The organism is Komagataeibacter sp. SM21, assembly GCF_041402665.1.
Classification (GTDB): domain Bacteria; phylum Pseudomonadota; class Alphaproteobacteria; order Acetobacterales; family Acetobacteraceae; genus Komagataeibacter; species Komagataeibacter saccharivorans.
This window is the reverse complement of record NZ_JBGLOV010000019.1, coordinates 1-44148: the sequence shown is the minus strand read 5'-3', so window position 1 is coordinate 44148 and position 44148 is coordinate 1. Positions and strand designations below refer to the sequence as shown.

The 44148-nt window shown below is 58.8% G+C and carries 36 protein-coding genes and 2 pseudogenes; 16 read left to right on the top strand and 22 right to left on the bottom strand.

Features of this window, described 5'->3' with window-relative positions; all coding sequences use genetic code 11:
- Positions 1-212: 212 nt before the first annotated feature.
- The 4 genes from ACBR42_RS14615 to ACBR42_RS14600 are packed head-to-tail and all read left to right on the top strand — an operon-like array spanning position 213 to position 4432.
- Positions 213-2414, top strand: coding sequence for a TonB-dependent siderophore receptor (locus ACBR42_RS14615; protein WP_371208490.1), 2202 nt, complete (start codon positions 213-215; stop codon positions 2412-2414).
- Positions 2398-2700 (top strand): hypothetical protein, encoded by a 303-nt coding sequence (locus ACBR42_RS14610; protein ID WP_132306498.1) that lies wholly within the window; start codon positions 2398-2400, stop codon positions 2698-2700. Before ACBR42_RS14615 ends, ACBR42_RS14610 begins: the two co-directional genes overlap by 17 nt.
- The gene (locus tag ACBR42_RS14605; RefSeq protein ID WP_371208489.1) at positions 2697-4148 is read left to right on the top strand and encodes a PepSY-associated TM helix domain-containing protein; all 1452 of its coding nucleotides are present in this window, start codon (positions 2697-2699) and stop codon (positions 4146-4148) included. The genes ACBR42_RS14610 and ACBR42_RS14605 overlap by 4 nt, the downstream gene beginning before the upstream one ends.
- Positions 4145-4432 (top strand): hypothetical protein, encoded by a 288-nt coding sequence (locus ACBR42_RS14600; RefSeq protein WP_371208488.1) that lies wholly within the window; start codon positions 4145-4147, stop codon positions 4430-4432. Before ACBR42_RS14605 ends, ACBR42_RS14600 begins: the two co-directional genes overlap by 4 nt.
- A gap of 83 nt (positions 4433-4515) precedes the next feature.
- Here the strand turns inward: ACBR42_RS14600 and ACBR42_RS14595 are convergent, their stop codons facing one another.
- The 7 genes from ACBR42_RS14595 to ACBR42_RS14565 form a co-directional block, all read right to left on the bottom strand.
- On the bottom strand, positions 4516-5250 hold the full coding sequence (locus tag ACBR42_RS14595) for an MgtC/SapB family protein (protein ID WP_243705405.1): 735 nt from the start codon (positions 5248-5250) through the stop codon (positions 4516-4518).
- A 477-nt stretch (positions 5251-5727) separates the two neighbouring features.
- Positions 5728-8340 (bottom strand): glycosyltransferase, encoded by a 2613-nt coding sequence (locus ACBR42_RS14590; protein ID WP_371208487.1) that lies wholly within the window; start codon positions 8338-8340, stop codon positions 5728-5730.
- A gap of 417 nt (positions 8341-8757) precedes the next feature.
- Positions 8758-11769: a glycosyltransferase gene (locus ACBR42_RS14585; RefSeq protein WP_371208486.1), complete on the bottom strand. Its 3012-nt coding sequence runs from the start codon at positions 11767-11769 to the stop codon at positions 8758-8760.
- A gap of 194 nt (positions 11770-11963) precedes the next feature.
- Positions 11964-12368 carry a hypothetical protein gene (locus tag ACBR42_RS14580; protein WP_118963725.1) on the bottom strand — a complete coding sequence of 135 codons (405 nt, stop codon included), beginning with the start codon at positions 12366-12368 and terminating at the stop codon, positions 11964-11966.
- Positions 12369-12439: 71 nt separating this feature from the next.
- Positions 12440-13561 carry a DUF563 domain-containing protein gene (locus ACBR42_RS14575; protein ID WP_371208485.1) on the bottom strand — a complete coding sequence of 374 codons (1122 nt, stop codon included), beginning with the start codon at positions 13559-13561 and terminating at the stop codon, positions 12440-12442.
- Positions 13558-16644 carry a DUF1796 family putative cysteine peptidase gene (locus ACBR42_RS14570; RefSeq protein WP_371208484.1) on the bottom strand — a complete coding sequence of 1029 codons (3087 nt, stop codon included), beginning with the start codon at positions 16642-16644 and terminating at the stop codon, positions 13558-13560. Before ACBR42_RS14570 ends, ACBR42_RS14575 begins: the two co-directional genes overlap by 4 nt.
- Before the next feature lie 170 nt (positions 16645-16814).
- The gene (locus ACBR42_RS14565; RefSeq protein ID WP_110547387.1) at positions 16815-17036 is read right to left on the bottom strand and encodes a DUF2905 domain-containing protein; all 222 of its coding nucleotides are present in this window, start codon (positions 17034-17036) and stop codon (positions 16815-16817) included.
- Positions 17037-17178: 142 nt separating this feature from the next.
- Between ACBR42_RS14565 and ACBR42_RS14560 the strand changes: the two genes are divergently transcribed.
- The 4 genes from ACBR42_RS14560 to nadC all read left to right on the top strand — a co-directional run bounded on the left by ACBR42_RS14560 (position 17179) and on the right by nadC (position 21616).
- Entirely contained in the window at positions 17179-18081 is a 903-nt protein-coding gene (locus ACBR42_RS14560; protein ID WP_181417384.1) for an NrtR DNA-binding winged helix domain-containing protein, read from the top strand.
- 138 nt (positions 18082-18219) lie between these two features.
- Positions 18220-19200 (top strand): quinolinate synthase NadA, encoded by a 981-nt coding sequence (gene nadA / locus ACBR42_RS14555; RefSeq protein ID WP_118963729.1) that lies wholly within the window; start codon positions 18220-18222, stop codon positions 19198-19200.
- Positions 19197-20765: an L-aspartate oxidase gene (locus tag ACBR42_RS14550; RefSeq protein WP_371208483.1), complete on the top strand. Its 1569-nt coding sequence runs from the start codon at positions 19197-19199 to the stop codon at positions 20763-20765. The genes nadA and ACBR42_RS14550 overlap by 4 nt, the downstream gene beginning before the upstream one ends.
- Positions 20762-21616, top strand: coding sequence for a carboxylating nicotinate-nucleotide diphosphorylase (nadC, locus tag ACBR42_RS14545; protein WP_110547390.1), 855 nt, complete (start codon positions 20762-20764; stop codon positions 21614-21616). The genes ACBR42_RS14550 and nadC overlap by 4 nt, the downstream gene beginning before the upstream one ends.
- A 33-nt stretch (positions 21617-21649) precedes the next feature.
- Here the strand turns inward: nadC and ACBR42_RS14540 are convergent, their stop codons facing one another.
- The 4 genes and pseudogenes from ACBR42_RS14540 to ACBR42_RS14525 form a co-directional block, all read right to left on the bottom strand.
- Positions 21650-21796: a M20/M25/M40 family metallo-hydrolase gene (locus ACBR42_RS14540; RefSeq protein ID WP_132306482.1), complete on the bottom strand. Its 147-nt coding sequence runs from the start codon at positions 21794-21796 to the stop codon at positions 21650-21652.
- A 35-nt stretch (positions 21797-21831) separates the two neighbouring features.
- Positions 21832-22042, bottom strand: a pseudogene (locus tag ACBR42_RS14535) (Zn-dependent hydrolase); the annotation flags it as partial.
- Positions 22043-22081: 39 nt separating this feature from the next.
- On the bottom strand, positions 22082-23023 hold the full coding sequence (locus ACBR42_RS14530; RefSeq protein ID WP_371208482.1) for a 2-hydroxyacid dehydrogenase: 942 nt from the start codon (positions 23021-23023) through the stop codon (positions 22082-22084).
- Positions 23024-23255: 232 nt separating this feature from the next.
- The gene (locus ACBR42_RS14525; protein WP_110547409.1) at positions 23256-24128 is read right to left on the bottom strand and encodes a dimethylarginine dimethylaminohydrolase family protein; all 873 of its coding nucleotides are present in this window, start codon (positions 24126-24128) and stop codon (positions 23256-23258) included.
- A 537-nt stretch (positions 24129-24665) separates the two neighbouring features.
- Here ACBR42_RS14525 and ACBR42_RS14520 point away from each other — a divergent pair.
- The 4 genes from ACBR42_RS14520 to ACBR42_RS14505 all read left to right on the top strand — a co-directional run bounded on the left by ACBR42_RS14520 (position 24666) and on the right by ACBR42_RS14505 (position 28879).
- Complete coding sequence (locus tag ACBR42_RS14520; RefSeq protein ID WP_371208481.1) at positions 24666-25646, top strand: LysR family transcriptional regulator; 981 nt, start codon at positions 24666-24668, stop codon at positions 25644-25646.
- A gap of 57 nt (positions 25647-25703) precedes the next feature.
- Positions 25704-27263, top strand: a complete 1560-nt coding sequence (locus tag ACBR42_RS14515; protein WP_371208480.1) for an ABC transporter substrate-binding protein/permease — start codon at positions 25704-25706, stop codon at positions 27261-27263.
- Complete coding sequence (locus tag ACBR42_RS14510; protein ID WP_282760507.1) at positions 27253-28011, top strand: amino acid ABC transporter ATP-binding protein; 759 nt, start codon at positions 27253-27255, stop codon at positions 28009-28011. Before ACBR42_RS14515 ends, ACBR42_RS14510 begins: the two co-directional genes overlap by 11 nt.
- 127 nt (positions 28012-28138) lie before the next feature.
- Positions 28139-28879 carry a class II aldolase/adducin family protein gene (locus tag ACBR42_RS14505; protein WP_371208479.1) on the top strand — a complete coding sequence of 247 codons (741 nt, stop codon included), beginning with the start codon at positions 28139-28141 and terminating at the stop codon, positions 28877-28879.
- A gap of 297 nt (positions 28880-29176) precedes the next feature.
- On the opposite strand, the gene ACBR42_RS14500 is transcribed toward ACBR42_RS14505, so the two are convergent.
- Positions 29177-29809: a hypothetical protein gene (locus ACBR42_RS14500; protein WP_371208478.1), complete on the bottom strand. Its 633-nt coding sequence runs from the start codon at positions 29807-29809 to the stop codon at positions 29177-29179.
- A gap of 544 nt (positions 29810-30353) precedes the next feature.
- Between ACBR42_RS14500 and ACBR42_RS14495 the strand changes: the two genes are divergently transcribed.
- Positions 30354-31205, top strand: a complete 852-nt coding sequence (locus ACBR42_RS14495) for a 23S rRNA (adenine(2030)-N(6))-methyltransferase RlmJ (RefSeq protein ID WP_371208477.1) — start codon at positions 30354-30356, stop codon at positions 31203-31205.
- 68 nt (positions 31206-31273) lie between these two features.
- Here the strand turns inward: ACBR42_RS14495 and ACBR42_RS14490 are convergent, their stop codons facing one another.
- On the bottom strand, positions 31274-31480 hold the full coding sequence (locus ACBR42_RS14490) for a molybdopterin-binding protein (RefSeq protein WP_110547397.1): 207 nt from the start codon (positions 31478-31480) through the stop codon (positions 31274-31276).
- Between the two features lie 463 nt (positions 31481-31943).
- Here ACBR42_RS14490 and ACBR42_RS14485 point away from each other — a divergent pair, with 463 nt between their 5' ends.
- From ACBR42_RS14485 to ACBR42_RS14475, 3 genes are all read left to right on the top strand, one after another.
- Complete coding sequence (locus tag ACBR42_RS14485) at positions 31944-33068, top strand: DUF3500 domain-containing protein (RefSeq protein WP_371208476.1); 1125 nt, start codon at positions 31944-31946, stop codon at positions 33066-33068.
- Complete coding sequence (locus ACBR42_RS14480) at positions 33065-33610, top strand: hypothetical protein (protein WP_371208475.1); 546 nt, start codon at positions 33065-33067, stop codon at positions 33608-33610. The genes ACBR42_RS14485 and ACBR42_RS14480 overlap by 4 nt, the downstream gene beginning before the upstream one ends.
- Positions 33611-34058: 448 nt before the next feature.
- Positions 34059-35663, top strand: a complete 1605-nt coding sequence (locus tag ACBR42_RS14475) for a globin-coupled sensor protein (protein WP_371208474.1) — start codon at positions 34059-34061, stop codon at positions 35661-35663.
- A 299-nt stretch (positions 35664-35962) separates the two neighbouring features.
- Here ACBR42_RS14475 and ACBR42_RS14470 read toward each other — a convergent pair whose 3' ends face one another.
- From ACBR42_RS14470 to ACBR42_RS14430, 9 genes and pseudogenes are all read right to left on the bottom strand, one after another.
- Positions 35963-36415 (bottom strand): MucR family transcriptional regulator, encoded by a 453-nt coding sequence (locus tag ACBR42_RS14470; protein ID WP_371208473.1) that lies wholly within the window; start codon positions 36413-36415, stop codon positions 35963-35965.
- A 342-nt stretch (positions 36416-36757) separates the two neighbouring features.
- The gene (gene fdhD / locus ACBR42_RS14465; protein WP_371208472.1) at positions 36758-37561 is read right to left on the bottom strand and encodes a formate dehydrogenase accessory sulfurtransferase FdhD; all 804 of its coding nucleotides are present in this window, start codon (positions 37559-37561) and stop codon (positions 36758-36760) included.
- Positions 37562-37601: 40 nt separating this feature from the next.
- Complete coding sequence (locus tag ACBR42_RS14460) at positions 37602-38024, bottom strand: molybdenum cofactor biosynthesis protein MoaE (RefSeq protein WP_371208471.1); 423 nt, start codon at positions 38022-38024, stop codon at positions 37602-37604.
- Positions 38021-38263: a MoaD/ThiS family protein gene (locus ACBR42_RS14455; protein ID WP_110548386.1), complete on the bottom strand. Its 243-nt coding sequence runs from the start codon at positions 38261-38263 to the stop codon at positions 38021-38023. Before ACBR42_RS14455 ends, ACBR42_RS14460 begins: the two co-directional genes overlap by 4 nt.
- Before the next feature lie 135 nt (positions 38264-38398).
- A complete protein-coding gene (moaA, locus tag ACBR42_RS14450; RefSeq protein ID WP_371208470.1) occupies positions 38399-39484 on the bottom strand; it encodes a GTP 3',8-cyclase MoaA in 1086 nt (361 codons plus the stop codon).
- 14 nt (positions 39485-39498) lie between these two features.
- The gene (locus ACBR42_RS14445; protein WP_371208469.1) at positions 39499-41802 is read right to left on the bottom strand and encodes an FdhF/YdeP family oxidoreductase; all 2304 of its coding nucleotides are present in this window, start codon (positions 41800-41802) and stop codon (positions 39499-39501) included.
- Positions 41803-41824: 22 nt separating this feature from the next.
- Positions 41825-42358 carry a nitrate reductase associated protein gene (locus tag ACBR42_RS14440; protein WP_118963742.1) on the bottom strand — a complete coding sequence of 178 codons (534 nt, stop codon included), beginning with the start codon at positions 42356-42358 and terminating at the stop codon, positions 41825-41827.
- A 191-nt stretch (positions 42359-42549) separates the two neighbouring features.
- Positions 42550-43569, bottom strand: a complete 1020-nt coding sequence (cydB, locus tag ACBR42_RS14435) for a cytochrome d ubiquinol oxidase subunit II (protein WP_371208468.1) — start codon at positions 43567-43569, stop codon at positions 42550-42552.
- Positions 43570-43572: 3 nt separating this feature from the next.
- Positions 43573-44022: pseudogene (locus ACBR42_RS14430) on the bottom strand (cytochrome ubiquinol oxidase subunit I); the annotation flags it as partial.
- Positions 44023-44148 lie beyond the last annotated feature (126 nt).

The window sequence follows — 44148 nt, the reverse complement described above, 5'->3', positions numbered from 1 at the left end:
GCGGATAACAGCGCCCAATCTGCTCAAAACGCAGACCGGATGCCAGCGCAAAAACCGTCAATCAAATCGCCAAAAGCCAGAAATCACGGGCCACGCACATCAATTGACGGTTCTTCGATCCCTCCACGTTTTGATATATGTTGCAAGTGATTCGCATTTACGATAGGCAGCCCTTTCCACACGGCAGACAACGCCACTAACTGAGGTCGGGCATGTATCGCAGCAAGGTTTTTTATGTGTTTCCCCTTTCGCTTATGGTGACAGGCAATGCCCTTGCGGCTGATCCGGCCCGCAAGGCTGACCAGAACACAGCCACACATGCAACAGGCACGAAACAGGCAACCGCCCCGTCGGGGGAGAAGGCCGGGCGGGTTGAAAAGCTGGAAGTGCATGCACGCAGGCCCGCAACGGTGGCGTCATCGGCCACGAAATCCGATACGCCGCTGATCGAGACCGCCCAGTCGGTTACCGTTGTCAGCCGGAACGAAATGGACGTGCGCGGCGTGCTCAGCCTCAATCAGGCCGTGCGCTACACGGCGGGCATCACACCGGACCTGCGTGGCGGCGGGGAAGGCACGCGCTATGACCAGTTCGCCCTGCGCGGCTTTACGGTTCCGACCTTCCTTGATGGCCTGAAGCTACAGGACAGCCCCACGGGCTATGCCACGGCGCAGACCGATACGTCGCGACTGGAAAGGGTCGAAATCCTGAAAGGACCGGCATCCGCGCTGTATGGCCAGTCCAGCCCCGGTGGCCTTGTCGCCCTGTCCAGCAAGCTGCCGACCGACCAGAAATTCTATGGTGGCGTCACGACGACCGGCGGCATGTTCGACCTGTATCGCGTGGATGCCGATGTTGGCGGCTATGCGACGAAGGATGGTCTTGTCCGCTACCGCCTGTATGGCACGGTCAACGGCCAGCACAGCCAGTTGAGCAAGACGGGAAGTCGCCGTTTTTCCATAAGCCCCTCCTTCACGTTTGGCGGTGATGGGCCGACGACGCTGACACTGCTGGGCAATTACCAGTACGACCCCGAAAATGGCACCTATGGCGGCGCGCCGCTGGAGGGTTCGCTCAAACGCGCATCATACGGATACCTGCCACGGGATTTCTATGACGGTGACGTTCCGTTCGAGAAATTCAACCGCCGTCAGGGTGGCATCACCTATATCTTCAACCACCGTTTCAACAATGACTGGAGCTTCACCAGCCGCGGTCGGTATGACGACATCAAGACCATATATCGCAGCGTGTATAATAATGGTTATTACACAAGCAATGACATGCTCGCCCGCTCCGCCTTCGGAACGAACGAACATACCCACAACCTGGCATTTGACAGCCAGTTCAAGGGGCATGTCCGCACCGGCCCGCTGCGGCATACAATGATGTTCGGCTTCGATTACATGCAGCAGAGCGCATCCGAACAGGGATTTTACGGCACTGCGCCCGACCTGAACGTGCTGCACCCGGACTATCACATGGTGATCCCCACCATGAGCCCGTATGTGAATTACCAGACCAATTCCCATCAGGTCGGCATGTATGCGCAGGATGAAATGCGCTGGCGCGGACTGGTCGTGACCGGCAGCCTGCGTAATGACTGGTACCGTTCACAGCAGAACGAATACATCTACCATACATCCACACATGAAAATCCCCGCCAGATCACATGGCGCGCATCGGCGCTGTATCATTTCAACTTCGGTCTTTCGCCCTATATCAGCTACTCGACATCCTTTCAGCCGCAGGCGGGCACCGTATCCAACGATGGCGGCAGAACCTTCAGTCAGGCCAATCCATCCCTTGGCAAGCAGCTTGAGGGTGGCCTGAAATACCAGCTTCCGGGCACGTCACTCCTGTTCACGGCGGCGGGCTTCCATATCGAACAGACCAACGTGCTGGTCGCGGTGGGCAATCTGGGCTACAGCACCGAAAGTGGAAAAGTACATTCGGACGGCTTCGAATTCGAAGCACATGCCGAACCGTTCAAGAACCTTATGATTACGGCGGCGGTCAGCGTGCAGAAGGTCCATGATGATTCAACCGGCAAGCCGCTGATCCAGGCCGGGACGGGCAATGCCTCCCTGTTCGCGTTCTACACCATGCCTTCAGGCCCGGTAAAAGGGCTCGGTTTCGGTGGCGGCATGCGCTATTCCAACAAATCCTATGGCGGCGAAGCCAGCTATGGCAGCGTCTGGGTGCCGCAATACGCGGTGTTCGATGCATCCGCCCGTTATGACCTGTCGAACCTTTCCCCGTCGCTGCATGGGTGGACCGTCGCGGCCAGTGTGCGTAACCTGTTTGACAAGGATTACATCGCAAACTGCCTGAGCTACGCATCCTATGGACAGGAATGGTGCTATTATGGTGAGCGCCGGAATGCGCAGGCGAGCATTGGCTTCACCTGGTAAATCAGTTCCACCCCGGCGGCCCCGCCTGAATATCGCCCTGCGCACCCTTGTCGGCCTTGCGGGCGGGTACGGTGTTGCGTCACTGGGCGGGGTGGCGCTTGCCCTGTGGCTGCCCCTGTCGCGTGCTGACGGGGCGATGGCGGGCATCCTGTTCGGGCTGCTGCTATGGCCCACCGTGTTCATGGCGGCGTTTGGCGTGTCCGGTATCTGGCGGCTGGTGATGGTGGTTGCGGGCTGCATGGTGTCCTTCACCATCATAGCCTTTGCCGCGGGCCGGGGGTTATGAAGGGATCGTTCCGGGTCACGATGGCATGGCTGCATTCCATGCTGGGCCTTGTTACCGGCTGGGTGCTGTTCGCCATTGCGCTGTCCGGCTCCCTGAGTGTTTTCCGTCAGGCCATCACCCTGTGGATGCATCCCGAACGCGATCCCCCCCGCGTTAACCCGCTTGAGGCCACCAGCCGGGCAATCGACTGGCTGGCCCATAATGCACCGTCAGCGCCAGCGTGGTACGTAACCAGCCCGACAGCGGAAGCACCCTTTCCGACCGCCATATGGCCCGATGCGCAAGGCACGTATATCCAGCGTATTCTGGACCCGCAGACCGGCAGCCCAGAGGGCCTGCGCGACACGTTGGGGGGCGAGTTCTTTTACCGTTTCCATTTCGAGCTACAGCTTCCCTATCCATGGGGCAGGCTGATCGCGGCCATGGCGGCACTTGCGCTTGTTGTGGGCCTTGTGACAGGCATCATCATCCATCGGCGCATATTTGCCGATTTTTTCACGTTCAGGCTGAAGCGGGGCCTCAGAAGCTGGCTTGATGCCCATAACCTTCTGGGGGTTGCAGCCCTTCCCTTCCACCTCATGATTTCGTTTACGGGTGCGGTCACGCTCGGATCGCTGCTGCTGCCGTGGAGTACGCAGGCCATCTATCACCATGACATGATGGCATCCTATACGGACCTGAACCCGGCCCTGTATTCCCGCTCCGCCAGTGGCCAGCCGGGACATCTTGTGCCCATCCGTCCCCTGCTTGATGAAGCGGACAGGCATTTCGGCGGGGCGGGCATCGAGCAGGTATATATTTTCAATCCATCCGATCATGCCGCCCTTGTCACGGTCATTGCCGGTAACGACCATACGGTCAGCACGACCACCGGGGTCATGACATTCGATGGGACCACGGGCCAACTGATAAACGCGCACACCGAAACGCGCCCTGTCATCCGGCTCTACACGTTCCTTTACGGACTGCATGTTGCACGTTTTGCGCCAGCGGTTACGCGGTGGCTCTATTTTCTGTCCGGTCTTGCGCTTGCGGCCGTTATCGGCAGCGGGATGCACCTGTGGACCCTCAAGCGCCTGCGTCAGCAGCCCCACATGGGGCAGCGTATTGTCTGCCGCATGAATACCGGAATACTGGCCGGAACACCGCTGGCCTTCGCCACCTATTTCCTTGCCAACCGTCTGCTTCCCCTTACGCTGGCCAACAGGGCCGCGCAGGAAGTACAGACCGTTTTTGCGGTATGGGCGCTGGGCATTACATTCGCCCTTTTCCGGCGGCCCGATCGCGCGTGGCCAGAGCTTCTGGGCGGCAATGCGCTGGCCTGTCTGGCCATAGCCCTGTCTGGCCTGCCGTGGACGAACGTGGTGATGCGCGGGACGGCCATTGTTGCCCTCATGCTGGGCGGGGCATTTGGCTACGCGGCGTTCCGGACCGCGCGGCGGGCATGATGGTTGCGGCAGTCCTTTGCGGGCAATGCGGCATGCTGCTGCTGGCTGCCGGATCCATACGGGGCAGCGACATTATATTACGCAGAAGCCTGTCCCACCTGCTGCGCCGGAGTATTCAGGCAGCAGGCATGCTGCTGCTGGTCCTGAGCCTTGTTCTTCAGCTACGCGCAGCACAGGCCCCGGTCATTGCCCTGATTACGTGGCCCGGATGGATCAGTATTGAAATCGTTCTGGCCGCCCTTGCCTGCACCGTGCTGAATGATCTGAGGGGGCCGCGCCGGTAACGATCCCTGCGCAGAGGCAGGGACCGAGCGACATGCGTGCAGAGGCGTTCTTTCTTCTGATCGGCTCAATACAGCAATATCTGTTAGTCCAGCGCAGTATCGTCCATTGTCCCCACCTTCTGCACGCCTTCAATAGTCGTCAGCGCGGCGATAAGATGTGATACCGGGCGCTTTCCCTTCACCTGCATGGACAGGGTGACAAGCCGGTCGTCAAAATCATCTTCCTGGCCCCGTGCGATTTCGGAATGTTCCTCGTAATGGCCGTTCTGGTTGATCTGCACGTGATCGATGATGAAACGCAGCCGTGTGCAGGTTACAAGAATAAGCCTGAGCACGCCCCTGCCATCCCGGTAGGAAATTTCCATCCGGGTTGCACTGCGACCGGCCTGCGGCAGGTTCCGCGTAAGCAGCGGAAAGACGAACATGATGATGAAATAGGCCACCGTTGTCGCAATGGCGAGCTGGACCAGCCCCGCGCCCGCAGCCATGCCGAGGGCCGCCGTCAACCATACCGAGGCCGCGGTTGTCAGTCCGCGCACCACATTCCGGCGCATGAAAATGACACCGGCGCCGATAAACCCAATGCCCGAAACAACCTGCGCCGCTACACGCGATGGGTCCAGAATGACCTTCTCGCTCGCAATCACATCATCGAAGCCATGTTTTGATATGAGCATGAACAGGGCAGCCGATAACCCGACCAGCGAGTATGTTCGCAACCCCGCGCTTTTCTGGCGATATTCCCGCTCAAGTCCGATCAGGCCAGACAGTATGAACGCGATAAACAGATCCATAAGCTGCGGCACATTTTCCCACATCACAGAGATCGGGTCCCCCGGACTTCCCATAAAGGGTCTGTAACGCCCCGCAGGCTGCGCCGTTCATGATTCTTTCTGAAAAATCCTGTATATGCCTGCGTTTCCTGCTGTCAGAGTGTCAGTTGTTTTGCGCCGGACTGTTCCTGTCCGAAAAACCAGTACATATAGGGGGTTGTTTGAAACACAATACTTGATAAGGGATAGGAAAATATTTTGGTGCGCTTTTTTCACAAAATCAATGTCTTTCAAAGCTTTTTGAAAAAAGCTTCACCAAAAACTTCTTTATGTTTTCTGGATGTTTTCCGAACAGACTTTTCAAACATCCTCTCCGGAAGGCCAACATATGGCCGGTGCAGCCACACCATTCACACAACATCTGCGCGACAAACTGACAGCACGAAATTGACCCGAAATCCGTCAATATTTTCTTACCAACAGTTTTACGCACCGTGAAACGAATGGGTCACATATTGTATTTTACAAAGGCTGCGTTTTATTTTCTTCCGGGCAGATGATCCTTTTTATCCTGTCCGCATAGACATCCGGCCTGTTTTCAACAAATATCCGATGCAGCGCATTCCGGCGTATCTGCTTCCATAATGTTTCGTCATTATAAAGGCAGACCAGTGCGTGCGCGAATGCCTGTGGGTCTTCAATGGCGGCTGTCATCATATCCGTTCCGCTGATCCAGCCGACCTGATCGCATAAAAGCTGCGTTGCGACTATCGGCAGGCCATGGGCAGCAGCTTCATGGATTTTATACGCAATGCCTGCCGCAAACCGGGTCGGGGCCACGAATACACGGTGCGCGTTATAATAGGGCGCCAGATCCTTCACCGCGCCAACAACATCAATGCGCCAATGGCTCAGTGCAGCCGCCAGATCAATTCCCGGCCCCGTATGCCCCACAACCCGCAGGCGGATTTCAGGCGGCAATACTGTATCCAGCAGCGGCAGGATACAGTCATTCAGCCACATAAGCGCATCCCAGTTTGGCGATGCGTCATTCTGTACTGATCCGACAAAAAGCAGATCACGACGATCGGCCCATTGCGGTCCGTTATTCAGTGGTGGCTGGACATGTCCAAGAACCGATACGTCACGCCCCAGATGGTCCGAAATAATACTGGCCTCGGTTTCACTTACCGCCATGAACTGGTCCACAAAATCCGTTGCCTGAAATTCCTGTTGCAGCATACGGGTAAAGGAAAACGGATTTTCCCGGCCCAGCACCCGGTTCCGGCCCATGTCACGCATGCTGGCCACGGCTTCCGTGTCCAGAACAATACGGCAGTGACCAAGGGCATCGCGGCATGTATTGATAATTTCCCGCAGTCTTTCGGCATTATGGGTTCGGGCCAGCCAGAGTATGTCGTAATACCCTGCCCTGTCGGTCAGAAACCGCGCCAGTTCGCCCAGGCCCCGGTCCCATATCACCTCTGCCCGGTCAGGCAGGTCAGGATAGCGCCCATGCGGCGGGGTACGGGGCGGAAAGACGGGATAGACCGTCACATGCAGCCCAAGATCGCATACCATGGTGCGGATTATATCATTGGAGCGCGGAAAACCGGCGCCAATGCTACGCTGTGGTATATAATCTTCGATAAACAGGATGCGTTTTTCATCTGGTGTGGATGAGCGGGCCGACAGGATATTTACATTTTCCCGATGCAGCTTTGATTTAAGATAGTCCCTGTTCCTGTCACAAAATATCTTTATGTTCTTTTCAAGCAGTCCATCTATTTCCGCCCGGTCACCGGTGCCGAATTCATAATGGACCATGACAACATCCGGGTCATAAACAATTCTGAATCCAAGCCGGTGGATCTGCACACACAAATCCGTATCTTCATAATAGGCCGGTGCAAACTGTGGGTCGAAGCCCCCGATCTGTTTTACTATTTCTGTCCGCACCAGTAAAAAAGCACCCGAACAGAAATCAACATACCGTACATAATTGGCTTCGGGCCGGTCTGGTTCCGCATTCCTCAGATATCCGGACGTTGTCCCGTCCCGCCAGATGATGCTGCCTGCTTCCTGAAGCAAGCCGTTGGTGCGGATTATCCGCGCCCCTACCGCCCCCGCCTGCGGGTCCATGCCCATCCTGCGCAGGGCCGCACTGATCGCACCCGGCATGATCGCCACATCATTATTGAGATACAGGACGAAGGGAGAGACGACCCGTTCCAGCGCCATATTGCAGCCACGCAGGAAGCCCACATTTTCTTCTGTGCGGATGACCTCCAGGCCGCTAACGCTATTTTCGATACCGCGCGTTTCATCCGATGATCCGCTATCAACCAGTATGACCTGCATGGCCCCCGCATATTGCGCGCGTAAGGTCGATAGGGCTGTCATGGTAAAGGTAAACCGATTATGGGCCACCATGATGATGCTGACATCGGGTACGTCACACGTAAAATCAGGACACTTTGGGCCGCCGATAGCCGCATAGACAGATGCCAGGCGCATGAAGGCCCGCTTGCAGGCCAGTTCACCGTCCTGTTCCGTGCTGTATTCATGGGGCAAGGCACCCGCAAGGGCCACGTACTGCGCGAAAACGGTGGGATAGGTCTGCCTGCGCACATCATGGGCAACGGCGGGGTCCCTGGCGTAACGTTCCAGATCGACCTGCGGTGCTGGCCTGCGTAACTCGGTCAGGCCGTAATTGAGGAAATGTTCGTAAGCATTGTGGAACACACCGGCGTCGATGGCGGCTGTAACGTCAGGGTTGCTGCTGCGATAGAATTCTTCTGAAAAATAGGGGTTGGGATCATGGCTTAAGGCCCCGGCATTGACCAGATATTCAGCAAGGGGATGCTCCTGATATATCCGCTCCGCCTGCATATCGGGATAGGTTTCACGATACCATGCCGGATCGAAATACCATGACAGGCGACGCCGCATGGTCCGGGGATGATGACGGGACTTCAGAAAAGCGATGAAAGGGCCATCCTGTTCATCAAATAAAAAATCGGGATTTTCCGATATGAATGTTTTCGTGGAAAAATAGAACGACGCATCACGCTGTTCATGTGCGCCATAATTCAGATAATGGTCATAGCCGTTTTTCAGTCCGTGGGAAGACATTTCCCCATCAGATAGGTTCAGTTCGTTCGCGCGATAAAATTTTTCGTCGAAGAAAGGGTTGGGATTCCGGTCCCGGTATCCTGCGTTACAGTAGTGGTCAAATCCGGACTGGTATTCACCTTCCTGTATGAGCTGATCTACATCATCATAAAAACGGCGGTACCATATTTCATCAAAATAACAGTTGGGACTATGGCCTACCTGAACCCCGCATGTTTTATAGAATTCGTATATTTCATCGCTGCTTTCCAGAACGGCCAGAACGCACAGGCTGTTATATTCCTGCCGGTACCATTCAGGATCAAACTCTGACCAGTCTTTTTTTACCGAAAGTTCCAGAATATCCTCCACCTTACCTGAAATATGATGCTATTTTAAATGTTTCCATTATGGATATTTCAGTACGAACACTTCATCTCATCCATCGGAAAAGACCGCCGGGTCCATAAGAAGGGCCGCCAGTTCCGGCATGCGCAGATGAAGGGGAATGACCATCCCGCCCCCACATTCCCTTACCCGCTGCGCGGGGGCGCCTATATCAAACGTCACGACGGGGATCTGCTGCCGCCAGAACGCCGTCAGGACATAGGACCACGTTTCGGGCCATTGCGCGGGCAGGAAACCCCAGTCACAGCCCTGTTCGGATATAAGGGCGGGCAGTTCGTCATCGCCGTACGGCCCCGTAATTTCAACAACACCCGTTTCCAGCAGACGTTCATCATCGCAGGTAAAGCCCACGATCACGAACCGCAGCGGCAGGCCGGTTTCCACCACATAACGGGCCAGTTTAAGGATGACATTATAACCTTTTTCCATCCCGATCGCGCCAATCAGCAGGATGCGCCTGACCTCGCTGTCCAGTTTGGGACGAAAGGCAATCCGTTCATTCGCCGTTGGCGCTTCCCATTGATGAATTATGGGGGAAACACCCATCTGCCGCCGGTATCGGGCGGCCACGTCCCTGCATGATGCGATGATTTCCGTCGCCCCGTTCAGGATATCCCGGCTTCGATCACGCAGGTCACTGGCGGTCAGGTCATCCTCATTCAACGCACCGAGGTCACGGACACATCGCCCGCATGCGTCCTCGCTCTGCTCGCCACAGTAAATGTTGTTGTAGGATACAAGCGTAATACGCGGACAGAACCACGAATAATCATGCAGATAGACGTTATAGGGTATGCCACACCGCGCCACGCGCCCGATTGCGGCAATACCCGCGCCTATGTAGCTGTGCATCTCGATGCGCTCACAGTTCAGGGCAAGCAGGATGTCCTGCAATGCGTCGCCGTCGGTATCGCACAGGATGTTGGGATAGTCCTCCAGTGTCGCGGGAAGGACATGCCAGCGTGTCGGCACGCCTTTTTCCTCTGCTGTCAGCGGGGATATGACAAGCGCCAGTTTTCCTTCATCCGTAATCTGCGCGGCACGCCTGCGCACGAATTTCTGCACGCCCCCGCCCCGGTTATGGGTAACGAGGGCGACTGTCGTCCGGCCCCGCAGGTCCGCGGTCAGGCGGGTCATGTCAACAAGACGGCGGAACGGCCCTAGCGGGTCCTTTTTCTGCCATGCCTGCACAACCGCGTCATACCCCGGATGCAGTCCGTTCAGTATACGCAGGTTACGACGCATGAGGTCACCACGAAACGCGCTGAACGACTGCCCTTCCACATGTCCCACGAAAGTATTCAGGCACACCACATGCCGCCATCCCAGCGCCAGCGCGCGGCGGCTGAAATCGTTTTCCTCTCCATACCCCTGCGCGAAAACGTCTTCGCGCAGTACGCCGGTCTGGCGCAGGCATTCCGCGCGGATATACATGCAGAAGCCATGGGCTGTCGGCACATCCACCGTATCCGTACGCCCCAGCCCGGCAAGAAGGGCCGCCAGTTCCTCCACCTCGTCATAACGGGGAATGGTATTCTGCCCGTCATTGCGTGGGTAACTGAAAATGGTCGCAGCGTTGGACAGGGGTGTTGCCGTGCCGATATCGGGCGCGCTGTACGCGGTTGCCCGCAGGCACGAAACCCACCCCCTGGGCAGCAGCGTATCGCTGTTAAGCAGGATAACGTCCTCATCGCGCCCCGCTTCGCGCAGGCCCCTATTGGCGGTGTAGGTGAAGCCCCGGTTGCGTTCGTTATGAAGGACCTGAATACCTTCGCGCCCTTCCAGACTTTCCAGATAGGCGACAATGGCAGGATCGGGTGAACAGTCGTTAACCGCCACGATCCGCGTATCCGCTTCCCGCCATTTCAGGGCCAGTGACAGGCATTCCTTTGTCACTTTCAGTCCCTTGTAAACGGGAATGACGATAACGACCGGATTGACCGCGGGATCACGCACGTCTTTACCACAATGGGGTGCAAACCGTGGCGTATGGAGGGCCGGATAGGGAAGAACGCAATGGGCAGGCGCTTCCGGCGGGCAGGCGGCCGGAAAGGCCATGGCGACCCGTTCCGCCTGATGGCGGGCATACTGTGCGCCCGCCTGCGGCGTAAGGGGACTTCCGTACAGATCCTGCCCGAACGGGTCCGTTATCCTGACGGGATCAGCAGCACCATCCGCCAGATCAGCCCATGTAATGCAGAACTCCGTGCGGCTGCGTTCTGGGGATAACTGACCGGCATCCTCAACCCCGAATACTTTTTCGCAGATCACCCCATCCGTCCGCTCCGATCGCACGACCAGACGGTTTTCCGCCGCGATATTGTTAGGGTAGCGGCACCACCCGCTGATCCCTTCGGCACATTCTTCAACAAAGCCCTGAAACTGCCAGATGCTCCTGCATTCCAGACCACTACCGACCAGTTGCCTGCCTTTGTAATGCACATGTACCGGACATAGCGTAGGGGGGATGGTAACATTATCCACCTTCCAGACCGCGTATTCCCCCTGATCCGTCAGCAGGGACACGGATGCGGCGATTTCGTTCCCGCCCGTACGGATCGTAATGGATGGCTGGCGTCTTGTCCGGACCCCGACAACAATCTGCCCGTCCGGCAACATACCGCACCAGCCGTTACACCTGACCGCCTTTACAACCATATCGCACAGGCGATGGAAGACATCGAAATACAGCACGGCGGTTTCCCGCAGGAGCGACTTCATCTCGACAAACGCATTGTCGTACGCGCCAGCCCTGATCCGCGCCATGAGAAGAAAAAACCGCGCAACGGGCGATATGATGGTACCCGCCAGAAATTCCAAGGCTTCGGAAGCGCGCGGATCGCCCGTTACCAGACGGCACAGCCCGATGCCGAGCATGATATCATGCGCGCTGGGATGGGTGCGCTGCAGGTACAGAAGCCGACGCAGGCAGGCAGGCACGTCACCCGCCACGGGGGCAAGCTGTTCATACTTTCCGGTTAAGGTCAGGATATAGCGGCGGGTTTCCTCCAGCACGAAACTATTGATGTATGGGTCATCCATTATTCAGCCTCATCAATAATTCCGTTTCCCTACCATTTCCACAAAATGGCATTACTTCCCTTCTGTCGGATATGGACAGCAACTGACGGGGTTACAGCGACAGGGTATGGGAAAGAACATATCCGCTACCCCCGATAAAGCATCAGGATGCCATACCGTTATACTTCAGAACGGCTTCGGGCTTTTACTGGTTTTCATGGCTGCCTGTTCTGTCCGGATTTCAAAAACGCATGCCAGATATCATATAGCGGAACCTGCGCCCTGCATGGCGCGCGCAATTCATTGCGTCCGATCCGCTGCCAGTGTTCCTCCCCCGAACTCCAGTCGCCCCGGTTGACCGAACTGGCGACGTCGCGGTTGTTCTTCAGGTACCATTTTTCATCAAATTCATCGCCCCCGGCATCCCGCCCTTCAAAAAAGCCGATCCGGGTAAAATGCTCCTTGCCGCTGCTGAACTCATCACGATGGATGGCGGCATCCACATCCGGGTTGGCTTTCAGGTAGGCTGCTTCATCAAACGGCAGGCTGCGCAGATATTCAGTTATCAGGAAACGGAACATCGCCTCAGGTATGATGACGGCGTTGTCCTGTCTTTTCATGCTGGATTCAACAACAGAATAAGGAATCATTGTTTCTCCCACACCCAAAACGGTATTCTGGGGTCTAAAAATTAAAAATCAGTCAATTGAAACGCGGGTTTCCCGGCTTCCAGTCGCGCCAGCATGCGTTCGACTTCCGCAGGCGTGATCGCCAGTTGCCGGTCCCATGGAAGGCTGCCCTGCATCCTGCCGCTCTGCGGGGTCCGGACCTCGTGGTAATCAAGTTTCCGGCCTTCCGCGATCAGCCAGTAGAACAGTTCCAGTGCATTACCGGGCATGAAAACCAGCACTTCGGTTGCGGGCCGACAGAAAAGCGTATTGCTCAGCCCCGCCCCCATCGCCCCCACCACACGGCGCGCGGAACGGAACATCGCCACCTGTTCCATAAAGGGCATGGTGCTGCCCGCGAACGTGGTGTATCCGTGCTGTTCAAAGACGGTCCTGACCGCGGCTTCATCTTCAAAATCACGGGTGGTCGCGGGTGCCCTTGGTATGTACAGGGCGTCGATATCGGCGGGAGGCACCTGATCGGCGATAAAGTCCATACATTCCATGACAAGGGGGGAGAGGAAAACGGCATGGGCGGTCAGGCCGCTGGGCACCAGCAGTTCAGCGAAATGGACCGGCGCGCCACCTGATTCAATGATCCTGTTTTCCGTAATGCCGACGGCATGCAGCGATTCACGCATGACGGTGCGCAATGTGCCCTCCACCGCGTGGATCACGACGGGCCAGTCCCGGTCCGGCAGGTACTGTCTGGCCACATATGCCCGGGGCAGCATTTCCGCCAGCCAGTGGCCGTAATTTCCTGCCCCGCGCTTTTTGCACAGTATGGCGCGCGGGTGCGACGGAATGGATGCGGGCTGCGCCAGACTGGCCTGCAATGTCGCACGGGCCCGCACGATTTCATGCGCCGGGACATCAGCCTGACTGGCGGCGACAAGATGCCCGTCCCCCGTAAACACCAGCCCTTCTTCCACAACATAGACATCGCGCGCCAGATGAAACGCCACCGGCGGAATGACGTGTTTCGACAGGTTCCAGCGCCTGCGCAATATCCGGGCCACATCAGGGGGCATCAGGTGCGGATCATAGATGCGCGGCGGTCTCATATACTGGAACGATGGGGTGATCGGGATCGTTCGGACCTGTTCCAGCGCGTCCGTTTCAATCAGCATATCGGCCTGCGTCATGCGGAAACCGGAAGCTGTCGGGCCGGGCTGCAACACAATGCCTCCACCTGTTCCGCCAGCCGCCTGTAGACCGCGCGGCTGAAATGCACGCCCACGTCATCGGGACTGTCCAGATCCGCCACCGTCCGCACGAAATCGGCCAGGTCAATGCTCAGATAACCATAACGCGCCACAAGCGGCCGGACGACCGCATTGATCTTCGCAAACGCATCCAGCACCCATGACTGCCCGCCCACCCGCGTATTGAGCATGAGGACGATGACGGTCCTGCCCCGCAGCGTCTCGAACATCGCTGTCACATCATTTTCAAGCTGCTGGAGGTCAAGCGGGCCGTGACAGGTAAATTCCGTCTGCATGAACCGCCAGTCCTCGGCGCTGAAATCCGGCGCATGGCCCAGACGCCGGGCTATGTCCTCATACCCGATCCGCCCGAAATCCTGATCGGGTATGACACTGCTGTTGAATGGCAGCAGAAGGTCCGTGCTGCGCGAACGGTACAAAGTGCCGAATACTTCGGATGAGAAGGAAAGCACATAAACATCCGCGCTGCGGTCATTGATCGCGCTGCCGACACGCACCGGAATGCGCGCCAGCAGGTCCCGCCCCGCCGGGGTATCCAGTTCCCGTTGCAGGGCGACGGAACGCGCCAGTGGATGGATGGACCATTCCTGATACGGGTATGGAAATTCCTCGATCGTTTCGTATTTCACCCGCAGGTAATGGGTCATCATGCTCAGGTCGCAGGCCCCGCGCACGCAGATCACAGGCCGCGATGCGCGACTGGTAACGGGCGCGCCGTCCGCATCGGCATCTTCCGTCAGGGTGATCCAGTCCGGATCGGGCCCCTCAGGGCTGCCGCTGACCGCGCCATTGATGTCAACACATGGGCAGCCCAGCCGGTGCCAGACAAACTGTTCGATCCCCATATTCATTGCGCGGCATGAAAACAGGAAATGATGCGCGACACCCTCGCGGATCAGGAAAAATCCGCATATGCCATACTGTCCATACCGATCGGCAACCTTTACGTAGCCCGCATGGCTGTTGAAACATTCCCTTAGTTCCGCTGCCGCGAAATCCCGGGCCTGCTCCGCCGTTTCGGGCCAGCGGCGTTTGGTGAAATTGAGCTGGTTGGTACGGTTGACCAGATCAAGTATGCGCGGAAACTGCGCCATGACATCATAATGCAGGCTGACCCGCACATTGCTGTGGCGCAGGAAATCCAGATTGTCGCCCGCCAGCCTGCGTTCCGCCTGCCGCTGTTCAAGAACCCTGTAATGGGCAAGCCGCGTCATGTCGGGGTCTGGCTTGCCCTGCATGCGGGGATCATCGGCAAGCTGCGCCACATATTCCGCATCCGCCACCTGCAGGCCGGGATTGTAATGCACGGCCTCGTTCAGGTTCATCGGGTTATCATCGATGAACAGGACCGTGGAGGCCCGCAACTGCGCGCTTTCGATAATATCGCGGATCAGCAGCCCCTTGGGGGCAAAGGCGATGCGCGGGAACACGATATGATCCCACGCGCCACATGCACGCAGCAGATCCCGCGCGGCGGCCTCATCATTCTTGGAACATACGGCATTGATGATGCCACGCTGCGACAGGGTGCGCAGCAGGTCCACATGGGCCGCAACCGGTTGCGCGCCCCCTTCGGTCAGGGTGCCCCGCCAGAAGGTTTCATCCAGATCCCATATGACCAGCCTTACGCTTTCGGCTGGCGGGGCAAGCAGCGCACCGATTTGCGCAATGCGCTGTTCCAGTGCGGGCAGCAGGTCCCCGGCCAGTGGAACGGCCCGCTGGCAGGCGGCCAGTGCTTCGGCCGGGCGGTCAAGGGCGAGCAGCAGCCCCGCCCGCGTGTAATGGTAGTGAAATGTCTCCCCGCTCGCCACGGCGCGTTCGGATGCGGCAAGGGCTTCCTCCAGCGCGCCGATGGCTTCCAGCCCATTGGCCAGCATGTGCTCGTAATGCCCCGGCAGGGGGGCCAGACGGGCCGCCATGCGTAACGTGCTGACAATACCACCGAAATCGCGCAACCGGTACTGGATTTCGGCCTGCTGATGATAAAGGCCCGACTGGTCCGGCGCCGCCGCGACCGCGCGGCGGACATATCGCAGGGCAGATGGCGCATCGTCCGCCGCCAGCATGACCTGCGCCGCCTGGGCCGCCCAGCCGGAAGGCGCATGCCCCCCTTCCATCAGGCTGCGCATCGTACGCGCGGCATCCGCCACCGCCATGTGCCCCGCCCGCCATGCCGCCAGCGTTGCGACATAACGCGCGGCAGGATCATCCGGGGCCATGGTCAACGCGGCGCGGGCTTCCTCTTCCGCCTGTGACCATGCCCCATGCAGCATATGAAGCTGCGCGCGTTCCAGACGGAAGGCGGTTTTATGCGGGTTATGGGTAATCGCCGCGTGCAACTGCGCATCCGTAAATCGGTTATCCGTCGCCAGATTATGGCTGCCGTGATCCGCGCCCAGAATCTCGGCCGTGGCGTGTCGGTAGGGCTGACCGATCAACCCTTCCTCCCCCAGTACCCGCGCCCATTGGGCGGGATCGCCCAGTGTGCCGTCATTGCGCAGGGCGCGGCCACGGCCACGGGGCGTTATGAATTCCTGCGGGTCCGGGTTGAGATAGAGAAACCGGACATCAGCCGCCGGGAACGCCGCCGCCACAACGTCCTCAAGCCGCAGGGCCTGATCGCGCGTGATCTCCTGGCGCACCAGTGTCACCGGCCTGTCCGCCATGTACTGCCTGAAACGCGCGGCGAGATGGCGGAACTTGGAACTGAAATCGGGATAATGAACCAGAAAATCCGGCTGTACATGCCCCCGATACAGCGGAAACTGGTGGTGAAAGAGAACGCCGGTCGGCACGTCCTCCACGCAATGCGGATCGAGATCCGTGCGCAGGATCAGGTTTTCAGGATGAAAAACATCGAAATCCGCTTCCAGTATCCGTAACAGGCCGGAAAAGGGCGTGGCCAGCCAGTCGAAAAAATGCGCCACGTTTTCCCTGCCGTGCATGCGCAACTCAAAGGCCGTGTCACAGCGCCAGCCCAGACTGATCAGTTCTCTTGACACCTTTCCCCCGCTTTGCCGTCGGCTGCGGGCAGGGCTGCGCATTGCCGCAACCCATTGCCCCGACAGGGGATCACGCTAGAGGCAGGGAGTTGACAGCACGTTAACCCGCCCCCGCCGCCGGGAAGAAAATGGCGACCGGCATTGCGCCCCACCGGCCCATAATCCCGCGCCTATGTCGCCCCGCCGTTTCCCCACCACCGCAACAGCCACATCAGCGCGGATATGACGGCCCCGATCAGCAGGCCGGTCGTAATCGGGGCATAGAAGGTGAAACCGGGTCGCTGGATCAGGATGTCACCGGGCAGCCGACCCAGCGGCAGGCGGGACAGAAAGGGCCAGCATATCCCCGCGACCACAAGGACAAGACCGGCTGCGATCAGGATACGGGGCATGGAAAACGGGCCTTCTTTGCGGGTTCCGGTCCCGTAATATGGGCTGCATGGCCGTCAGGGGAAAGAGGGCAGCCATGTCCACCCCTGCGCGCGGTGGAAATCCCTCCCCAACCGTCAGGTTGGATGCTAGGGTGGTTCCGGCATGACGACCCAGATACTGATCGAACTGATTGCTGTCCTTACGGCAGTGCGGGATGACACCCCGCAGGTCATGACCATTGACCACGGGCGTTCCCTGCCGTCCGGCCCGCTGGAAAACGCGCATCGCTCCCTTCAGGCCGGGGTGCGGGCATGGGTGGAACGCCAGACGGGCCACCCCATCGGCCATGTCGAACAGCTTTATACCTTTGCCGACCATGGCCGCATGCTGACGACGGAACAGGTCAGGACCATCGCCATATCCTACCTTGCGCTGACCCGCAGCCACGCGGGCGAAACCGGCTGGCGGGACTGGTACGACTATTTCCCGTGGGAGAACGCCAAGTCGGATACAGGCCGGACATGCCGCGCCCATATCGAACGCAGGCTGTGCCAGTGGGTGGCGGGCATGGACAATCCGGCTACACGCATCGCGCAATGGCAGCGCTGTGTCAGCCTGTTTGCCATCGGGGACATGGCGGTGTGGGATGACGAGCTGGTGCTGCAACGCTACGAACTGCTGTATGAAGCCGGGCTGGTGCCGGAATCCGGCTGTGCTGCGGCGGATGCGGTGCCGGGCCAGCCCATGCATCATGACCATCGTCGCATCCTGGCCACCGGCATGGCGCGACTGCGGGCGAAGATACGCTACCGCCCGGTCGTGTTCGAACTCATGCCGGAAGAATTTACCCTGCTGCATCTGCAGCGCGTGATGGAAAGCCTGTCCGGTATTCATATTCACAAGCAGAATTTCCGGCGCCTGATCACGCAGCAGCAACTGGTTGAGGAAACCGGCGCCATGGAGGAAAATACCGGCGGCAGGCCCGCCCGCCTGTTCCGTTTCTGTGGCGAGGTACGGCAGGCGCGCCAGTTCACCGGCACCAAGATTCCCCTTGCGGTGCCGTAACGGGTGCGGCGGACCTCACGAAAATCCTGATTGACAAACAGCGTATTTCGCTCTGGAAGTGTCGGGCCGGTCCCTGCTGCGTGACTTATGCTCAATATGAGCATAAAGGGCTTGGCAGGAATGGGAAGGAAAAGGGACATGAACCAGATTGCTATGCGCGACCGGACCGACGGACTGTATGACAGGGTGCGTCATCTGATCCCCGAAATGGAATGGGACACCTTTGTCGAGGACATCCGCGCGATTGAAGCCCTCAAGCGCGAACGCAACGCCGTCATTCTGGCCCATAATTACCAGACGCCTGAAATCTTTCACTGTGTGGCCGACATCCGCGGCGACAGCCTTGCCCTGGCGCGTGAGGCACAGGAAACCGATGCCGATGTGATTGTCATGGCCGGGGTCCATTTCATGGCGGAAACGGCCAAGATGCTCAATCCGGCCAGCACGGTCCTGATCCCGGACATGCAGGCGGGGTGTTCACTGGCGGATTCCATTACCGGGCGCGATGTCCGGCTGCTGCGTGAACGCCATCCCGGCGTGCCGGTCGTCTCCTATGTCAACACTTCGGCGGAAGTGAAGGCCGAAAGTGACATGTGCTGCACGTCGGGCAATGCGAAACGGGTGGTGGAAAGCCTTGGCACCGACCGGGTCATCATGATCCCCGATGAATATCTGGCCCGCAATATCGAAGCCGAAACCGGCATCAAGATGATTACATGGGCCGGTCACTGCGAAGTGCATGAACGCTTCACCCCCGACGAGATCGCCCGCATGCGCGCGGACAATCCCGGTCTTGTCGTGATCGCCCATCCCGAATGCCCGCCCGAAGTGGTGGCGGCATCGGATTTCAGCGGTTCGACCGCCATGATGGACGATTTCGTGCGCGAACGCAGCGGCAGCCGCATCCTGCTGGTGACCGAATGTTCCATGAGCGACAATCTGGCGATAAAATATCCGCAGACCAGTTTCGTGCGCCCGTGCAACATGTGCCCGCACATGAAGCGCATCACGCTGGCCAATATCCGCCATGCGCTGGAAACCATGACGCATGAAGTCACGCTGGACCCGGAACTGTCCAGCCGTGGCCGCCGCGCCGTTGAACGCATGCTGGCGGTATGACCGGCCTGCCCCGGCCCGACCGGCTGGCCGGTCAGGTACTGATTGCGGGCGCGGGTCTGGCGGGAATCATGACCGCCCTGACCACCACCCGCCCCTGCGTTGTGCTGTGCGCGGGTACGCCTGTGGACGTAGCCAGCCCGCCATGCGCCAGCATGCTTGCACAGGGCGGGCTGGCGGCCGCGATGGGTGCCGACGATACCGTTGCCCTGCATGCGGCGGATACGCTGGCGGCGGGGGCCGGATTATGCGCCCCCGAAACCGTCGCGCGCATCACCGCAAGCGGACCGGATGCCATCGCCCGTCTGACCAGTCTTGGCGTGGCATGGGACCGCGCGCCCGACGGGGCACTGCAACTGGGGCTGGAAGCCGCCCACTGCCGCCGTCGCATCGTACATGCGGGGGAAGACGCCACCGGGGCCACCATCATGCAGGCCCTGATGACCCGCGTGCGGCACACGCCACGCATAACGGTGATTGAACACGCCCGCGCCCTTGATCTGGTGTTGCATGATGGCGCGGTTGCGGGCCTGCATGTATCCATCGCCGGGCGAAACGTAACCCTGCCCGCAGCAGCGGTCGTGCTGGCGACCGGGGGAACGGGTGGCCTGTTCGCTGATACCACCAACCCGGCGGGCGCGACCGGCAGCGGCCTTGCCATCGCCGCCCGCGCGGGTGCGGTATTGGGAAACATGGAATTTGTTCAGTTCCATCCCACCGCGCTATCCGCCGGGGCGGACGGGCAGCGGCTATGCCTGATAAGCGAGGCCGTGCGCGGCGAAGGCGCCATCCTGATTGATGAAACCGGGGCACGCTTTACCCACGAACTCGGTACCCGCGACAGTGTCGCCCGGGCGGTGTGGCAGCACATGATCGACGGGCATACGGTCTATCTTGATGCCCGCGCGGCGGTGGGCGCTGATTTCCCCCGGCATTTCCCTGCCATCACCGCGCTGTGCCAGCGCCATGGCATTGATCCGGTCACACAGCCCATTCCGGTCCGGCCCGCCGCCCATTATCACATGGGGGGTATTGTTGTGGACGCTCAGGGCCGTACGGGCATTCCCGGCCTGTGGGCGGCGGGCGAAGTCGCCTGCACCGGGCTGCACGGCGCCAACCGGCTGGCCAGCAATTCCCTGCTGGAAGCCGTTCTTCTGGGTTCATGGGTGGGGCAGGATCTGGATGGCTGCACGCTCAATGCCCCGTCCCTGACCGGACATGTCACACCCGATGGACGGTTTTCGTCACCACCACCCGCCGAACTGCGCAGGATCATGAGCCGTTACGCAGGCGTGGTCCGCACGGGGGCCGACCTGCGCGAAGGGCTGCGCCGCCTGCTGCCCCACGCCCGGCAGACGGATGCGGGGCTTGCATCCGTCGCCATACTGTACGCGGCACTTATGCGGCAGGAAAGCCGGGGCGGCCATTTCCGCAGCGATCATCCCGATGCTGCCGCCCATGCCACGCCATCGCGGTTCACTTTGGCGGAAATGCAGGCACAACTGCCCGATATCATGGCCGTTGAGGATGCATCCATTCCATCCAGACATGAAAGAGTGCCGACATGATCCATCCCCTGCCCGATATCATGCTTGAACCGCTTGTGCGCGCGGGACTGCTGGAGGATCTGGGCCGCGCGGGCGACCTGACGACCGATGCGGTGATCGCCGATGCCGACACCCATGTCCGCGCCGTGCTGGCCGCGCGACAGGATGGCGTGATCGCGGGGCTGGACATGGCGCGGCTGTCCTTCGCGCTCATGGACCCACGCATCAAATTTACCCCCCATCTGGCCGATGGCAGCACAGTGACGGCAGGCACGCCGCTGGCCACGGTGGAAGGGCCTGCGCGTGGTATCCTGTCGGGGGAGCGGGTGGGGCTTAACTTCCTGTCCCACCTTAGCGGGATCGCCAGCGCCACCGCGCGGTTTGTGGAGCTTGTCCGCCCCTATCGCGCCTGCATCACCTGCACCCGCAAGACCATGCCGGGACTGCGCGCGATCCAGAAATACGCGGTGCGGGCGGGCGGCGGCAACAATCACCGCTTCGGGCTGGATGACGCCATCCTTATCAAGGACAATCATCTCGCATTCGCCGGGGGGGTGCGCGCGGCTGTGGAACGCGCCCGCGCGGCGGCGGGCCATCTGGTCCGGATCGAACTGGAAGTGGACACGCTGGAACAGCTACGCGAAGGGCTGGATGTCGGCGGGGTGGATGTTTTCCTGCTGGACAACATGCCGCCCGACCTGCTGCGCAAGGCGGTGCGCCTGATTGACGGTCGCGCGATCAGCGAGGCATCGGGCGGCATCACACCGGAAACCGTAACAGCGGTTGCACAGACGGGCGTTGACCTGATCTCCCTCGGCTGGCTGACGCATACCGTGCGTGTCATGGATATCGGGCTGGATTATTCATCCTGAACACCCGCCACCCATGCCAGATGGGGGAAAGTCTCAGCCCCGGTCAAACCTGCAATCGGCGTCCAGCGCGGCATGGAGCAGGACATTTATGCCAGCCATAATGTCACCCGCTTCGGCGCTTTCGTCCCCGTTATGGCTGACACCGCCCGGACAGGGGCCGAAAATCATCGCCGTGGGCATGACGCGCGCATTCCACACAGACCGGGTCAAAATCCACGGCGGGCGAACTGGCTGCCCATTGAATCAGGAGTGACGTGACACCCAAGACCCGTGCATGTACGCTGAAACCAGTCCCGGATGGCAAAATCCGCATCCGACAGGGCAAGACGCCGTATGCCGCCCCGTAGCTGTACCACCAAAGACGGCAGTCTCCATTAGATCACACCACAGGGCGGTGCCGTCTATCACAAGATTGGTCTGGCGCATCCTGTCTCCCCCCGCTTTGTCCCGTCCCGGCATTATAGTTCAGTAGCCGCGCATCGGGTCGCACAGCAGGGCTGGCCGTTCGTGGCGTTCCATCTGCATGATGACATCGCGGACATAACGGGCCTGCGCTTCATAGGAGGCCTGTGATGCGACATGGGGCGTGATCGTAACCCGTTCATGCCGCCATAATGGATGACCGGGGGGCAGGGGTTCAGGCTCCGTAACATCAAGGACCGCGGCCCCTAACGCCCCTTCATCCAGCGCGCGTAGCAGATCGTCCATAATGACATGGTTGCCCCGCCCCACATTGATGAACCCGGCCCCACGCGGCAGGCGCCGCAACAGGGCATGATTGATGATGCCCCGCGTTGCATGGGTGCTGGGCAACAGATCGACCAGTATGTCCAGATCCGCCAGAAAGTCCGGCAGCGCATCCGTGCCCGTGAAAACCGTAATACCCGGCACATCACGCACGGTCCGTCGCCACCCCGCCACCGAAAAGCCGACATGATGCAGGTGCCGGGCGACATGCGCGCCCAGATGCCCCATGCCCATGATACCGATCCGCGCTTCACGACAGGTCCGCGAAACCGGGTTGTTTTTCCACATGCCGCGCTGTTGCTGCACGGTCCATGTCCGGGCATCGCGCAGCAGGCCGAGTGCCGCCCACAGCACATAATCCGCCATAAGGGCCGCCGTCTGTTCCCCGCCCATGCGGACCAGCGGTACATGCACGGGAAAACCCGGATCGTGCAACAGGTGGTTGACCCCGGCCCCAACGCAGATGATGGCCTTCAGGTGCCCCATGCGGCGCAGGTCGTCCGACGTGGGTTCCCATACCAGCGCGTAATCGGCATGGGCGATGTCCACACCCGGTTCATACCACGAACGGACATCCAGTTCCGGCGCGACGCAACGGAAGGCATCGTACCAGTCCCCCGCTGCCCTGGGACCATCCGCGCTTATGACCAGCCTGACCATGAATTCCTTATCCCGGTTCCCGTATACCGGCCATTCTCCCACATTCCCCTGACGGTGGCCGTATGCCCGCCACCTTAATACATAATGGGGAAGCCCGAAAACGGCGGTATCATTGTCCGCATCAGGCCAGACGGCAACGGATCGGGCCGCAATCCGAACCGGCTGCATCTGATGCGACGTGGAACTGCCGCCGGGTTGGTTTCCCTGTGCTGAAATGCGGGATGAGCAGGCTTTACGCGGAATGCAGCGGCTTGCGACGCAGCGGCATGGTCATGCAGTGGACGCTGCCGCCGCCCTGCGAAAACTGGTCCAGTTCGGGGTCAAGGACCGTCAGGCCCTCGGCCCGCAGCATCTGGTTGATCCGGGTGGAATGGCGGGGGCTGATGATACGCCCGCGTCCCAGCGCCAGGACGTTGCAGCCCATATCGCGCATGGCTTCCTTGTAGGAAACCGGCAGCAGGCGAATGCCCTGCTGGCGGAACCACTCCAGATCCTCATCAGAAAGGACATCCACCGCCGCGATTGCCAGATCATCCGCCACCATGGTGAAAATCACGTCCAGATGGAGGAAATGCTCGGGGAAGCGGATCATCCGGCAGGTCCATCCGGCTTCCTCGAACCAGCTTATGAATTCGGCCGCACCCGCTTCATCCGTGCGGCCACCGCTGACGCCAACCGCCAGCAGGCCGGGGCGGATGAAGTGGATGTCGCCGCCTTCGATATTCCCCCTGGTACAGGTTTTCCATATCTCGTCAGGGTTGTAGAAGGCGCGGACCTGCCCTTCCTCGGGCCTGCGTTCACTGCGCGACAGATGGGTTACGACCGTGCCGAACGGCGTCGTCTGTGAACTGTCACGGGTATAGACCTCATAGGGCATGTTTTCTTTGGGCGTCAGGTAATGGCAGCTTGCCCCCGCCCCTTCCAGCGCGCCGACCAGTTCGCCAAACTGCGCCTTCAGCGCCGCGCGGTCGATGGTGATACCGTTCGCCATGCTCTGGATCGCGATGTCATTGCTGGGAATCCATGAATAATAGTCAGGCGCGCACAGCAGGACGTCAGCCAGATCCCCGGTTTCACTGTCAATAAACCAGCGGTTCGCTACCATTATCTCGAAATCCTCAGCAATGACCGGATTGATTATCCTCTGGATGCCGGAACGATACCCGATCGTACCGGTCCGCCAAAATATCAATCGTCCGTACTTTACTTTGCCTTTTCATTAATCGGACGGAGCGCCATGGGTTCCCGCTGCCCATGGCGGTAGACGCTGGGGGCCTGTCCGTGACCGCAAGGCGCGGGGGAAGTCCGCGACCTCGGTATACTTTCTTGATGGGCCGTCAGCTTTCGCGGTGCGCCGTTACAAGACCCAAAATCCATAACCGGCATGCACCGCAGGGTCCGTATGCCGATACCCGGCCCCCGGTGAGAACCGCAAGCATCGGACGCGGGGCGTGCGTGTTCCGCGTGCATGCCGGTATCTGCATCTGTCGCCGCCCTGCCCTGCCCGAGATCGTTACGAAAGGGGATAATCAGGACAGCCCGTTAACAATTTTTGTCAATGAGATTTCCCAATCACCCCCATACGCTTTATTACTCCTTAAGAACAAGACACCCTGACCGCCCAACCAAGGAAACCCCGCACATGACCGCCCCGCCACCTGCAGCATCGGCCAAGTCCGTCCCGCCGCGCCGCACGGCCCGCAATCACCGCCCCGGTGGCTTTCACGGCCAGATTGCCGAAGTGGACCTGCGGCTGCTGCGCGTGTTCCGCGTGGTGGCCGAACGGGGCGGCTTTGCAGCGGCGGAAATCGCGCTGGGCAAAAGCAAATCCTCCATCAGCATCGATATATCGGCACTGGAAAGCCGGCTGAACCTGAAGCTGTGCCAGCGCGGGCGCAGCGGGTTCGCCCTGACCGCCGAAGGGCGCATGGTGCTGGAAGCGACCGAGCAGCTCCAGGCTGATATCAGCCGTTTCCAGCAGCGCATCAATGATGCAAGCGGCGTGCTGTCCGGGCGGTTCTGCCTGTATGTGCCCGACAATACGCAGGTCCATGGTGAAACGGCGATTGTCCGCGCGATCGAAACCTTCACCACCCGGCACCCGGACGTGTTCATGGATGTACGCTCCGGCTCGACACGGGATGTGGAATTCGCGGTGCTGAACGGGCAGGCCACGGCGGGTATCACGCTTTACCCCCATCACCAGCCGGACATGCAGGATACCACCCTGTTTACCGAGCGCCTGAACCTGTATTGCGGCCAGCGCCATCCCCTGTTCGCCATGGCGGAATCCGACATCACGCTGGAACTGCTGGCGGCGCAGAACATGGTGCAGGTATCGGACGCGGCGCAGTCGCCCCGGTGGAACCAGATCCGTGAACAGATGGTCTTTACCGCCACGGCGGAAAATGTTGATTCGCGCGCCCTGCTGATCCTGACCGGCAATTATATCGGCTTCCTGCCCGAACCCTTCGCCCAGCCGCTGGTGCGCGAAGGACTGCTGCGCCATATCAGCTTTGACGACCTGCACCTGATCACCAGCTTCCATTTCCTTGTCCGTTCCTCGCCCGAAACAGGACTGATGGTGGAAACGTTCCGGACCATTCTTGAAAATGCGTGCTAGGATTCCGCCCACGGGCTTCAGCCCCGCCGGCCACCCCGGCCATGGAGTAGCGTTTTCATGACCTTCCCCCGCCGCCGCGCGTTCGTACGGCAATGCCTGCGCGTTGTGGCCGGTCTTGCCCTGATTGCGGTTCCCATGCTGTCCGCCCGCGCTGCGGACGCGCCGGATTTCGTGCGTGATGGCACGCTGGCCGTATGCACCAACCCGACATTGCCCCCCATGACATTCGTGAACGGGACGGACACCACGGCCATGGCGGGGGTGGATCTGGATCTGGCGCAGGCACTGGCGAATTACTGGAAGGTAAAGCTGGTCACGACGCCGATGGATTTTGTCGGGCTGTTCCCCAGTCTGGCGGCGCAGCGCTGCGGCATGGTGATCAGCGGGCTTATCAAACTTCCGGCGCGGGAGCGGAATTTCGACGCCATAAGCTATCTGGATACCGCACTGGTTGTTGTCGCGCGCGCGGGCACGCCCCCGATCACGTCAATGGCCGACCTGTCGGGCCGGACGGTTGCCGTGCAGTCGGGCACCAGCTATGCGGCCCGCATCGCACGGGAAGACGAGGCCCTGCTTGCCGCCGGGCGTGCGCCCATCACGATCCAGCAGTACCCGACCGAGGACGCGGTCGTCCAGCAGGTGCTGATCGGGCGCGTCTTTGCCTTCGCCAGTCAGGATGTGGAGCTTTATTACCGGCAGAAGCAGCTCCACGGTAAAGTCAGCGTCATCCTGCGATCGGATTATCCGGAGTACCGGCATTTCGCGGTCTATATCCGCAAGAACGCCCATGACCGCGAGAGCGTGGAAGCCGCCATCGGGACGCTGGACGCCAATGGTACTCTAGCGACCATCCGCAAGAAATGGGGCATCGGCACCAGCAGCACGCAGGCCTTTGCCCAGACAGGGCATGTGCCCGCCTTCCGCTGGGACACATTTTTCGCGGCGCTGACATCCCCCGCCTTTGCCCGGGGGGCGCTGATTACGCTGGCGGTTGCGGTCCTGTCGCATATCACCGCCATTGTCATCTCCATTCCCATGGCCATGGCGCTGAACGGGCGGGACAGCATCCTCAAGGTCGTGCTGCGGGCCTATGTCTCGATCTTCCGCGGCGCGCCGACGCTGTTGCAGCTTCTGTTCATATGGAACGCGCTACCGCAGTTCTTTCCCATATTCCGGGAGGAATGGTTTACCCCCTTCCTTGCAACATGGCTGTCGCTGTCGGTCAATGAATCCGCCTATCAGGTGGAAATCAACCGCGCCGCCCTTTCCGCCGTGGACAAAGGGCAGGAACAGGCCGCCGACGCGCTGGGCATGAACCGGCGGCAGGTCTATTTTCACGTCATATTCCCGCAGGCCCTGCGCATCGCCCTGCCGCCAACCATCAATGAATTCATCAACCTGCTGAAAACGACATCACTCGCTTCCGTCATCTCGCTACAGGAACTGCTGTCGGTGACACAGATTGAGGTTGCGCGTACGTTTGAATTTACCGAATATTACGCAGCAGCCCTGGTCTATTATCTGGCGATGGTCTTCTTCTTCCTCTTTGTGCAAAAACGGGTTGAACGGCGCTTTACATGGGCTGACCGGCACAGGGCATCCGCCAATGTACCCTGATCCGGATACTGACCCTTCCATCATGATTTCGGTGCGCAACCTGAGCAAGCTTTACAAGGATTTCATTGCGCTCAACCGGCTGAACTTCGATGTGAAGCGGGGGGAGAAAATTGTCATTCTCGGGCCGTCCGGATCGGGAAAATCCACGCTGATCCGCTGTTTCAACCGTATCGAACCCCATTCCAGCGGCAGCCTGACCATAAACGGCCAGATCATCAACGATCATACCAGCCTGCCCCGCTTACGCGGCATGGTGGGGATGGTGTTCCAGAATTATAACCTGTTTCCGCATCTCAGCGTTCTGGATAACTGCACGCTGGCCCCCCGTCTGGTGCGCAGGACCAGCCGACACGATGCCGAGGACATGGCCCGGCGTTTCCTTACACAGGTCAACATACTGGAACAGGCCAATAAATACCCGATCCAGCTTTCCGGTGGGCAGCAGCAGCGCGTGGCCATTGCGCGTGCCCTGTGCATGCGGCCCGACGTGATGCTGTTTGATGAACCGACGGCGGCCCTTGACCCGGAAGCTATTTCCGGGGTGGTCAGCATCATCAACGATCTGGCGGCGCAGGGGATTACAACCCTGTGCGTAACCCACGAAATGGGCTTCGCGCGGCATATCGCCGACAGGATCATTTTCATGGATCAGGGCTGCATACTTGAAATCACCCCGCCCGATGCGTTTTTCACCAATCCCCGCACGGAACGGGCCCGCGTCTTTCTGGACCAGATGATCCGATGCTGAACATAGCGGCATGACTGGTGGCAAGAGCGGTTCCTGAGCGCGCCGTCTGCCGCATATATGATCCACGGAAACTGGACGCCATACAGTCCGGTATTATACCCTACCGGACGAATATACAGGATTTTCCATGACCCTCTCTCCCCCTACGGAACAGTCCCTGCGTGAAGAACTGGCCGCGGCTTACCGCCTGATTGCCCATTTCGGTATGACGGACCTTGTCTATACGCATCTGTCCGTTCGCCTGCCGGGGGATCGGCATGAATATCTGGTCAATCCCTATGGCTTCCTGTTTGAGGAAATCACGGCAAGCTCACTCGTCATTGTCGATGCGGATGGCCGCCCGCGACAGCAGACATCCTATCCCATCAATCCCGCGGGTTTTGTCATCCATTCGGCCATTCACCGCAGTCGCCCCGATGCGGCCTGCGTCATGCACACCCATACCGTGCCGGGTATGGTCGTGGCGGCACAGGACCATGGTATCCTGCCCCTGAACCAGATCAACATCGAGTTTTATGGCAGTGTCGGCTTCCATGCCTATGAAGGGATCGCGGCAGATGACAATCTGAGCGAACGTAAACGGCTGGTCCGCGATCTGGGCAACAGAAATGCCCTGATCCTGCAAAACCATGGCCTGCTTACGGTTGGCAGCACTATCGCACAGGCATTTTACCGTATGTACTATCTGGAACAGGCATGCCGTATCCAGATCGCAGCACAGGCCACGGGTGTACCGCTCAATATGCCGTCGGAAGAAAAAATCATGCGGACGAAGGCCCAGTTCGATGACGATCCCGATCAGGGCCAACTGATCTGGCAGGCACTCCGCCGCAAGCTTGACCGGGAGCAGCCTGATTACAAAAACTGACGACTGACGCAAGGCGCCACCCCGCACAGCCTGCGGAAGCATTCATGCAGGCCGTGCGGGGCACGGTCAGATGAACCGACAGTATTTTTCAAATAATGCCCGCAGGTTTATTTCTGATATTTTTTTCAGAACACGTTGCCCTGTCTGAGCGCCTGCTCCAGACCTGAAACAGGGAATTACCCGTTCCGCGCCTGCGAACATCTTCAATAGCCGCGTTGAGCCTTCAGCATCCTTTTCCAGAAGACTCCTTACCCATGCCCTTGACTGTACAGTTCCCCAACCTGCTTCTGTGGGGTTTCACATATCGCTCGTGTGATAGTTGATGAAATAGTTCAGTTCAGGCGTAGTGCTACCATGCCTTACGGAAAGACGGGCGGCGCACTGAATGAGGTTGTTGGGCGTCATGCAGTTTCCGACCACGACCTTCGCATCCGGTATGCGGGGACTCCATACTCTGGAGATACGATATTTCTGGCTTTCGGGAGCGGTTTCCTGCATCGTTATGTCAACGGGACCGTTCGTGGTGTCAAACCGGATTGTCACGGAGCCATCAGGTTCGGGACGCCGCGCAGCAGACTCACACCGTATCCAGGTACCATCACTAACCACCCGGTCATGCAGTTGAACCGCCATATAACCGTAAGGATGCGCGACTTCCTCAACCGCCTGAACCGGCCCCCTGCTCATATGTGAGGTTGGCAGGCAGTAACCTTCGATCGGATCGTTAAACGGCCGGGTCGAAGCATGGTCGTCACCATTGGGGTCCTGCTCCTCGTGCTCGGCTTCTTCCTGCGCGTCGTGGACCAACTGAGCAGTCTGCGCCCCGGCTGCCACAATCAGCTTATGGTCAGGCGCGACAATGCAGTCGATAGCAAATAAACCCGTCAGTGCAACCGCACCCCTGAAAACAACCTTTCTGAACCCCGACATATCAATACTCTTCTATTTCGGTATTAAAGTTTAATATTTCTGTATGCCAAACCAATACTCAATATACCGGCCTCCAGAACAAATAAAAAACACGGCAACCAATCCGGGCACCTTTAGTCCACAATGTCTAAAATGGCAATGAAGAAATCACATGATAATCATCGGACAATTATATTTGATTTTCTAATAAATCAGATGCGTCTAGAACGATCTGCCCGGTAGACATACGGGCGTTACCAGCATGCAACCGATAATCATCCACTATGGACGCGGCACTATATCGCAACCGCATTGGAATTTGGTGGCCCGCCCTCCCTGTCTAGTTTGAGAAACAGGAAGATATTCATAATAAGCCCGGATATCGGCATGGATGCCTGCGGCTCTCATTCTTTCTGCGATGGTTTCATCGTAAATTTGATGCCGCTGTCCTGTACCGGGTGGCATGTCATGATCCCGACACCGCCATGGAAAAGACCATGCCAATGCTTTAAAAGGCACCGGAAGCGCCTGCGCGCGGGATGACCAGAGTTGAGGCCAGCGGACATTGAATTACAGACATAGCTATCATGCGGGCAATTTTGCCGATGTCATGAAACATGCCCTGGTAACGGCATTAATTGAAAACCTCTGCCGTAAGCCCTCACCTTTTTCGGTTCTGGACACCCATGCTGGCATCGGGCTGTACGATCTGTCTGGCCCCCAGGCCCAGTCAACGGGAGAATGGCGCGAGGGGATCGGCAGACTGCTTCAGCTTCCTGAACAGGCGCCCGACTTGGCCGCCGTGCAAAACTGGCTGGACATTGTGCGGACCGTCATCCGTGAACATGAAGGGCAGATTTTCTATCCCGGTTCGCCTGACCTCGTCGCGCGCCTGCTGCGCCCCGATGACAGCCTGACCTGCTGCGAACTTCACCCGGAGGATCAACTGAGCCTGAAGCGTCTGTTCCGCCGCAATCGCGGCGTATCTGTTCACGCACGCGATGGCTACGAGGCGATTACAGCACTCCTCCCCCCAAAAGATGCCCGGCGGGGACTGGTGCTGATCGACCCTCCCTTTGAACGGAAAGACGAATTTTCCCGACTGGCCAATGCCATCATGACGGCACGCCGCCGCTTTGCCACCGGCATTGTCGCTGCATGGTATCCCATCAAGCATCGTGCGCCTGTGCGCGCCTTCTTCAATACGCTGAAGGATGCGGGGCAGCGCAATCTGCTGTCTGTGGAACTTACGATACGCCCGCCCCTTGACCCGACACGACTGAATGGCAGCGGCATGCTGATTGCAAATCCGCCCTTCCAGTTTGACGAAACCGCCCGGAATATCCTGACGCCCTTATGTAAGCATATCGGCATGGGGGAGACGGAAGCCGTTATCGACTGGGTAGTACCCCAATAATACTTTCAATCATTTACCATTGCGCAGTATCCCCTGCCTGACATGGCATGCAGGCAGGGGCCGTTTTTTTAAACGCCAACCATCACGTCGGACGCCTTGATAAGGGCGGTGGCGTTTTCACCCACCGACAGCTTCAGATCATCCACGGCTTCGTTGGTGATGGACGCGGTGATGATGTTGCCGCCACCGATATCAATGCTTACATGCGAAGTCGTGGCGCCTTTTATGATTTCAACGATCTTGCCAGCAATCTGGTTACGTGCACTGATTTTCATTTTATTCCCACTCCTTCAATATCCACAGACTATACATGCGGATATTATTGATATAGCTTTCAGACAGCCATACAGTCAGATTATCAACATAATGACTTCAAGGCAAAATCATACCAACCATGGAGCCTGACCGGTACGCCAGACATCGACCGGATCAGACTTTATCATCATGATCCGCCGGTTCCGGTCGTATTTACAAGAAGCGGTTCCATTACCGCGCGCAGGCCATGGGACAGAACCGCAAACCATCAATACAGACACGCCCTGCACGGCAAACTGACATACCCTTTTTATCCGCCTGATAATGCTGGTCTCTTGCTTTCATGGCATGGGCCATGCAGTGTTTATCCGGGCAGGCGATCGCCAGATGGGACAGAGCAGAGGACTGATGCAAAAAATCTCGTTGGCAGCGGGCGGGCTGGTTATGGCCTTGATACCAGTTATGACAGGGAACGTTCCGGCCATGGCGTCCACAGCTACGCTCCTTACGGGAGAAGACATGCCAGCTACCCGCACGAAGGCAGTGGTCGCAGCCGCCCAATCCTTTCTTGCAACCTTTGACGCGGCGGGTCGGGCAAAGGTGCAGTTCCCCTTCAAAATACAGAAATCAGGCAGTCTGGCCCGCTTCCGCCGCAGCGCACCGGGGCAGCCTGTCCAGCCCGTAACAGATGCACAGGCGAGCGCCCCCACCGCTCGCGGGCCGGGCATGGGCCCGCCGGGGGGCTTTATCGGGGAACGCTACGGTGACGCGGTATGGTCCAATTTTCCGGTCAGCGACGTGCTACGCCCCGGTCTGCAGATGGGGCAGTTAAATCCGATCCAGCACGCGGCGGCCCTGCACCTGCTACAGACAGTGCTGAGCCCGCGGGGATACCAGAAAGTGCTGGATATCATGGGGGCGGATCAGGCGCTGTCGGATGAAGGAACGCCTTTCGCTTCTGGCCGGTCGGTCTATACCATCGCGATTTTTGGCGAACCGGACGCGGCAAAGCCATGGATGGTGCAGTTCGGTGGCCATCATCTGGGACTCAATATCGTGATCGACGGGGTTCATGGCGTCATGACGCCCACCCTGACCGGCGCGCAGCCGGCGGTCTATCAGGCAGATGGGAAAACCGTGCGCGTTCTGGCGGGGGAAAACGACCGCGCCTTCGCCCTGCTGGATGCGCTGGATGCCACGCAGCGCCAGCAGGCCATCCTGCCCTACAAGGTGGAAGACCTTGTTCAGGGGCCGGGGCATGATGGCGAGACAATCATTCCCGAAGGGATAAAAGGGTCTGCCCTGACTGCCACCCAGAAAGACCTACTGATGGGTATAATCGGGGAATGGGCGGGAATCATAAACGATGCCTATGCCGCCCCCCGGCTAAAAGAAATCAGGGAGGATCTGGACAGCACATGGTTCGCGTGGAGTGGTCCCACCACCCATGCGCCGGGGCGTAACGGATCGTCCTATTACCGGATACAGGGGCCGCGGCTACTTATCGAATTCTCGCCGCAGGGTGTGGGCGATGATCCCACCATGCATGTGCATACGGTCTATCGTGACCCAACCAACAGCTATGGCAGCCGGTACACCCGGCCATGAGACACGGCTGGTCGCTGCTGGTGGCGGCCATCGGGTTCATGGCCGCCATTGGACCCGCCCGCGCGCACAGGCTGGATGAATATATGCAGGCCACAGTCATTGACGTGGCACGCAGGCACATCACCGTCACCGTGCGCCTGACACCGGGGGTTGATGTGGCATCGGGTGTCATCCGCCAGATTGACAGCAACGCGGACGGCATCCTGTCCGCGCAGGAGCAGAAGCGCTATACGGACCGGGTCAGACAGGGCCTGCAACTGGACCTGAACGGCCATCCCCTTTCCCTGACCGTTGCGGAAACCCTGTTTCCCCCTGTCACGACCATGCAGACGGGGAACGGCACGATCATCCTGCGTCTTGATGCGAATGTGGAACTGATACCGGGTTCGTATCAACTGGTTTATGCGAATCATGGTGTCGGGACCGATACGGTATATCTGGTCAATGGCCTGCTGCCCCATGATCCGGCCATTCATATCCAGCAGCAGCGGCGCTCCCCCGATCAGGCATCTTACGGTCTGGATTTCAGCGTCAGCCGATAACAACACGGCAACAATGTTGCCGAAAAGGAACAAATCCAGAAATAGGATAATAATCCTGACGCTGTTAGAATATACCTTCGTTAGCTATGGGCATCAGGGATGATGCATAGACGAAATCGGTATTCTCAAGATAAATTACCAGAACATTTTCCTATTTATAACAAATAGAACCATTTTTGTATTGTTTTAATATTTATAGTAAACAATTTCTGTAACACTCTGTTCAGAAATATATTTACAAAATATGAACATTAACCTTGCGTTCATAATTTTACTGCGTTACCCGATACTCTCATTAATGTGTTCGCCGAAGATGATCAGAAACGGCCCCAGCACGATCTGATCGCAACGGATACCGGCAAGTGACCCATCATGGCCGCCTTATGGTGACGGTGATGATGGGTTGCGATCCTGCCCCGAGCATTCGAAACCTTTTTCGGAGTGTCTCATGCCACACCCGCACCGCACGACCGCGGCAGACAGAACCCAGGCCGATATCCGTGCCGTCAGCGAACGGCTGGATTTCATGCAGCTTTCCCCGCAGGACTGCATGGCGATCCGCTCGCTCAAGGACATGCTGCAGCGCGAACTGCCTGTCGCACTGGACCAGTTCTACGCGCAGGTGCGCAAGACACCGGAAATGATGAGATTTTTCTCATCCGAAAAGGATATTGATACCGCAAAAAGCGCGCAGGCCGTGCATTGGGACAATATATCCAACGGCGACTTCAGTCAGGATTATGCCCGCAGGGCACAGACGGTTGGCACCGTGCATGCGCGTATCGGACTTGAACCCCGGTGGTATATGGGCGGTTACGCCATCATCCTTGACCACCTGATCAAGGCCGCCGTCAGGGAAGTATTTCCCAAACGCCGCCTGTTCGCCAATGCCACCATGAGTAGTGAAGAATTCGGCCACACGCTGGGCAGTCTGGTAAAGGCTGTGGTTCTGGACATGGACCTCGCCCTTTCCGTCTATATGGACGAGGCGGAAAAAGCCAAGCTTGCCGGTCAGGCGGCGGCCATTGCCGCTGAACAGGGTCTGGTATGTGAAAGCTTTGGCAAGGCCATGGCGGAAGTCGCGGACAGGAACCTGACCAGCGAGATCAATACAGCCCTGCCGGAAGCGTACCATCCGCTACGCGCCGATTTCAATAATGCGATGGGTACCCTGCGCCAGTCGCTGCAATCCGTGGCCCAGGTTACAGCGTCGATTGACGTTGCCATCCGGGAAATCAGTTGCGCCACCGATGACCTGTCGCGCCGTACTCTCCAGCAGGCGGCATCGGTCGAAAAATCGGCTGCAGCCCTTGACCAGATCACCGCCACCGTCCGTTCCACCGCGCAGCGTGCCGAGGAAGTGGGCATGCTGGTGGACCGTTCAAAGACAGGTATCGAGCAGTCGGAAACCATTGTTCATCAAGCCATCGCCAGCATGGGGGCAATCGAGCAGTCGTCCGGTTCCATTGGCAGCATTACCGATGTCATGGACGAAGTGGCCTTCCAGACCAATATTCTGGCGCTGAATGCAGGCGTGGAAGCAGCCCGTGCGGGCGATGCGGGCAAGGGGTTTGCGGTTATCGCCGCTGAAGTCCGCGTTCTGGCCCAGCGTTCCGCCGATGCGGCGCGGGAAATCAAGGCGCTGATTGCAAAATCCCGGGAGGAGGTCAGATCCGGTGTGGCGCTGGTCGGGGAAACCGGCAAGGCGCTCAAGACAATTATCACCGACGTTGCCGAGATCAACAGGCATATATCCGTCATTGTAGAAGCATCCACCGAGCAGGCCGCCGCATTGCAGGATGTAAACGCCGCTGTCAGCACCATAGACCATAACACGCAGCAGAATGCAGCCATGGTGGAACAGACCTCGGCCGCAGGTCGCAGCCTTGCCACCGAGGCTGAACAACTCAATACGCTTATTGAGTCCTTCACCCTTCAGGCCAATCCAGAAGTATGGGCGGGAAAGGACACGCCGCATCCCATACCCACGCAACCGGTTGCCGCACTGGATACTGTTCCATCCGGTGCGTACAGGCTTGAGACTGCTCAATAGAACCGGGTTGTGTCGTCCAGTTAACGCATGGCGGTAATGGCGCTGCACACCCGCCCGACCTGTGGTCTTTAAGGGGAAGACGCCCTTTATTCGCCCGGTTCGGTTACCGGGCCAGCATCCACTGACGGGGCGTTACAGGGCGGGCTTTGCGGGATCGGACCGCCGATCCCGACAACACAGGCATGATGCGCCAGAGCACCGATCACGCTGAAAACAGGGTTATTGAGGGCACCTGAACACGCGGGCAAACGGATCATGGATAATACATCAGTGACTGGACACCGGGCAGCCATCGAAGATCAGTTGTCTGGTCCCGTGCGGTCAGGGCTGTCGTGCATAACAGTCTGACCCAGACCGGCCTGCCGCGCTATGGATGACCGCCGTATTGCGTAATTTGGTGCGACCATGGGATAATGTTGCGGCAATCCCCACCGTTTACGGTATTCATCTACTGTCATGCCATGGAAAGTACGCAGGTAGCGTTTCAGCATCTTGCGCCTGACGCCATCTTCCAGACAAATAATATATTCCGGAAAAACTGACCGGTTAACAGGAACAGCAGGTTTCTTTTGGGATTCCTTTTCGTGTTCTACCGAATGAGCGCCGTTCAGGGCATCGTAAACGGATTTGACCAGCTTACCCATATCCTGCACCGGTATTTTATTATTACTTATATATGATACAACGATCTTTACCGTTCGCTTCAGAAGATCATGATGACCATCAGGAAACGCAGGACAGGACTCAGGCATTGACTGCTCCATTTATGGATTTTTTAAGTAGTTTTATTTTTTGGAAACTATACCGGCAGGGGTGATCCAAAAGCCGGACTTAAGTCTGCAATCTGGAAACTGACATCGATAAACCGCCTGTAACGCGTGCTTCGACTAATAGAAACTGCGCTGCCATTTCCCAGCCTGCGTCAAAGTTGCCGTCGCTACGAATGTGGCGTGCGGGAACGAGGGCCATGATACGGTGCCCTTGGCTGTCTCACAGTTGCCATGCCGGGTCATTTTCATATGAATATTACGATCCCCCTATTCCTGAATGACCAGAAAGAGGGGGAGTCTTTATTTTATAGAAATATCGATATACTACATGACAAGGTGCTTTCCACCGCAGAACAGCGTCTGCTCATCATGACGCGCAATCGCGATAAGGGTCTGGTTCATCTTTTCAGCCGTGCGGAAGGCGCGATGTGTCGGGGCTGAAATTGCGACCACTACTGCAATACCAGCCCGCACCGTCTTGAGCGCCATTTCAAATGAATACCGGCTCGTAAGCAGACAGAAGCCATCGTTGAAAACTTCAGGATGGCAGACACGCACACCAATCAGCTTGTCCAGCGCATTGTGCCTTCCCACATCTTCACGGATCATATGAATATTGCCGCTATTATTTGCCCATGCAGCCGCATGGACCATACGTGTCGCTGCATTCAGCGTCTGCCATTTGCGCAGTTCATGTAGCGCATTGCGTATTGCCGTTACGGACAGGCGGGGACCATCCCCAAACGGTGCGCCCGCCACGGCGTCGCAGGCCGGTACTGTTTCGCTCCCGCATATGCCGCAACTGGAATGACCAGTCTGCATGCGGACATTCCGGCGCATGAGGCGCGTCAACGCCCTTCCCTTTATGAAAATATCAAGGGTCAGACCATCTTCCGCCGGTACAACATCCACCGAGCGGATTTCCGCAGGCGAACTGACGATCTGTTCGGTTATGCAGTAGCCGTAGGCAAAATCTTTCAGGTCTGCTGGCGTCATCATCATCGTGCCGTACGGAAACATTCCGTTGAACATGAGGCTGACCGGCACTTCCTCAGCCACATTCAGACTGAATTTTTCATCTGGACAGGACAGGGAAGCAACATCTAACGGATAGAAAAGAGCGGACATTACGGCAGCCTCAGGCAGTCACGTGGGCACTGTTCAATGGTCAGCGGGTGTGGCAGGGCACCCATTCGGTTACACCGGTGGCGTAATGCTCTTTTTTCCATATCGGGACGCGCTGCTTGATCTCATCAATAATGTAGCGACATGCATTGAATGCGGCGTCGCGGTGTGCCGCAGCCACGCCAATCCATACCGCCGTTTCCCCTACGGACAGATAGCCGGTCCGGTGCATGGCTGTTGCATGACAGATTGCGAAACGCTGTTTTGCCTCCTGCACGATCGCCTGCCCTTCCGTCCGGGCGAGTGGCACGAACGCACTGTAATCAATGCCAGTAACAGCACGCCCGTCATTGGTCTGCCTTACCCACCCTTCAAAGGCGCAGAACCCGCCCGCTTCGGGGACAAGAATTTCCCTGCGCAGGGTGGTGATATCCACCGGCGCATCCGCCACGATAAAGTCGCTCATCCGCCAGTAACCGGCGGAATAAAGACAACATGATCCCCATCACGAAGCGGCTGCTCCCATGGGGAGAACGCCGCATTAATGGCGACACGCATGCAGGCGGGTTCCAGCGCAAAGCTGTATACATCACGCAGTTCATCATACAGGGCGGCTGCCGTAGGGGCCGATGTCGTGCGTATTTCATGCGCCCGCCCCGCGGCGTCCTGCAATTGCGCGAAATACTGCAGATCTATATTCAGCATTTTACTTCCTGTTTGTTGGGCACAAGGTAGCATGACATCCGGACCCGTTCGGTCGGGCATGTTTATGGTTCCTTGTACCCCTGTTTTATTCAGATCAGTCAGGCGGGTATTTGAACGGGCGAATATCTTCTCACCTCATCCCCCGATATAATGCATTTCTATTTTCTCCCGACGGGATAGTTGTTCCTCGCCGTGTGGTGATATGCGATGACGCGCCCGTTCCTCACTGTAGCGATCCGTCCGCTGTCGCCATATCCGTGACAGGATGGTCCGCAACTGCTGGTCGCCTTCGGCATCACCGGCGCTGTCACGCAAAAGCGCACGAAGATCCGTGCCAGTCGTTGCGAAAAGACAGGTGTAGAGCTTCCCGTCTGAAGACAGGCGCGCACGGGAGCATGCTCCACAAAACGGCGCGCTGACTGATGAGACGAACCCGATCTCGCCCGCCCCATCGACGTAGCAATAGCGGCGCGCCACTTCACCACGATACCTGGGCGGCAACGGTTCAAGGGGCCAGAGGGCTGCAATACGCGCGCGCAGTTCGCCTGAGGGCACGACATCGGCACGGTCCCACCCGTTGCGATTTCCAACGTCCATATATTCGATAAGGCGGACTGCAACGCCAGTATGACGGAAGCGTGCAAGGATATCCGGCACACCCGCGTCATTCACGCCCCGCTGGACCACGGTATTGATCTTGACGCCGCCTTCAAATCCGGCGGCACGGGCGGCATCAACGCCCTTCAGCACGGCAGACAGTTCCCCCCTGCCGCCGCTCATATGGGCGAATACGGCTGGATCAAGACTGTCGAGACTGATCGTCACACGCCGCAGTCCCGCCTGGTGTAACGCTGGCGCAAGGCGTGGCAGCAGGATACCATTGGTTGTCAGGGCGACGTCCTCAATGCCCGGCAGGGCGCGCAGGCGACTGACCAGATCAGGCAGGCCGGGCCGCAGCAGGGGTTCCCCACCGGTCAGCCTTATTTTCGTGACACCCAGTTCCGCGGCGATACGCGCCACCCGTTCGATCTCGTCAAAATCCAGCCGTTCCCCGGAACCAAGAAACCGGAAGGCTTCATGATAGGTGGCTTCCGGCATGCAGTAGGGACACCGGAAGTTGCACCGGTCCATAACCGAAATGCGCAGGTCACGCAGCATGCGGCCATGCCTGTCGACAGGCGGCACGGGACTGACCGACCGGCTGCTGTTCTCGTCATTCATGGCCCCCTGCCCTGTCAGCCCGCAATCCGGATTGCAGGCGCGGATGCAACACTTTCCACCACCTTTACCGGAATGGATTTCGCCGCGGGCGTTCCGCTGATCCCGTCAAAGTAATCCAGCGGCAGCAATGGATTCAGTTCCGGGTAATATCCCGCAATGGCGCCGCGCGGCATCGGGTAATCAAGCACGTTCAGGCCATCGACATACCGCCTGACCCCGTCATCGCTGTAGGTTTCCAGCCCGATCACATCACCATTCGCCAGGCCGCGTTCGGCCATGTCATCCCTGTTCATGAAGATGACAAGACGGGTATTGTACACCCCGCGGTAACGGTCGCTGTTGCTGTAGATGGTCGTATTGTACTGATCGTGCGAACGGATGGTCGCCAGACGCAGCATGGCCGTATCCCTGACCGGCATGTTGACTTCCAGCCCCGGCAGCACGAGGAAATTCGCCTTGCCATTGGGCGTCTGCCATACGCGGCGACGGGGCGGGATATCAAGGTGCAGCCCATGCGGATTTTTGATCCTTTCGGAAAAATCCGCATAGATTTCAGGATAAACCTCGGCAATCTTGTCCCGGATCAATGTGTAATTGACCATATAATCCGCCCATGGCGTGCGGGAGGCGGGCAGCGTCGCCATGGCCATGCGGCAGACGATCTCCGTTTCCGGCCGTACATGTTCGGTCACGGGTTCGAACACACCACGCGATGCCGTGACATTCGCCATGGCGTCCTCAATGGTCACGAACTGCTCGCCCGCTTCCGTGCGGATGATTTCCGAGCGGGCGACAACCGGCAGGATGAGCGCATCCTTGCCATGCACCAGATGCCCCCGGTTCAGCTTGGTCGCCACGCCAACCGTCAGGTTGAGGTTGCGCATGGCGGCATAAGAACGGTCCGTGTCCGGCACGGCGCGGATGAAATTGCCACCCATGCCGAAGAACACCCTGGCGGTGCCCGCTTCCATGGCCTCGATCGCTTCCAGCACGTGATGTCCATGTTCACGCGGCGGTTCAAACCCGAAGGCGTCACGCACGCGGTCCAGATAGGCATCGGTCGGTTTTTCGTCGATGCCAACCGTGCGGTCGCCCTGCACGTTGGAATGGCCACGGATCGGCGCGATACCGGCGCCGGGCTTGCCGAAATTGCCGCGCAGCAGAAGCAGGTTCGCCACCTGCTGCAGCAGGCGTGAGCCTTCCTGATGCTGCGTAAGCCCCATACCGTAACAGATGATCGTGGCATTGGACTTCATGTAGATATCCGCAATCCGGCGGATCTGGTCCTCGGCTATGCCCGAAATACGGGTGATGTCCGCCCAGCTACACCCCATGACATCATCACGCAGGGCTTCCAGGCCTGCCGTGTGCTCACGGATGAAATCAAGATCCAGCACCTTCTCGCCACGGGCTTCCGCCTCAAAAAGCGCCTTCATCATGCCCTTGAAGATGGCCAGATCGCCGCCGATGCGCACATGCACGAATTCGCTGGAAATGGGGGTTGAACCAAACGTGCCCATCTGAAGCACGTCCTGCGGTTCGGTAAAGCGGATCAGCGCGCGTTCGGGCATCGGGTTGATCAGGACAATCGGCACGCCGCGTTTACGGGCTTCGACCAGATTTGTCATCATCCGGGGGGAATTGGTGCCTGTATTCTGCCCTATGACGAAAATCGCCTCTGCGTGCTCGAAATCGTCCATGACGATCGTGCCCTTGCCAATACCGATGGCGGGCGGCAGGCCACGGCTGGTCGGCTCATGGCACATGTTCGAACAGTCGGGGAAGTTGTTGGTCCCGAACTCACGCACGAATATTGCATAAAGAAACGCGGTCTCGTTCGCGGTGCGGCCCGATGTATAGAACTCCGCCTGATGCGGGCTGTCGAGGGCGCGCAGGTGCTGACCGATCAGCGCGAACGCATCATCCCACGCCACCGGCACGTAACGGTCGCTTTGTGCGTCATAGCGCATCGGCTCGGTCAGGCGGCCCTGCATTTCCAGCCAGTAATCGCTTTTCTGCATCAGTTCGGTGACGGTGTATTTTTCAAAGAACTCCCGCGTCACACGTCCCTTTGTGGCTTCATGCGCCAGAGCCTTGGCCCCGTTTTCACAGAACTCCAGCGTCTTGCGATGGTCGGGGTCAGGGAATGCACAGCTGGGGCATTTGAAACCGCCCGGCTGGTTCATGGACAGCAGCCCGCGTGACCCCTTGACCAGCACGCTCTGTTCCATCAGCACTTTCGCGGTCGCCCCTGCCGCACCCCACCCGCCAGCCGGATGATGATAGGGTCTGTATTCAGGCGTTTTTTCGTTGCTCATGATCTCAACCCTCGTGGCTTATTCAGTTGGGCATGCGTGTGTGGCCACGCGATACGGCTGTCGGATTGGGGGAAGCACCTGCGTCATGCAGCAGCCCGGCATGCGGTTGCAGCAGGCCGAACTCCAGCATTGCGGGCACGAAATTTTCGTTTTCATGCTTCGAGCGGGCAAGCTTCACCAAAGCAAATCGCTGGAGTGGTTGCAGGGTTGCCCATTGCGCAGCCGTAGGCGGCGCGACCCCATCAGCCTGTGCCTGGGTCTTTACGGTATCGGGCATCCGGTCCGCATCACGCCAGGCTTCCAGCCCACGGCTTGCAAGCGGGCGCAACGGTTCGTCACTGCGGGTTGCGATCAGGTGCGCGACCAGTTCGCGGTAGGTTGCCTGTTCGGGCGCGGTTTCGCACGGCAGGTCGGCAAGCTGGCCCCTTTCGTCGCGCGTAAACCGGCTCCACTGACGCAGGCTCAGTTTGATGCCGACAATATCAAGCTTCTGCCGCGCGATCATTGGAATGCACCGCAGGGACCCTGCAAAATCACGTTCAAAGTCGAAAAGCATTGAACCATATCCCTTATTGGAGGGAGGAAAATGTCGGGCGGTCACACCGCCCGGTTTATCTGGGAACGATCAGGTGAAGCAGGGACGCCGCCCCGAAAAATACAGTGGTGCTCAGCGACCAGATCGCAACGAACCATGCGATCCGGGCACCGGTACGCGGGGGTGCGTCATCTCCGTTCCCATGGACAATCTCAGTGATACCCATCGGTTTCCGTCACCTTTCCGCGAAAGACGTGATAGGAATAGATCGTGTAGGTCAGGATGATCGGCAGCAGGATGGCGGTGCCGATCAACTGGAAGAACTGGCTGGATGGCGGAGAAGACACATCCCACAACGTCAGGCCCGGCGGCACGGCATAGGGCCACAGCGTAATCCCGAGACCGGACAGGCACAGGAAGAACCAGCCCAGCGCACACAGGAACGGCCCCCTGGAATGTCCTCTGCGCAGCCCGATGGCAAACAGGACGGCCAGCACGGCAACCAGAACCGGCACGGGAGCGACAAACAGAATGTTCGGCCAGTCGGTCCAGCGGCGCAGGTAAGGCGCGTGCAGCAGCGGCGTCCACAGGCTTACCGCCACGATGCCGAGGAACAGCCCCACAGCCAGCCGGGCAGCCCAGCGGCGGCATGATGCTTCCAGCACGCCAGTGGTGCGCCAGATCAGCCATGTCGCCCCCAGCAGGGCATAACCACACATGACCGCCAGGCCACACAGAATGCTGAACGGCGTCATCCAGTCGAGCGGGCCGCCGGCAAAGGCCCCGTCAACGACCCTGATCCCCTGCACCACGCCGCCAAGGATCGCGCCCTGACAGAATGCGGCGATGGCGGAACCTGCCATGAAGCCGACATTCCACACCCCTTCCCTTCCCGTTCCACGTGTCATGACACGGAATTCAAACGCCACGCCGCGAAAGATCAGCGCCAGCAGCATCAGCACGATCGGCAGGTAGAAGGCGGGCAGCAACGTGGCGTATGCGCCGGGGAAAACCCCGTAAAGCACGGCCCCACCCAGTACCATCCATGTCTCGTTCCCGTCCCATACGGGTGCGATGGTGTTGACCATCACATCCCGACGGCCCGGATGACGTTCAAGTGCGAACAGCATCCCGATGCCGAGGTCAAAGCCGTCAAGGACGACATAGATCGAAATGGCGGCCACCAGTATGACGGCCCACACGATGGGGAGCCAGTATGCGAAGTCCATCATGCCTCAGGCTCCTTTGCCAGTAGAGGGGTCAATCACGCCCGGATGCATGCGGGCTGCCAGAATCTCGGGAGCGTGGGCAGGGCTGGCATCATGCTCGCCTTCCTGCGGCGCGCGGCCCAGCATGCGGACGAGAATGCCCATCCCGGAACCGAATACGAGCACGTAAACCACCACGAACGCCGTCATCGAAAACGCCATGGAGGACAGGGCGACGGGTGATACACTGTCAGACGTGCGCAGCAGGCCATAGACCGTCCACGGCTGGCGGCCGACTTCTGTCGTAACCCAGCCGCACAGCAGCGCCAGAAACCCCGCAGGCGCCATGCACAGCGCGACACGGTGGAAAACCGGGCTGGTGAACAGGGTGCTGTTCCGCCGCAGCCACAGGGACCACAGCCCCACCAGCATCATCAGCATGCCGAGGGCGACCATGATGCGGAAAGAGAAGAAGATGGAGGGATCGAAGAACCGTCAATTGATGTGCGTGGCCCGTGATTTCTGGCTTTTGGCGATTTGATTGACGGTTTTTGCGCTGGCATCCGGTCTGCGTTTTGAGCAGATTGGGCGCTGTTATCCGCT

Bases quoted from the DNA above. Each gene is read 5' to 3' on its own strand.
- ACBR42_RS14615 (WP_371208490.1), top strand. From the start codon at position 213: ATGTATCGCAGCAAGGTTTTTTATGTGTTTCCCCTTTCGCTTATGGTG.
- ACBR42_RS14605 (WP_371208489.1), top strand. From the start codon at position 2,697: ATGAAGGGATCGTTCCGGGTCACGATGGCATGGCTGCATTCCATGCTG.
- ACBR42_RS14600 (WP_371208488.1), top strand. From the start codon at position 4,145: ATGATGGTTGCGGCAGTCCTTTGCGGGCAATGCGGCATGCTGCTGCTG.
- ACBR42_RS14595 (WP_243705405.1), bottom strand. From the start codon at position 5,250: ATGTGGGAAAATGTGCCGCAGCTTATGGATCTGTTTATCGCGTTCATA.
- ACBR42_RS14590 (WP_371208487.1), bottom strand. From the start codon at position 8,340: ATGTCTTCCCACGGACTGAAAAACGGCTATGACCATTATCTGAATTAT.
- ACBR42_RS14585 (WP_371208486.1), bottom strand. From the start codon at position 11,769: ATGGATGACCCATACATCAATAGTTTCGTGCTGGAGGAAACCCGCCGC.
- ACBR42_RS14580 (WP_118963725.1), bottom strand. From the start codon at position 12,368: ATGAAAAGACAGGACAACGCCGTCATCATACCTGAGGCGATGTTCCGT.
- ACBR42_RS14575 (WP_371208485.1), bottom strand. From the start codon at position 13,561: ATGACGCAGGCCGATATGCTGATTGAAACGGACGCGCTGGAACAGGTC.
- ACBR42_RS14565 (WP_110547387.1), bottom strand. From the start codon at position 17,036: ATGCCCCGTATCCTGATCGCAGCCGGTCTTGTCCTTGTGGTCGCGGGG.
- ACBR42_RS14560 (WP_181417384.1), top strand. From the start codon at position 17,179: ATGACGACCCAGATACTGATCGAACTGATTGCTGTCCTTACGGCAGTG.
- nadA (WP_118963729.1), top strand. From the start codon at position 18,220: ATGAACCAGATTGCTATGCGCGACCGGACCGACGGACTGTATGACAGG.
- ACBR42_RS14550 (WP_371208483.1), top strand. From the start codon at position 19,197: ATGACCGGCCTGCCCCGGCCCGACCGGCTGGCCGGTCAGGTACTGATT.
- nadC (WP_110547390.1), top strand. From the start codon at position 20,762: ATGATCCATCCCCTGCCCGATATCATGCTTGAACCGCTTGTGCGCGCG.
- ACBR42_RS14540 (WP_132306482.1), bottom strand. From the start codon at position 21,796: ATGCCCACGGCGATGATTTTCGGCCCCTGTCCGGGCGGTGTCAGCCAT.
- ACBR42_RS14530 (WP_371208482.1), bottom strand. From the start codon at position 23,023: ATGGTCAGGCTGGTCATAAGCGCGGATGGTCCCAGGGCAGCGGGGGAC.
- ACBR42_RS14525 (WP_110547409.1), bottom strand. From the start codon at position 24,128: ATGGTAGCGAACCGCTGGTTTATTGACAGTGAAACCGGGGATCTGGCT.
- ACBR42_RS14520 (WP_371208481.1), top strand. From the start codon at position 24,666: ATGACCGCCCCGCCACCTGCAGCATCGGCCAAGTCCGTCCCGCCGCGC.
- ACBR42_RS14515 (WP_371208480.1), top strand. From the start codon at position 25,704: ATGACCTTCCCCCGCCGCCGCGCGTTCGTACGGCAATGCCTGCGCGTT.
- ACBR42_RS14510 (WP_282760507.1), top strand. From the start codon at position 27,253: ATGTACCCTGATCCGGATACTGACCCTTCCATCATGATTTCGGTGCGC.
- ACBR42_RS14505 (WP_371208479.1), top strand. From the start codon at position 28,139: ATGACCCTCTCTCCCCCTACGGAACAGTCCCTGCGTGAAGAACTGGCC.
- ACBR42_RS14500 (WP_371208478.1), bottom strand. From the start codon at position 29,809: ATGTCGGGGTTCAGAAAGGTTGTTTTCAGGGGTGCGGTTGCACTGACG.
- ACBR42_RS14490 (WP_110547397.1), bottom strand. From the start codon at position 31,480: ATGAAAATCAGTGCACGTAACCAGATTGCTGGCAAGATCGTTGAAATC.
- ACBR42_RS14485 (WP_371208476.1), top strand. From the start codon at position 31,944: ATGGCGTCCACAGCTACGCTCCTTACGGGAGAAGACATGCCAGCTACC.
- ACBR42_RS14480 (WP_371208475.1), top strand. From the start codon at position 33,065: ATGAGACACGGCTGGTCGCTGCTGGTGGCGGCCATCGGGTTCATGGCC.
- ACBR42_RS14475 (WP_371208474.1), top strand. From the start codon at position 34,059: ATGCCACACCCGCACCGCACGACCGCGGCAGACAGAACCCAGGCCGAT.
- ACBR42_RS14470 (WP_371208473.1), bottom strand. From the start codon at position 36,415: ATGCCTGAGTCCTGTCCTGCGTTTCCTGATGGTCATCATGATCTTCTG.
- fdhD (WP_371208472.1), bottom strand. From the start codon at position 37,561: ATGTCCGCTCTTTTCTATCCGTTAGATGTTGCTTCCCTGTCCTGTCCA.
- ACBR42_RS14460 (WP_371208471.1), bottom strand. From the start codon at position 38,024: ATGAGCGACTTTATCGTGGCGGATGCGCCGGTGGATATCACCACCCTG.
- ACBR42_RS14455 (WP_110548386.1), bottom strand. From the start codon at position 38,263: ATGCTGAATATAGATCTGCAGTATTTCGCGCAATTGCAGGACGCCGCG.
- moaA (WP_371208470.1), bottom strand. From the start codon at position 39,484: ATGAATGACGAGAACAGCAGCCGGTCGGTCAGTCCCGTGCCGCCTGTC.
- ACBR42_RS14445 (WP_371208469.1), bottom strand. From the start codon at position 41,802: ATGAGCAACGAAAAAACGCCTGAATACAGACCCTATCATCATCCGGCT.
- ACBR42_RS14440 (WP_118963742.1), bottom strand. From the start codon at position 42,358: ATGCTTTTCGACTTTGAACGTGATTTTGCAGGGTCCCTGCGGTGCATT.
- cydB (WP_371208468.1), bottom strand. From the start codon at position 43,569: ATGATGGACTTCGCATACTGGCTCCCCATCGTGTGGGCCGTCATACTG.